General features: G+C 41.6%; 45 protein-coding genes and 2 pseudogenes. 27 read left to right on the forward strand and 20 right to left on the reverse strand.

Annotated features, from left to right (window positions below):
• The first annotated feature begins 204 nt into the window (after nucleotides 1-204).
• The 6 genes from ACM0OR_RS17980 to ACM0OR_RS18005 all read left to right on the forward strand — a co-directional run bounded on the left by ACM0OR_RS17980 (nucleotide 205) and on the right by ACM0OR_RS18005 (nucleotide 5595).
• Entirely contained in the window at nucleotides 205-1548 is a 1344-nt protein-coding gene (locus tag ACM0OR_RS17980) for an adenylosuccinate synthase (RefSeq protein WP_190703141.1), read from the forward strand.
• A 132-nt stretch (nucleotides 1549-1680) separates the two neighbouring features.
• Nucleotides 1681-1980 carry a 50S ribosomal protein L25 gene (gene rplY / locus ACM0OR_RS17985; RefSeq protein ID WP_190702936.1) on the forward strand — a complete coding sequence of 100 codons (300 nt, stop codon included), beginning with the start codon at nucleotides 1681-1683 and terminating at the stop codon, nucleotides 1978-1980.
• Between the two features lie 258 nt (nucleotides 1981-2238).
• Nucleotides 2239-3783, forward strand: a complete 1545-nt coding sequence (locus tag ACM0OR_RS17990; RefSeq protein WP_414574834.1) for an AAA family ATPase — start codon at nucleotides 2239-2241, stop codon at nucleotides 3781-3783.
• A 189-nt stretch (nucleotides 3784-3972) separates the two neighbouring features.
• Nucleotides 3973-4476 (forward strand): hypothetical protein, encoded by a 504-nt coding sequence (locus ACM0OR_RS17995; protein WP_414574835.1) that lies wholly within the window; start codon nucleotides 3973-3975, stop codon nucleotides 4474-4476.
• A 52-nt stretch (nucleotides 4477-4528) separates the two neighbouring features.
• Nucleotides 4529-5320, forward strand: coding sequence for a YdcF family protein (locus ACM0OR_RS18000; RefSeq protein WP_414574836.1), 792 nt, complete (start codon nucleotides 4529-4531; stop codon nucleotides 5318-5320).
• Nucleotides 5321-5376: 56 nt separating this feature from the next.
• Complete coding sequence (locus ACM0OR_RS18005) at nucleotides 5377-5595, forward strand: hypothetical protein (RefSeq protein WP_190702945.1); 219 nt, start codon at nucleotides 5377-5379, stop codon at nucleotides 5593-5595.
• Between the two features lie 314 nt (nucleotides 5596-5909).
• On the opposite strand, the gene ACM0OR_RS18010 is transcribed toward ACM0OR_RS18005, so the two are convergent.
• Complete coding sequence (locus ACM0OR_RS18010; protein WP_414574837.1) at nucleotides 5910-8069, reverse strand: hypothetical protein; 2160 nt, start codon at nucleotides 8067-8069, stop codon at nucleotides 5910-5912.
• Nucleotides 8070-8859: 790 nt separating this feature from the next.
• Here ACM0OR_RS18010 and ACM0OR_RS18015 point away from each other — a divergent pair.
• Together ACM0OR_RS18015 and mnmA are read left to right on the forward strand one after the other, a co-directional pair.
• A pseudogene (locus tag ACM0OR_RS18015) lies at nucleotides 8860-9062 on the forward strand (DUF4277 domain-containing protein); the annotation flags it as partial.
• A gap of 282 nt (nucleotides 9063-9344) precedes the next feature.
• Nucleotides 9345-10403 carry a tRNA 2-thiouridine(34) synthase MnmA gene (gene mnmA, locus ACM0OR_RS18020; RefSeq protein WP_414574838.1) on the forward strand — a complete coding sequence of 353 codons (1059 nt, stop codon included), beginning with the start codon at nucleotides 9345-9347 and terminating at the stop codon, nucleotides 10401-10403.
• A gap of 260 nt (nucleotides 10404-10663) precedes the next feature.
• Here the strand turns inward: mnmA and ACM0OR_RS18025 are convergent, their stop codons facing one another.
• Together ACM0OR_RS18025 and ACM0OR_RS18030 are read right to left on the reverse strand one after the other, a co-directional pair.
• On the reverse strand, nucleotides 10664-11785 hold the full coding sequence (locus ACM0OR_RS18025) for a sodium-dependent bicarbonate transport family permease (RefSeq protein WP_414574839.1): 1122 nt from the start codon (nucleotides 11783-11785) through the stop codon (nucleotides 10664-10666).
• Between the two features lie 780 nt (nucleotides 11786-12565).
• Complete coding sequence (locus ACM0OR_RS18030) at nucleotides 12566-12811, reverse strand: hypothetical protein (protein ID WP_414574840.1); 246 nt, start codon at nucleotides 12809-12811, stop codon at nucleotides 12566-12568.
• Between the two features lie 580 nt (nucleotides 12812-13391).
• Here ACM0OR_RS18030 and ACM0OR_RS18035 point away from each other — a divergent pair.
• Nucleotides 13392-13709, forward strand: a complete 318-nt coding sequence (locus tag ACM0OR_RS18035; protein ID WP_414574841.1) for a P-II family nitrogen regulator — start codon at nucleotides 13392-13394, stop codon at nucleotides 13707-13709.
• A 303-nt stretch (nucleotides 13710-14012) separates the two neighbouring features.
• On the opposite strand, the gene ACM0OR_RS18040 is transcribed toward ACM0OR_RS18035, so the two are convergent.
• Entirely contained in the window at nucleotides 14013-14609 is a 597-nt protein-coding gene (locus tag ACM0OR_RS18040; protein WP_414574842.1) for a glyoxalase-like domain protein, read from the reverse strand.
• A 195-nt stretch (nucleotides 14610-14804) separates the two neighbouring features.
• Here ACM0OR_RS18040 and ACM0OR_RS18045 point away from each other — a divergent pair, with 195 nt between their 5' ends.
• Both ACM0OR_RS18045 and ACM0OR_RS18050 read left to right on the forward strand, forming a co-directional pair.
• Nucleotides 14805-15434, forward strand: a complete 630-nt coding sequence (locus tag ACM0OR_RS18045; RefSeq protein WP_414574843.1) for a sigma-70 family RNA polymerase sigma factor — start codon at nucleotides 14805-14807, stop codon at nucleotides 15432-15434.
• A 94-nt stretch (nucleotides 15435-15528) separates the two neighbouring features.
• The gene (locus ACM0OR_RS18050; RefSeq protein ID WP_414574844.1) at nucleotides 15529-16632 is read left to right on the forward strand and encodes a tetratricopeptide repeat protein; all 1104 of its coding nucleotides are present in this window, start codon (nucleotides 15529-15531) and stop codon (nucleotides 16630-16632) included.
• A gap of 21 nt (nucleotides 16633-16653) precedes the next feature.
• Here the strand turns inward: ACM0OR_RS18050 and ACM0OR_RS18055 are convergent, their stop codons facing one another.
• The 3 genes from ACM0OR_RS18055 to ACM0OR_RS18065 all read right to left on the reverse strand — a co-directional run bounded on the left by ACM0OR_RS18055 (nucleotide 16654) and on the right by ACM0OR_RS18065 (nucleotide 19915).
• The gene (locus ACM0OR_RS18055) at nucleotides 16654-17457 is read right to left on the reverse strand and encodes a hypothetical protein (RefSeq protein ID WP_414574845.1); all 804 of its coding nucleotides are present in this window, start codon (nucleotides 17455-17457) and stop codon (nucleotides 16654-16656) included.
• 298 nt (nucleotides 17458-17755) lie between these two features.
• On the reverse strand, nucleotides 17756-18235 hold the full coding sequence (locus ACM0OR_RS18060) for a DUF2267 domain-containing protein (protein WP_414574846.1): 480 nt from the start codon (nucleotides 18233-18235) through the stop codon (nucleotides 17756-17758).
• A gap of 150 nt (nucleotides 18236-18385) precedes the next feature.
• Complete coding sequence (locus tag ACM0OR_RS18065; protein WP_414574847.1) at nucleotides 18386-19915, reverse strand: sensor histidine kinase; 1530 nt, start codon at nucleotides 19913-19915, stop codon at nucleotides 18386-18388.
• 327 nt (nucleotides 19916-20242) lie between these two features.
• On the opposite strand from ACM0OR_RS18065, the gene ACM0OR_RS18070 reads away from it, so the two are divergent.
• Nucleotides 20243-21508, forward strand: a complete 1266-nt coding sequence (locus tag ACM0OR_RS18070) for a hypothetical protein (protein WP_414574848.1) — start codon at nucleotides 20243-20245, stop codon at nucleotides 21506-21508.
• Nucleotides 21509-21684: 176 nt separating this feature from the next.
• Nucleotides 21685-22497: a hypothetical protein gene (locus tag ACM0OR_RS18075; protein ID WP_414574849.1), complete on the forward strand. Its 813-nt coding sequence runs from the start codon at nucleotides 21685-21687 to the stop codon at nucleotides 22495-22497.
• Between the two features lie 112 nt (nucleotides 22498-22609).
• Here the strand turns inward: ACM0OR_RS18075 and ACM0OR_RS18080 are convergent, their stop codons facing one another.
• Nucleotides 22610-23212, reverse strand: a complete 603-nt coding sequence (locus ACM0OR_RS18080; protein ID WP_414574850.1) for a DUF411 domain-containing protein — start codon at nucleotides 23210-23212, stop codon at nucleotides 22610-22612.
• 365 nt (nucleotides 23213-23577) lie between these two features.
• On the opposite strand from ACM0OR_RS18080, the gene fldA reads away from it, so the two are divergent.
• The 3 genes from fldA (at nucleotide 23578) to ACM0OR_RS18095 (ending at nucleotide 25983) form a co-directional block, all read left to right on the forward strand.
• A complete protein-coding gene (fldA, locus tag ACM0OR_RS18085; protein WP_414574851.1) occupies nucleotides 23578-24090 on the forward strand; it encodes a flavodoxin FldA in 513 nt (170 codons plus the stop codon).
• A gap of 205 nt (nucleotides 24091-24295) precedes the next feature.
• Nucleotides 24296-24685, forward strand: coding sequence for a hypothetical protein (locus ACM0OR_RS18090; RefSeq protein WP_414574852.1), 390 nt, complete (start codon nucleotides 24296-24298; stop codon nucleotides 24683-24685).
• A gap of 116 nt (nucleotides 24686-24801) precedes the next feature.
• Nucleotides 24802-25983 carry an HAD-IC family P-type ATPase gene (locus ACM0OR_RS18095; protein ID WP_414574853.1) on the forward strand — a complete coding sequence of 394 codons (1182 nt, stop codon included), beginning with the start codon at nucleotides 24802-24804 and terminating at the stop codon, nucleotides 25981-25983.
• A 93-nt stretch (nucleotides 25984-26076) separates the two neighbouring features.
• Here the strand turns inward: ACM0OR_RS18095 and ACM0OR_RS18100 are convergent, their stop codons facing one another.
• The 3 genes from ACM0OR_RS18100 to ACM0OR_RS18110 are packed head-to-tail and all read right to left on the reverse strand — an operon-like array spanning nucleotide 26077 to nucleotide 31069.
• Nucleotides 26077-26286: a hypothetical protein gene (locus tag ACM0OR_RS18100; RefSeq protein ID WP_414574854.1), complete on the reverse strand. Its 210-nt coding sequence runs from the start codon at nucleotides 26284-26286 to the stop codon at nucleotides 26077-26079.
• 48 nt (nucleotides 26287-26334) lie between these two features.
• A complete protein-coding gene (locus ACM0OR_RS18105; protein ID WP_414574874.1) occupies nucleotides 26335-29457 on the reverse strand; it encodes an efflux RND transporter permease subunit in 3123 nt (1040 codons plus the stop codon).
• A gap of 25 nt (nucleotides 29458-29482) precedes the next feature.
• Nucleotides 29483-31069 (reverse strand): efflux RND transporter periplasmic adaptor subunit, encoded by a 1587-nt coding sequence (locus ACM0OR_RS18110; protein ID WP_414574855.1) that lies wholly within the window; start codon nucleotides 31067-31069, stop codon nucleotides 29483-29485.
• Nucleotides 31070-31251: 182 nt separating this feature from the next.
• Between ACM0OR_RS18110 and rppA the strand changes: the two genes are divergently transcribed.
• A complete protein-coding gene (gene rppA, locus ACM0OR_RS18115; protein ID WP_414574856.1) occupies nucleotides 31252-31956 on the forward strand; it encodes a two-component system response regulator RppA in 705 nt (234 codons plus the stop codon).
• Complete coding sequence (gene rppB, locus ACM0OR_RS18120; RefSeq protein WP_414574857.1) at nucleotides 31943-33283, forward strand: two-component system sensor histidine kinase RppB; 1341 nt, start codon at nucleotides 31943-31945, stop codon at nucleotides 33281-33283. The genes rppA and rppB overlap by 14 nt, the downstream gene beginning before the upstream one ends.
• Nucleotides 33284-33307: 24 nt before the next feature.
• On the opposite strand, the gene ACM0OR_RS18125 is transcribed toward rppB, so the two are convergent.
• Both ACM0OR_RS18125 and ACM0OR_RS18130 read right to left on the reverse strand, forming a co-directional pair.
• Complete coding sequence (locus ACM0OR_RS18125; RefSeq protein ID WP_414574858.1) at nucleotides 33308-35308, reverse strand: protein kinase domain-containing protein; 2001 nt, start codon at nucleotides 35306-35308, stop codon at nucleotides 33308-33310.
• A 51-nt stretch (nucleotides 35309-35359) separates the two neighbouring features.
• On the reverse strand, nucleotides 35360-37060 hold the full coding sequence (locus ACM0OR_RS18130; RefSeq protein ID WP_414574859.1) for a protein kinase domain-containing protein: 1701 nt from the start codon (nucleotides 37058-37060) through the stop codon (nucleotides 35360-35362).
• A gap of 108 nt (nucleotides 37061-37168) precedes the next feature.
• Here ACM0OR_RS18130 and ACM0OR_RS18135 point away from each other — a divergent pair, with 108 nt between their 5' ends.
• Entirely contained in the window at nucleotides 37169-38686 is a 1518-nt protein-coding gene (locus tag ACM0OR_RS18135; RefSeq protein ID WP_414574860.1) for a phenylacetate--CoA ligase family protein, read from the forward strand.
• Nucleotides 38687-38772: 86 nt separating this feature from the next.
• Here ACM0OR_RS18135 and glp read toward each other — a convergent pair whose 3' ends face one another.
• Nucleotides 38773-40005, reverse strand: a complete 1233-nt coding sequence (glp, locus tag ACM0OR_RS18140) for a gephyrin-like molybdotransferase Glp (protein WP_414574861.1) — start codon at nucleotides 40003-40005, stop codon at nucleotides 38773-38775.
• A gap of 344 nt (nucleotides 40006-40349) precedes the next feature.
• Here glp and ACM0OR_RS18145 point away from each other — a divergent pair, with 344 nt between their 5' ends.
• The 4 genes from ACM0OR_RS18145 to ACM0OR_RS18160 all read left to right on the forward strand — a co-directional run bounded on the left by ACM0OR_RS18145 (nucleotide 40350) and on the right by ACM0OR_RS18160 (nucleotide 43644).
• The gene (locus tag ACM0OR_RS18145) at nucleotides 40350-40907 is read left to right on the forward strand and encodes an RDD family protein (protein WP_190700636.1); all 558 of its coding nucleotides are present in this window, start codon (nucleotides 40350-40352) and stop codon (nucleotides 40905-40907) included.
• A gap of 43 nt (nucleotides 40908-40950) precedes the next feature.
• On the forward strand, nucleotides 40951-41145 hold the full coding sequence (gene rpmG, locus ACM0OR_RS18150; RefSeq protein WP_190700638.1) for a 50S ribosomal protein L33: 195 nt from the start codon (nucleotides 40951-40953) through the stop codon (nucleotides 41143-41145).
• Between the two features lie 2 nt (nucleotides 41146-41147).
• Entirely contained in the window at nucleotides 41148-41363 is a 216-nt protein-coding gene (gene rpsR, locus ACM0OR_RS18155) for a 30S ribosomal protein S18 (protein WP_190700641.1), read from the forward strand.
• Between the two features lie 220 nt (nucleotides 41364-41583).
• Complete coding sequence (locus ACM0OR_RS18160; protein WP_414574862.1) at nucleotides 41584-43644, forward strand: ribonuclease catalytic domain-containing protein; 2061 nt, start codon at nucleotides 41584-41586, stop codon at nucleotides 43642-43644.
• A gap of 116 nt (nucleotides 43645-43760) precedes the next feature.
• Here ACM0OR_RS18160 and ACM0OR_RS18165 read toward each other — a convergent pair.
• Nucleotides 43761-44021, reverse strand: a pseudogene (locus ACM0OR_RS18165) (IS66 family transposase); the annotation flags it as partial.
• A gap of 145 nt (nucleotides 44022-44166) precedes the next feature.
• Between ACM0OR_RS18165 and ACM0OR_RS18170 the strand changes: the two are divergent.
• On the forward strand, nucleotides 44167-44544 hold the full coding sequence (locus ACM0OR_RS18170) for a CpcT/CpeT family chromophore lyase (protein WP_414574863.1): 378 nt from the start codon (nucleotides 44167-44169) through the stop codon (nucleotides 44542-44544).
• A 127-nt stretch (nucleotides 44545-44671) separates the two neighbouring features.
• Here ACM0OR_RS18170 and ACM0OR_RS18175 read toward each other — a convergent pair whose 3' ends face one another.
• From ACM0OR_RS18175 to ACM0OR_RS18190, 4 genes are all read right to left on the reverse strand, one after another.
• Entirely contained in the window at nucleotides 44672-45022 is a 351-nt protein-coding gene (locus ACM0OR_RS18175; protein WP_414574864.1) for a DUF5615 family PIN-like protein, read from the reverse strand.
• Nucleotides 45022-45336, reverse strand: a complete 315-nt coding sequence (locus ACM0OR_RS18180; protein WP_414574865.1) for a DUF433 domain-containing protein — start codon at nucleotides 45334-45336, stop codon at nucleotides 45022-45024. Before ACM0OR_RS18180 ends, ACM0OR_RS18175 begins: the two co-directional genes overlap by 1 nt.
• A 69-nt stretch (nucleotides 45337-45405) precedes the next feature.
• On the reverse strand, nucleotides 45406-46008 hold the full coding sequence (locus ACM0OR_RS18185; protein WP_237988324.1) for an MBL fold metallo-hydrolase: 603 nt from the start codon (nucleotides 46006-46008) through the stop codon (nucleotides 45406-45408).
• A gap of 224 nt (nucleotides 46009-46232) precedes the next feature.
• Nucleotides 46233-46451, reverse strand: coding sequence for a DUF1902 domain-containing protein (locus ACM0OR_RS18190; protein ID WP_414574875.1), 219 nt, complete (start codon nucleotides 46449-46451; stop codon nucleotides 46233-46235).
• Nucleotides 46452-46685: 234 nt separating this feature from the next.
• Here ACM0OR_RS18190 and ACM0OR_RS18195 point away from each other — a divergent pair, with 234 nt between their 5' ends.
• From ACM0OR_RS18195 to ACM0OR_RS18205, 3 genes are all read left to right on the forward strand, one after another.
• Complete coding sequence (locus tag ACM0OR_RS18195; RefSeq protein WP_414574866.1) at nucleotides 46686-46913, forward strand: hypothetical protein; 228 nt, start codon at nucleotides 46686-46688, stop codon at nucleotides 46911-46913.
• Between the two features lie 106 nt (nucleotides 46914-47019).
• The gene (locus tag ACM0OR_RS18200; RefSeq protein WP_414574867.1) at nucleotides 47020-47220 is read left to right on the forward strand and encodes a hypothetical protein; all 201 of its coding nucleotides are present in this window, start codon (nucleotides 47020-47022) and stop codon (nucleotides 47218-47220) included.
• Nucleotides 47211-47615 carry a type II toxin-antitoxin system VapC family toxin gene (locus tag ACM0OR_RS18205; protein ID WP_414574868.1) on the forward strand — a complete coding sequence of 135 codons (405 nt, stop codon included), beginning with the start codon at nucleotides 47211-47213 and terminating at the stop codon, nucleotides 47613-47615. The genes ACM0OR_RS18200 and ACM0OR_RS18205 overlap by 10 nt, the downstream gene beginning before the upstream one ends.
• 296 nt (nucleotides 47616-47911) lie before the next feature.
• Here ACM0OR_RS18205 and ACM0OR_RS18210 read toward each other — a convergent pair.
• A partial coding sequence (locus ACM0OR_RS18210) for a WD40 repeat domain-containing protein (protein WP_414577834.1) occupies nucleotides 47912-48385 on the reverse strand: 474 nt, incomplete at its 5' end.

A 48385-nucleotide genomic window follows, 5' to 3' on the forward strand; every position in this document is an offset into this window, starting at 1 on the left:
AGGGGATAGGGGATAGGGGATAGGGGATAGGGGATAGGGGATAGGGGATAGGGGATAGGGGAATTTTAGATTTTAGTATTGAGATCCCAATCCAAAATCCACTCATTGAATTGCCCAATTCCCAATTCCCAATTTCCATTGACAAATATCGCAGAATATGTTGATAATGATTCTTTGTGGAAACTTTACCTCAATAATAAAAGCTTGGCTAACGTCATTGTTATAGGCGCCCAATGGGGCGATGAAGGAAAAGGTAAAATAACTGACTTACTCAGCCGCTCCGCAGATGTGGTAGTACGTTACCAAGGGGGTGTGAATGCTGGACATACAATTGTAGTCAAAGGTCAGACCTTTAAGCTGCACTTGATCCCCTCTGGTATTTTGTACCCAGAAACTAAGTGCGTCATCGGCTGTGGTACGGTCATCGATCCACAGGTTTTGATCAAAGAACTCGACCAATTAGAAACTTTAAATATTTCTACTAAAAATCTGCTCATTTCTGAGACAGCCCACGTCACGATGCCCTACCATCGATTAATAGATCAGGCATCTGAAGAACGACGGGGAAGCCATAAGATTGGTACGACTGGTCGAGGGATTGGCCCTACTTACGCTGACAAATCAGAGCGTACAGGGATTAGGGTACTAGACTTGATGGATCAAAATGCCCTGCGCGACCAGTTGGAATGGGCAATTAATAATAAAAACCTTATTTTAGAAAAGCTGTATAACCTACCACCTTTAGATCCACAGCAGGTAATTGAAGAGTATCTAGGTTATGCAGAACGCCTGCGGCCTTACGTTGTTGACACCTCGCTGAAGATATATGATGCAGTGCAACGGCGGCTTAACATATTATTTGAAGGGGCGCAAGGTACTCTCCTCGATTTAGATCATGGAACTTATCCCTATGTCACTTCCTCAAACCCTGTCGCTGGGGGGGCTTGTGTTGGTACAGGGTTAGGCCCGACAATGATAGACCGCGTGATTGGGGTTTCTAAAGCCTACACCACACGAGTTGGAGAAGGGCCATTTCCTACTGAGTTGGACGGTGAGCTAGGTGAATTACTGTGCGATCGCGGGGCAGAATTTGGTACAACCACCGGACGTAAACGGCGTTGTGGCTGGTTTGATGCCGTTATCGGTCGCTATGCCGTGCGAATTAACGGTATGGACTGTATGGCGATTACCAAATTAGATGTTCTCGATGAATTAGAGGAAATTCAAGTCTGTGTCGCCTATGAAATAGACGGCGAACGATCTGATCACTTCCCCACTAGTTCTAGGACTTTTGCGCGGTGTCGTCCAATTTACAAAACCTTACCAGGCTGGCAAGTGCCAACAACAGAATGCCGTACCCTGGAAGACTTGCCACCGCAAGCACTGGACTATCTGAAATTCTTAGCAGAATTGATGGAAGTCCCGATCGCGATCGTCTCTTTAGGTGCTAGCCGCGATCAAACCATAATTGTAGAAGACCCCATTCACGGGCCAAAACGTGCCTTGTTGCACGCCGACGGTACTCCAGCTTCTTTGCTAAGTGCTTAGTGAGTAATGAGTGCTGAGTGCTGAGTGCTGAGTAGTGAGTAGTGAGTAATGAGTAATGAGTAATGAGTCTCAAGTTTTTTGACCATTGACCATTGACAACTAACAAATAACAAATAACAACTGATAAATTTTATGGCTCTGACTGTCGAATCTAAACCCAGACCAGAAGGAAGCAAACCTAAAGCTTTACGCCGTTCTGGACTTATCCCTGCTAACTTATACGGTCACAATGCTAGAGAATCAATTTCTTTAGTGATTGATGCCAAAGTCGTAGAACGTCTACTGAAAGCAGCTGCTGTTAACAAGACGGAAATTGAACTTAGTATTCCTGAATTGCAATGGACTGGTAAAACTGTACTTAGAGAAGTTCAGATACATCCAGCAAAAGGTAATCCTTACCACATCAGCTTTTTTGCAACTGCCAAAGGCTAAGGCAGTGAGTGACAAATTTTGTCTCAACTTGCCATTTAAAGTTTGTAATAATTACTGATAAAACCAGGGATAAAACCCTGGTTTTTTTGTTGTTTGGCTTTCTTGACTTTTTCTGTAATTATCTAATAGTTGCTTAAAGTTTCAATCTATAAGTAAGCCAGTTTGTAGTAAGGACTTTAGTCCTGATTCTTTTAAGCACTAAAGTGCTTATTACAAACCATCAAAACTAGCTTGACAAATTACTCAGCCAAAATTTTTATGACCGAAATAACTCTTCCAGCCTTAATTCAACAAATGTTACAGCCGGGATTTTATCCCCATTCTATACAAGAACCGATTCAATTAATTCAAACCCACGTTTCTTATGTCTTGCTGACTGGTGACTATGCCTATAAATTGAAAAAACCAGTGAATTTTGGTTTTTTAGATTTCTCCACCCTAGAGAAACGCCAGCATTTTTGTCAGGAAGAGTTGCGCTTAAATAAACGAGGCGCAGCTGAACTGTATTTGGAAGTGTTACCTATAACTTTGGAGGGTGAGCAATACGTTCTAGGGGGAACAGGTAATCCTGTGGAATATGCAGTAAAAATGCGTCAGTTTCCCCAAGAGACTCTACTTAGTTCACTGTTTGCAGACGATAAGTTAAAAGAAACCGATTTAGAAGAATTAGGACGGGTAGTAGCTCAATACCACGCCAAAACTGAAACAAATGATTACATCCGTAGTTTTGGGGAAGTATCTCAAATCAGGGCTGCGTTTGATGAAAATTACCAACAAACCGCAAAATACATTGGGGGGCCGCAAACTCAGGCGCAGTTTGACGAAACTAAAGCTTACACTGAGCGTTTCTTTGCAGAACGACAAGAGTTATTTCAGCGTCGCATCCAAAATGACTACATTCGAGAGTGTCACGGCGACTTACACCTGAGAAATATTTGTCTGTGGCAAGATAAAATTTTGCTGTTTGATTGTATTGAGTTTAACGAACCGTTTCGCTTTGTCGATGTGATGTTTGACATTGCTTATGCGGTGATGGATTTGGAAGCACAACAACGTCCTGATTTGAGTAATGCCTATCTTAATACCTATGTAGAGCAGACTGGCGATTGGGAGGGATTAGAGGTATTACCTATATATTTAAATCGTCAGTCTTATGTGCGGGCAAAGGTGACATCGTTTTTGTTAGATGACCCCAGTGTACCCGTCACAGTTAAGGAAGAAGCAAGCAAAACAGCCGCAAAATATTACAAACTCGCTTGGGAATATACTAAACCCAAACAAGGAAAAATACTTTTAATGTCGGGTTTGTCTGGTTCTGGAAAGAGTACGACAGCCAAATATTTAGCGAGACAAACCGGAGCAATTCATCTGCGTTCAGATGCAGTCAGGAAACACCTGGGAGGAATTCCCCTGTATGAACGTGGAGGCGATGATTTATATACGCCGGAAATGACCCAGAAAACTTATGCGCGGTTGTTAAATTTGGGGATTATACTAGCTAATCAAGGTTACACCGTGATTTTAGATGCTAAGTATGATAAACAAGAACTTAGACAGGAAGCGATCGCTCAAGCTCAAAAACACCAACTACCCCTGCAAATTATTTACTGTACAGCACCTTTAGAAGTAGTGCAAGAGCGTCTTGTCAACCGTACTGGTGATATTGCTGATGCAACAGTTGATTTATTAGCTTCGCAACTCAAGCAAACAGAACCCTTTACTGATACGGAAAAACCCTATGTGCAGATTTGGGACACAACACAGCCACCACAAACACAATTGAGAGTGCTGAATAATGAGTAATAAGTAATGAGTCATGAGTGCTGAGTTAGGATATTCACTTAGGATGCAAAACTACCAACCAAGTAAAATATTTACGCAGCACAAACTTACGCTCCTCTACGCTAACAGCACTCCATACTCAACACTCAAAACTAGATACTCCATACTTGACACTCATTACTCATTACTCAAAACTCATTACTCATACTCATGGCGCAAAACAATAACAACTTATTCAATTTCTCCCCTGAGTCTTTATCTCAAATCATATTTGGGGCATTCATAATATTTATATTGAACACGACGGGAACACCACTAGCCCTAAGTATTTTTCTGGGTATTCTCGGTTGGTTTATTTTGGGTTGGTTTACTAGTGCCAATAAAACTAGTCCTCAGCCTCCCACTGTACCCTCCTCTGATGGGATTGATGCCGGATTAAAATACTGGTTATTTTTCTTGCTAGGTTTGGGCTTATTAGGATACCCAGCACTCATGAGCATCTTACTAGGTGGTGTGGGTGCTATAGGTGGAGGTTGGATTATTGCTTGGTGGAGAAGTAAAGAAGAAACCAGAACTCAATTACCAGTTGAAACTTTAGAAGATGTAGAAGGTGAACAATCTACCAGCAGAATCACGAGACAGCAAACAAGAAGGCCAAGCCGTCGTTATCGTCGTACACCTGGTAGTTTCAGTTTTAAGTTTTGGAATAAGTAGGGATTGGGGATTGGGATAAAATCTCCTCTGTCACCTGTCACCTTCTCCCAATATGTTTTTATATCTTTCTAAGTTACTACCGCTATTTTTTTACCCTTTAGGACTAGCTTGTATAAGTTTAGTAGTTGCCTTATTCACTTTGTGGAAAAGACCGCGTATTGCTGCTCTAGCTATCTCCTGGGCGTTAATTTTATTATTATTGTGTAGTAATGCTTGGGTTTCTAAGTATCTGGTGCGATCGCTAGAATGGCAAAATATCCCACCTGCACAGTTACCCACGGCTGAAGCAATTGTAGTGCTGGGTGGTGCAACGAAATCAGCCTTTCCTCCTCGACCGACGGTTGATTTGAGTGAACAAGGCGATCGCGTGATTTATGCGGCTCAACTATATCGCCAAAAAAAAGCTCCTATAATCGTACTCAGTGGTGGACGTATTGATTGGCGCGGTAGCGGTTCATCAGAATCGGCTGACATGGCAGATATTCTCACATCTATCGGTATTCCATCTGAGGTACTGATTCAAGAACCAGACTCTCTTAATACCTATGAAAATGCCGTCAATGTGAAAAAAATTCTAGAATCTCGCGGTATTCGTCAGATACTTTTGGTAACTTCAGCATTACATATGCCGCGATCGCTTAAAATTTTTCAGCGTCAAGGTATTAATGCTATCCCCGCACCAACAGACTTTCTAGTTAGTCAAGGTGAATTACAAGAACTCTCTAGCACTCCTAAAGCCGCTATCTTGAATTTATTACCAGATACCTACAACTTACACCAATTTACTAGCGCACTCAAAGAATACATTGGTAGTTTTGTTTATTGGGTACGGGGATGGGTGTAATTTGTAATTTGTAATTTGTAATTCGGTTTTTCCTATTTCCCCAATCCCCGCAAATTATGTCTGAAAATCTGCCTCACATCTTACCTAGCCTTCCACCTCAAGTTGAGGAAGGTTTTGCTGCATACCAAACAACTAAGCAGTTTTATCATGAAGTGCAGACACGCGTAGAGTTTCAGCGTTATTGTGAGTGGTACTCCATAACAGCTGAACAACACCGTCAAGAACTCAAAAAAATGCGCAGCGAAGTGAATATTTTGAGGTGGTTTCGTCGCTAATAAGAAAACATTAGCAAATAACTACTTATCAAGTGCTTTGATAATAACCTATATAAATAGGGCAATAAGAATAACTTATTTATATAGGTTATTATCAGTGAGGTTAGCTTTCAGTATGGTAGTAGGTAGCCCCCGATGGGTGGAATGGCAACATTCTCCTCGACTCTACCTTTCGGTGGCTACCCTGATACTACCGCGATAGTGACACAAGAGGGATGGTTTTAAAACACGCCCTAGTATACTTGAATATCTGACCTTCTCTAGCAAACTTTGCTGTCCTAGTTTTTTCCTGAAGTACTAAAATATCGTTCCAGCTATCTATTTCCTGGTAACTGTTGGGGAAATGAGAGAGGCTTAAAACGCTTGAATGTGTTGATGTCAACGCAGTTAGTATTATCTAGCTTAACCCTAAGTTCAGTGCTGAAAGTGACTAGCTGCTCCACAAGAGCCTGGCGATCAGTTAAACAGTTTTTAATAACCATGAGTTCTCCTAAAGTCCACTCATAGAGATTTCTGTCTGAATTGTTGATGAACACAGTCAACTCGTTCCTAATTCTCCAGATTTGGTTGAGCAGCTCATCCACCTTGACGTTGATGATATTTGCAATCTGAATATTGAAGGATTCCCTATTGCCGATGATAGCAATCAGTTCATCAACGTACTGACTCGCCAGAGTAATGAATGTTTCATTCCATTCATTACGAATGTTATCAATCTTGATGTCAACATTTCTGTAGAGGTTGCTAATCTTGTTGTTAATTTCCGTACTATTAACAACAAAGTTGAGAATTCTATTGTTAATTTCAGGACTATTGATAACAACGCTCTCAATCTTCTGGTGAATTTGATAATTATCGATAAATATATTCTGAATCTTTTGAGCTAATTGATCATTCTCAAAGATTTGATTAATTAAGACGTTGTTGTTGTTGATATTGTACTGTAAGCGTTGGTCAATATACTGGTTAATTTCGGTATTGTTATTGACCATACCTTGCGTAATCAGGTTTATATTGTTGCGGATGTTTCGTTCAAATTGTTGCCTCACATACTGATTAAGTTCAATATTTTCATTAACAATATTCTGAGTAATCAGGTTAATATTGTTACGAATATTTTGCTCAAAAGAATGGTTGGCTTGCTGACTAACGTACTGGCTAAATTCCTGCTTATTGACTATATTACTGATAATTAAGCCAATGTGATTGCGGATTTTCTCTTCAAAATTTTGGTCAAAATAGGAGTTTATTTGTTGGTTAATTTTGTTTGATATCTCAACGTTAATCTTGTCTTCCAATATCCTCTCTAAGTGATAGTCAGACCAACCTTGCAAGTTCTGCCTTAAGCTCAATTCTACCTGTTGTAGATAAGCATCCATCGAGAACTTAACTTTTGCAACTTCTATAGATAGGCTCTTAAAGTGCTGTTCGTAACTCTTGAATAGTAATTGTTCCAGTTGTTCCCAATACTTATTTTCTAGCGTTATATCAATTTTGTCTGGTACTTTGGTAGAGCTATCAATCTGCTTTAATTGCTCTTCCCACCTTTTCTTAAACTCCTCTTCTTCAAACCGGAATGTGAAGTCAAACGTATAGTTTTCTTGCCTCGTTTCTACATCTTCCTGTTCTATCTCTATAGAAGTAGAAATGTTATTTTCCCAATGTTGGCCGTTTTCATTTATTTCAGTTTCCCCTATTTGCTCTATTGTCAGAATAATATGCCCTTCATTATCTTCTTTGTAAGTGTCAAAAAATAAACCTGTGAGTGTAGTTCTTTCTTTGACTTCTAAAACTAATTCATCATTAAGCCCATTTAATGAAACCCAAGTTTCGTCAGTTTCAACTCCAGTCAGTTTTGTAATAAATTTTCCACCTTTGAGCAACATTAAAACCCAAGGCTCTATATTAAATTTTTTGCCATCTGACCAATAACTGGCATTGCTTTCACGAATTTTAATTCGATAATTACCTGGGTTTAACTCAACTAAATTAGAACCAGATTGTTTAAGAGTATAAAGATAACTTTCATCAAGAATATAACAGTTTCGTTTGCTGTCTACTGTTAAATTTACAGGATTAAAAAATTGCTTATTGCTTGTAATTATGAGATCAATTGAACCGCTATTATCTTCATTATTAAAATCAAAAAACAAAGCATTGAGAATTGCTCTTTCTTTAACTTCTAGTTTGAAGCTATCATTGTAACCGTTGAGAGTCGTCCATGTTGCGCCTACCTCAAAACCTGTAGATTTATTGATAAATGTACTCCCGTTATCTCCATATGTCCATAGTAAAACAAAAGGTTCTCCTACTGTTCTGCTATTGCTATGGCTATAGCGACCTCCAGTAATCCTGATATCAAAAGTACCTTTTTCAAAAATAAAATACGTTGCAACATTTTGTTGCAAATTGTTCATTTGGTTAGTATCGATAACATAACAATTAGTTTTGGCATCGATAGTTAAAGTATACATATTTACCTCCTTAACAATTTTAGTTTATTGGGTAATTTTCGTCTTTTCAGCTTTTTATCCCACTGGATTGTGCAAGTAGTTTTGCACCCTAAAGAGCATAACAAATTTGTTTTACTGCCTAAACTTTGGGTAGTTGAATATACCTTAGTTTGGTTGATGAGATGTGGTAATTTAGCTAGAAATTATAAGCTACTACCTCAAACCTAAGAAACGTATATTTCCCTTGCTATACACCTGATTATTATGAGGATATTGGCATAAATTTTAACCCTTTGAAATTTTTAAAACAGCCTTTACGATTTCATATCTTGCAGGTTAAAAGTTAATTATTTGCAGAACCTCTGTCTCTAGGAGTATTAAATATATTTGTTGATATACAGCAATCCTAAATAGGGGGTCTTGCTCACTTTTGGTGATGCAGGGTAGATAGAGACGACTCAGAGGAGAGATCGCCTACTTTCCTCAGATTTAGTAAAACCCACATTCCGCACTTCAAAAGTAGCATAAAGAACTACAGAGTTATTATCGGATCTACCTGAGTAAAAATACTTAGAATCTTCCTGTCGAAAAAGTGAGCCAATTAAAAAAATTAAAAATATTTTTGAGGTAAAAAAATTGTCTGCAACTTCAATTGCAAAAATTAAAAATATAGATCACTTAGGAATAGTAACGTGACTAATTGATGAAATAGGAATATAGGACTCATATTTGATTTTTGAAAAAACAAATTGGCTAGAATCTTGCCACACAAAGGTTTGTTTGTAAGTATACTTAGCAAAATTCAAGTACGATTCCTACAGTTGAAATAATCAACTCCAAATTAGGAATAGATGTTCGGAAAAAAATTCATCAGGAATATTAGTAAAAGTTATTTTGCTTAACGAATTAGGCTTTGTATCAAGACCTTTATATTTATTTAGTCAATTTTTTCAAGATAAAGAAATCGAAACATTATTGACAGAAGGAATAAAAAGCAATTATGTAAGTGATGAAATTTTTAGTGCTTACATAAGTATCAAATCATAAGTGTTTGATGATTTATTTTCATGCTGTAGATTCGTTCAGTACTATGACTCTTAATCATCCTGATTTTTTTGCTTTTCTCTTGACATAATCTCTTTGTACTTCAAGTTGAAGTGCGGAATGTGAGATAATAAGGCTTTCAAGGAGATATGCTAGAATTGAGCAGTTGAAAATTTTTGGCGTTTTGGTTGTCGGTAGTTAAGATAAATTTTTACATTCAGCAAGGCGATTCGCCAAGCTCAATTGAGAGATATGAAAAAAGTCGTCGTTGGTCTTTCAGGTGGCGTTGATAGTTCTACCGCTGCCGCTATTCTCCACCATCAGGGCTATGAAGTGATCGGTTTGACCCTTTGGCTAATGAAAGGCAAAGGCCAGTGTTGCTCTGAAGGTATGATCGACGCGGCTTATATTTGTGAACAGTTGGGCATTCCTCATGAAGTTGTGGATATGCGGGATGTCTTTCAAACTAATATTGTTGATTACCTGGTGAATGGTTACAGTGTGGGGATTACGCCCTTACCTTGCTCCCAGTGTAATAAAACGGTGAAGTTCGGCCCAATGGTAAAGTATGCTCGTGAAGAGTTGGGATGCGATCGCATTGCCACTGGTCATTATGCCCGCATTAGCTACGATGCAGCCACGAGACGTTACCAATTATTAAGGGCTATTGACCGTAATAAAGACCAATCCTACTTTCTGTATGATTTGTCTCAAGATTTACTAGCAGCATCATTATTTCCTCTAGGAGAAATGCAAAAAGCTGACACCCGCCGCATTGCTGCTGAACACGGCTTAAAAACTGCTGATAAGCCAGAGAGTCAAGATTTGTGCTTAGTAGAAAGTAACGGTTCTATGCGGGCTTTTCTAGATAAGTATATCGCTCCCAAAACAGGTAATATTGTCGATACCACAGGCAAAGTTTTGGGACAGCATGATGGTGTCCATCACTACACGATTGGTCAACGTAAAGGTTTAGGGATTGCGGCGGCTGAACCTTTGTATGTGATTGAATTAGACGCGGTAAATAATAAAGTCATAGTAGGCGATCGCACCAAGGCAACTCAGTCTGAATGTACAGTCAGCCGAGTCAATTGGGTATCTATTGCTGAACCCACTTCCCCCATTCGCGCGGAAGTACAAATTCGCTATCGTTCTAGTCCTGAAGCAGTGACAGTTATACCTTTAGAAAACTCCCGCGTGCGTTTGGTATTTGATGAACCCCAGTTCAGCATGACCCCCGGACAAGCAGCTGTCTGGTATGACGGCGAAAAAGTTCTCGGTGGGGGAATTATTGAATTGAGTGCTGAGTGATGAGAATGTAGGTTGGGTTGACGTAAGGAAACCCAAGATAGATCATAGTGTTGGGTTAGGCGATTGCTTGGTTTGGACTTAGGACTCAAGGAGTTTGCAATTACATCAAAGGACGAGAAGTTTGAGAACCCCAACCTAGTAGCCAAAAAACAGGATGTGGGTTTCCAATTACCAAAATTGGTGTGATATTTTAGTTTGGTAACTGGAGCCGCTATTGCTTTGTAAAGCATTAATAGCGGGTTGCCGCGACCAGTCTGGGATCAGCTGCCCATCAGTGCCTGGGCTAGCCCTATGAAAAGCGGTATTGCCACGGCAATCGCAACCGGCGTGCCGATGGCTGTGGAAGCACCTATGTAGGCGGAGGGATTGGCTGACGGAATACCAGCTCGTAAAGTGGGCGGACCTGAGATGTCTGAACTGGAGGCGGCAATGACGGCCAGGAGCGCGACACCGCCAGGGCTGAACCCCGTGGCGTAGTGGGCAATCATGCCGAGACCGAAGGCAATAAACCCATGCAGGAGCGGTGCTACCAGGGCATATACGGCGTACCACTGGGCTACCTTGCGTAGCTCGCCAATCCTTGACCAAGCCTCCATCCCCATTATCAGCATTAGTATTGAAAGCAGGCCTCGGAAGAGAGGCTCGTAGAAGCTTTCAAAAACACTTTCCGGCCGGGTTATTATGCCTAGAGTGAGGCCGAGCAGTAGTGCCGATAGAGCAGAACCCTGGAGGCTTTCCTGCACGATGGGCCATATCTCGACCCGCTTGCCTGCGGTAGTGCGCTGCTGGCTGAGATACTCCTGCCTGGTGGTGGGATACTCCTGCTCGCTGGGATATTCGCCTGCGGTAACTGCCTGCTTGCTGAGATATTCCTCCTGGCTGTCATACTTGTCGCGCTTCTTGCTGGTATAAATGCTGGCCACGACGATCGCAGTCACGAGCGCGGGGATGTCCATGAAGGGATAGAGTGCGCCAGCCCAGGGTTCGTATTTCATGCCTTGCGCTTCCATTACCGTTATGCCGGCGGCTAGGGTAGAGCCACTCACGGCACCGAACAAGCCCGCCGTCGCAACGGCATCCACTGTTCTGATGCCCGGCAGCTTGGCCAAGGTGTATCGCCCGATGAACACGATCAGGATACCCGTTACCACGGCGAACAGCCCGGGCAACAGCATCTCCGTCAGATTGGAATTGCGGATTGCAATGCCGCCGCTCAGTCCGACTTTGATGAGGAGCATGAAGACGATGAACTTATATATCGCATCTGGAATTTGCAGTTGGCTACCGAGGGCGGCAATGACTATACCACCAATCAGAAAGCTCAGTGTCGGGGACTGCAATTGCGCCCCGAATTTCGTCAAGAAATCGGAAAAGAAATCCATGTTGTAATTCCTCCTTGATTCAGATATTAGGGGTCAAAACAATTCAAAACTTGTACTGAGCAGTTCGACAGGTGGTACAGTGAGCCTGTCGAACTGCTCACTGTATCACTTGTCGTAAAGCCTGCGGCATAGCTGCGCTTAAGGCGTAGCCTCTCGTAGAGAAGTATTCAAAATTCTCAATTCAAAATTGCAATCATTAGGAGCTTGAACCCACTACTGATTGAAGACAAATTCAAAATTCAAAATTGCAATTATTAGGAGATTGAACCTACTACTGATTGTTCGCGTAGCGTCCCGTAGGGAAGACCAATGAACAAAGTTCAGTGGGGGCTTGAACGAGCGAATTAATTAATTCACAATAAATCTTCTTCTTAATTTTGCATTTTGCATTTTGAATTCAAAAAAGGTTAGGACGGCAGATATGTGATTAACTTTATCTTAAAATCCTTACAAATTTGCGATCGCTCTACATGGATCTGCTACGTAATTTCAAATTCAAATCATAAGTTTTCCTTTTATTCTCAAAAAACCTATATATTTCTGGTCAATGTGAATTGCAATCATAGGATTTTCTCTATACATTGTTGCTATTAAGAATGGCTTTCTATGACTGCACTTCTTTGTCAAAGTTATCCTGACTGGATCTACTTGGGACTGGCCTGCTCCATCCTACCTGTCCAGTCGAACTGGCTAGCGTTTGCTTGTTTTCACCAGAGGACGGTATGGGGCGGGCCAAATCGGAAGAGTTGCGTGGACACCACTCTTATAGCAATGCCTGAGCTAATCAATCCACATTTCGGGGGGAGTTGTTGACGGCACATAAGTCTTGGATGGACTGTAACTGGCGAGGTTAAACCACCCCACCGCCAGTATGAGACCGAACCCACAGCCCAACAAAAAAGTCCAGGCGTGAGAAGGATCGAGTACGCAGAGCAGGCGGCGATCGCCGCTATATACCTGCACTAGCCAGCCTTCGCTGGTGTTGTCAAATCTGGTTTGCAGTTTAGTTGAGTCAAACTTGTTCATTGTGTACGCTCCATGCTCATCGAATGTGTGTGGCGGTGGCGGGTACTTGCGCGCCGCTACGGAAACACCTGTCAGAAATTCACCGGTGAATGGAGAGTGTCTCAAGTAGAGAGACTCGGTTGCTCAAACCTGACATTGATGTCGAACAGAAGACAGACATCTATGCTTTAGCCTTGAACGATATTCTTACGTTTATATTTAGAAGTGCATCAAGAAATCGAACAAGAAATCCACGTTGTAATTCCTCCTTGATTCAGATATTAGAGTTTGGCAGATATGTGCTTAACTTTATCTTAAAATTCTTACAAATTTGCGATCGCTCTACATGGATCTGCTAAGTAATTTCAAATTCAAATCATAAGTTTTACTTTTATTTTCAAAACACCTATATATCTCTGGTCATCGTGTCAAAAGGATAAGTGTTTTTTATAAAATACTTCCGCTAATCTGAGTCAATTTTTCTCAATAGAGGTTAGTAGATTTGCCGATCTTTAGCATAAACTTAAAGATATGGTTCAAGGTAAGACTCGATGGTTTTGCCTTGAATTGTCGTAATAGAAAGTATCAGGAGGTAACCCACATGACCCAGAAAGCCAGCAAGCTCGTCATCGTCACAGAAAAGGTGTTACTGAAAAAGGTCGCCAAGATCATCGACGAAGTCGGTGCTACCGGTTATACGGTGGTGGCCGCTGGAGGTAAAGGCAGTCGCGGCGTGCGCTCGTCGGGACAACCCACCGTTGGCGACATCTACACTAATGTAAAGTTCGAGGTACTCACCCCTAGTCGGGATATGGCCGTGAAGATTGCGGATGAGGTCGCAGCGCAGTTTTTCAAAGATTATTCGGGTATCACCTATATCTGTGACGTGATGGAGGTACTGTACGCGCACCAGTTCTGAGTCAAAACCCCAGCAATTCCCCTTTTAGCAAGAAGCTGTTCAAGCACTGGGAATCTCGGTATTATAATGACATCGGAGAGATCCAAGAGAACTAGAGCGGTTGCAAGAACGGGGTTTATTCGACACCATCGTCGGTTCGTTTCGGCAGCGTTTGTCGTCGCTACCGGACAAACGCACAGCCAAAAACACTCGCTACGGGATGGAGGATGCCGCTTTGAGCGTTTTTAGCGTGTTGCTCATCCAGGGCGGAGAGCGATTTTTTTTGGGGAGATGAGAATAGCAATGCGATAAGATGACTAATTACTAATTCGCTACTTCGGCTATTTCAATAACCCGCCCTTCATAATCTTTAACTAGAAAATTTAGGGGTTTTTGATTACGAATCTTAAACTTTAACCCCCGTGTTTCTACGCGCAATAAAACCATTTCTAAGCAGTCACGATCAAAACAAACGTGACGTTGCTGATTTTTAGTACCTAAACTCGCACCAGTAATAACGTGGAGTTGGGTGTTTTTCTTTAGTTGATACCATAGTCCATCATTGCCGTTGTTCATGGTTTTACCTGACCAAGTGGGACTGGTGGACATATATAACGGATCGATCCCCGTCGCGCCTATGGTTTGTTCGTAGTTGTAGTAGTAGTGCAATGGTACTTCTGCGGCTGGCAAATCTAGCAACCCTTCATATAATTGTCGGGCAACTTCTAAATCAGACACCATCACAGTATGCACTTTGGGCGCACTGGTGAGGAATAGCCACATAGCACCTGCATAGGCTGCTAGTAGCATCACCATAATACCTTGGGTGGAAAACAGGCTATCTAGGGGTAAGGAGGGCAAGAAAGAGCCTAAAGTCAAAGGCGGGAGCAGGAACGATATCACACTAGCTGCTATAACCATGAACAAATTAGAAATTATATAAAGGAGTCGCTTTTATTATTGTCGATCAAGACTGACAAGAGGTCTTTATTCTAGTGTACCAAGACTAAACTTGTCTGAGTCTTAATCCAAATAGACCAACATCAAGATATTATACGGCTGACTCTAAAAATTTTATTGCCAATACTATCTTAACTACTATCCACCGGAAGATTTATGCAAATTCCTCATTTTTCTGAAACCAACCACCCGCTCGTTAAGTCCCTCTTTCATCATAGTGATCAAGAACTGCTGGAATTGTTTCAGCAAAATCCCGATGTTGGCAAATACTTTACAGTTATTTTTTGCCGCTATAGCCCGATAGTTTACACTTTGATTCAACATTCGGCGCGATCGCCTGTACAAGCTGACTACCTATTTGCTCTAACTTGGCGGCACATTTATTATGAACTCGGTGGACTGGATTTAAACAACCCCTCACCTGGCCAGGAAGGTTTGACTTTGCAAAATTGGCTGATTAATATCACGGCTGTCTGCATTAACGAAATTCAACTACCACCAACAGAATCCATACATTATTCCCTGCAAGACACTTCACCGCCGTTATGGTGCTATATCGAACAGGCATTAGACCAACTCCCCCCAATTTTAAGATTAATGGTCTTGATGGCTCAAACTTTCCACTGGAGTGAAACTCGCATTGCGGCTTATCTGCAAGCTGAAGGGGAAAAAATTACGCCTCCTGATGTAGCCAATTTTCTCCAGGAAGGCTATCGTATGCTAGAGGACAAATTACCCGCAGATATCCGCGACATCTACTTGGAAGAAGATTTAGTTGAATCGTAAGCTAAGTATATACGCGTGATTAATGAGTCTTCATACTAACATGATTAATTTCTGCGAGCTTCTACTTAAACCCGAAATCCTAGGGGTAAGTTTTATGAGACAAAGGCATACTGTTTTTAATTTATTCTCCATCCCTAAAACTTCACGTTATGGGTTGGTGAACAAATATAAATTTTTTAGTTCTTACTTTTTACTGGTGGCTGTGCTACTAAATCCTCTGGTAGCGAACGCAGTTGACATTACTCAGCAGTTGCATCGTCCATTGAATAGTTCTTTTGGACGACAATCCAGAGATGATGCAGACGCGTTATTACGTGTTAGTCAACAGCAATACGCTAGTGGCTACCCGGAAAAGTCTATTGGCTCTAGTTTGCAAGCACTGGAGATTTATCACTTGATTGGTGACCTCAGAGCTAAAGGTTTAACTTATGATTTACTAGCAAAGGCTTATATTCAACTGGGACGCTATAAAGAAGGTGAAGACGCATTGCGCCGACATTTAGCGATCGCACGGGATACTCAAGACTTTCAATCTCAGATTTTTGCCTTAAATAATATTGGGACTTTGTTCTTGCAAGTAGGTGAACCCATCCCCGCCGGCAAAACCCTAGAGGAAGCACTAATAATTGCTCGCAATGTTAAAAATATAGAAGGGGAAGGATTAACTTTAAGTAATTTGGGTTTGGTATCAGCGAGACAGGGCGATTATAACAAAGCGATTAAGCTCTATGAAACTGCTTTAATCTACCGCCGCCGCAGTGGTGATCTGCGTGCTGAACTCAATACTTTAAATAATTTAGGTGATACTTATCTAGCGGCTGGTAACTATCAAGATACTATTGCTACCTATGGCGCGGCGATGGGGATGGCTAGACTGAACCGCGATCGCGCTAACCAAATCCGAGCGATTGATGGTTTAGTCACCGCCCACAGTGCTGTAGGCCGCTACGAACGTGCTTTTGAGTTACTCCAACAACGTTTAATTCTGGCGCAAGAATTACAAAATTTGCCAGAACAATTAAAATCTTTTCAATCCTATGCGCAACTTTACGAGCAGCTAGGTAATTACCCAACTGCTCGTAATTTTTATGAAAGAGCCATCATCCTTTCACAAACCCTAGAAGATCGTCAACAGGAAGTGCTGTTGCGCGATCGCTTAACCCAAATGTCAAAGCGGCGGGAAACAGGTGACAGGTGACAGGTGACAGGTGACAGGTGACTAGTTCAAAAATACTGTACCATCCTCTTGGATTCTGACTGTACCTTTATCTTGACCAAAGTTAGTGGTTTCGTCCAATCGCACTTCTAACATTCCTTGGGTTGATGTCGGCTGTGGAATCACTTGAACCAGTCCGCCATCCTTACGGTAGAGTGTGAGTGTTACAGGTGCGTTTAAACCTCGCAGCATCACATTTGATTTACCCTGTAGCGATCGCGGTGCTGTATCGCCAATGACTTCATAAGTTACTTCAGCACCAGTATCATTTACTAACCGGACGTTAACCTGATTATTCACCAGGGCGAGTCTAGCACTGGGTTCTTGGCGTTCTCTGGGAAGGGGAGGTTGAATTACAGAAACCGGTGGGCGAGGGGGAATCATTTGTTCTGGATTTATCCCCCGTGCTTGCATTTGCTGGGTGAGAGCGTTGGGGGGACATCCTTGGGGGACTACATTTCTAGAGTTGAAAGGTTCTTCATAATAAATGCGAGGACAGGGATTGATTCCAGAAGTACGTGATAGTGGTGCTTCCCCACCCATACCTTGTGAGTATGGTGTCTGGGTAACAGGGGGAGTCATCGGTGGTAGAAGTCCTTGTGCTTCCAATCTGCGAGTTAACGCATTAGGAGGACAACCTTGAGGTACTAGAACGCGATTGTTATGAGGTTCTTCGTAGAAAACGCTAGGACAAGGATTTACCTTGGGAATGGATTGCTGTGCTGATGCTACTTGAGGAATTACAGGTATACCGATTAGTAATCCTCCGCAGATAGCACCAAATAGTTTTTGAGAATATGTCTTCATAAGTTACTCCTGATTAGGTTTAATTTTGCTCAATATATAGATTTATGATGTAGTTAATTACATTGCTAAAAATTAAGACAAAATCTGGCATATCAATATAGGTTTTCAGCCATTTAAATTTAGCAACTAGTTGTTTTATATATCTCTAACTTTAGACTTGAAACTCAAGACTAAAACATTTGGTATTTATATCTGTGGTATAATGTGAATCAGAAATATTGGCAACACATGAATAATCTGTAGGAGTGCAATTCCTTGCGCCCCTACTTGAGTAATTAACTATTTGTTAACATTCTTACTAAGCTTCTTCCCAAAGTTGGCGAACTTTGTCGGGTAGCCAACTGGCAATTTCCTCTATTCTTTCTGACGACAATTCGTCTTTAGTGGCAGAAAAAACAGCCTTAACAGCTTGTTCACGATCTACATTTGGGGGCATTCCGCCTTCATTAGCTACTCGAAATAAAAAGCGATCGCTATCAATTTTAAAAATACCAGGGCCTTGCCAGGGTGGACGTACCCGGCTCAGAAATCCCACAAGCGGATTTGTATCATGCCACAAATCAGCAATTTCCATTTGCAGAGATTTATCATCAGTGATTTCTGCTGGTTCATGTAATTCTTCTTCAACGCGATCAGCCGCTTCTGTAGTCATTAAATCACGCATGACTCGAAAAACTACTTCTGTGATATCTCTGGCATCATAGACATCTGGTAAACCACTTTCTACTTTAACTTTTTCTAAAAATGGAATATCTCTTTCTTGGATAGCAGTTGACATTTAATACTCCAAAAATTACTTCATTGTTACATTTTTTTGACAACAAAAAATTAGTTATCTCACCAGTGATAATGCAACCATTAGTAAATAAGTTAATAAATAAAGTGAAGACAATTCATCTACCACAGGAAACAAATATTAGTTAAGAAATTAAGACTCAAGAGTGACTGGTAAAGTAATAATAAAAGTAGTACCCTTACTTAAAGTGCTTTCTACTTGAATTTGACCGTGGTGATGTTCGACAATAGCTTGAGCGATCGCCAGTCCTAATCCTGAACCTGTAGCATTGTCTGTAGCTAGATTACCCGTCTTATGGGTGCGTGCTGGATCGACTCGATAAAAACGGTCAAATAACTTTGGCAGAGCCTCAGCCGGAATCCCCACACCGCTATCACTCACCTTAATTTGCAAATAAGCAGCACTGTTGTAGCGAATTCTATCTATCCGTGCTAGTTCTACATTTACCTCACCACCTGCTGGGGTGTATTGCAAAGCATTACCAATCAAATTCGTAAATAAACGCACCAATTGATCCCAGTTACCCCACAGTGTGAACCAATTTTCCAATAATTCCGGACTAGTTTCAAAAGGGGAAGAGTCAACTAGGTGCAAGTTTAAGGTAATGGCTTTTTCTGTCGCTAGCAGTTGTTGTTCTTCCACTACCTCCATGAGCAAAGCATCCACAGGACAAGCTGCAAAGCCATCTTTACTCATGCCACTATCTTGACGTGCTAAGAATAGTAGGTCATTAACTAACCTACCCAAACGCTGTGTTAGCCGTTCCACCGCCTTTAACTGTTGGCGGTAATTTTTAGTAACAGTCGTCTCGATTTGAGTTAATTCCAAGTCAGTCAAGGCTACTTGCACATTAGTTTGAATTAGCGTGATGGGACTTCTTAATTCATGGGAAGCATCAGCCGTAAATTGTTTCAGACGTTGGTAAGACTCGCCGACAGGTTGCATAGCCTTACCTGAAAGAAACCAGCCGCTAGCAGCTACAGACAGCACCATTAACCCCGTACCCAACGCCAAATCAAAAATTAACTGGCGACTCGGTTTAGTCACTTCAAACCAAGGATGACTCACCCGCAGATATCCTAAAACCTGTCGTCCTACTTCTATACGTTGGGTGACTTGGCGCAAGAGTAGTGCTGAGTCCTGAGTCACCGAAGTTTGCCCGGAGGGAGACCCTCCTTGCAACTTCTCGCTGTTAGCGGTAGCGCGGCGTTTAGCCGATCCTAAGTGCTGAATTGGGTTAGCAGTAGCGCGTGCTGAGTTGGGAGTTTCTGCGTTTTCCCATCTCTCTTGTTTAACTATACGTACAGTTTCACCAGTGCGATCGCTATGAATGGGAATATTGAGAGGTTCAGAAAAAGTAGACCAAATTAACTCACCAGTAGAACTAAACCACTCTAAATCAATGTGGTCATCTTCTACTGTCTCCGCATTGGTGCGAAAACTGGCTTCTACATTAATACGGAATTGCTCAGGCTCATCGTTAATTGGTTCAATGACTAGCGATCGCTCCACTATCTCTACTACATGATTCAACGTATCATCAACGCGCTCAATTAAGGTGTTGCGGACATATAAATATACACCACTGGCGAATAGTAAGAGTAATACCGCAGTTACAGCAGTGTACCAAATAGCCAAACGGCGACGAGTAGCTTGGAACATTTAAATGACCTGGAAAAGCATGAACTTTGAGCTATATGCAGAATGTAAATCAATAATAATCCTGAGAATGTTCCGTTACTGATGAAACATAGTTTAGGGTCGTATAACCCCGATATCACTTAGATATTGGGATTATTGAATGTTAGATATATTACAAATTCACTAGGATTGCCATCTTTGTCCAACAGTTCCTCATATCCTCTGAGGACTAAATGTTGATTATGAATTAAAACAGTAAAAATACTGTTTGTTCTGACAATGTTGTGAGTATAAATTCATCTTGCGCTTGTGGCTTTTTTTTAACAAAAAACATGAAGGAATATTGCAGTGACTCCCAAACATAAACAAAAATATAACATTATTAGCCACCCTGCTCTTTTTAAAGCTAATCGTACAAGGTGTAGTCATCTAAACTTAGGCACAACTTTAGTAACTTCTCTGCTAGGTTTAACGGTTGTTTCCGTCCCATCAGCAGAAGCTTCAGATCATGTCGTTACTGATTCACAAATAGAATTAAGTTTTACTCAAACTTTATCTGAAACTAATAGTTCTCAGACTAGCATTCAAACTGACTTTTCCCAGGATATAGAAAACCCCTCTTTATCAGACGCAAAGCAACTGTACCTCTCATCTAGAACCATAGAGGCTGTAAAAAGTCAAAATATTCAGACCCCAGAATTTATTGGTGTTGATACTACTGAAATGTTTTCCACTCACTCAAATGCAGGGATGGGGGAAATTTTAGCAGAAAATGTATTAGAATCTGATGAGCAATTAAAGCCCCAAAATCAAACTCAAATCATTGCACAAACTGACTCTTCTGGGGTAGTAGGTGACACACTAGGCGATACTAATCAATTGCGCCAAGAACTGTTAATTGAACCAATAGTCAGAGTTCGTAAGACTCCTAAAGCTGCTCCTGGTTCAGCTGCGGGTACTCCCTCTGCTTATGGTGCAAGTTTCGGTCAAGCCTATATTGGGGGTGGTTTAAGTTTCCCGCTTGATAAAGATAAGGATAATGTAGACGGTTCGTTGTCGGTGGGTTTCGGTTTAGGTGATGCAGTTAAATCTGTAGGGTTGGAAGTTAACGTCAATATTACTAGTGTCGGCGGTGGTGATAATTTTGATTTTGGCGATAGTGGCGGTGTCGGTTTTAAGCTACACAAATATTTTACCGATGGTACGGCTGTAGCTGTTGGTTGGTCAAATGCTGTGAAATGGGGAGATGTTACCGATGCTCAAGATACTATTTATGGGGTAGTTACTAAGTCATTTCCACTGCAACCAAATAACCCAAATCATAAATTACCTCTCACGCTTTCTGCGGGTCTTGGTAGTGGTAGTTTTCGTTCTAAGGGTGCGATAGAAGCAGGTGATAATGCTATAAATCTTTTTGGAAGTCTGGGTTTAAGAATTATTCCAGAAATATCTTTGGTTACTAGCTGGACAGGAAATCGCCTCAATATGGGAGCATCTTTTGCACCATTAAAAGATACTCCTATAGTTATCAATACTATTTTCACGGATGTAACCAGCAATTTTGAAACTGGTCTTGGGTTTACTTTAAGTGCAGGGTATACTTTTCGGTTTTAGATGTTGAGTTATTTTGGAAATAAAGGATATCAGGTGCAGATAAGTAGTTATGTTTTTCTCGGTCATTAAAACCCACCCAGCTTGCAGGTAAGGAAAATCAAACATAGCTTTGATGAGGTGGTTTTTTTCGAGTTTAATAAGTAATCAACCGGACACAATCTTTAGCAGCAATAGTCATGAAAAAACAAAACTTACCTCTCAATTTAGGTTTAGTATTAATTTTATTGACTTGTTTAGTCAGTGCGCCCCTGAGAGTAAATGCAGGTAGTGCTAATGTAGTCGGTGTTAGTGATGATTCTGCTACCTCATCTGGTGATAATCTTAGCCCTGCAACAGAGCCACCGCTTGAAGCTGTACCTGGTACTAATGTCGAAATAAACAGTGGTGATTCTGAGGTGAATATTAGTACATCACCAGAAATTCAGAACAATGTCAATGAAGCGGCTAATGAGATATTGGAACAAGCTGAAGATGCTAATAGCTCAGTAGCAGTCAGTAGTGTTGGTGTTGATGGTACTGTCTGTAGTGTTGGTGTTGATGGTACTGTCTTGAGTTGTGCGGGTAGTTCTAATAGTGTATTTGCCATTATTGTAGTTATTTTACAAGGTGGTGCTGATGCAGAAAATTCTGTCAATCAGTTACAAAGTTCTTTAGGTAATTTAGGTGTTTCACCATCTGCAATACGACGTCTGGTTAACGCTCTTCAGGGGATGATTAGTCAGTCATCAGCATCTACATCTGGTGTTGATATGGGGTCTTTAAAACCAGCGCATTTAGTAGCTGGTGTTAAGGGGTTAAAAAAAGAAGTTGCTCAAAATGTAGTTAAACCAAGTGTGGATCTGAATAAGTTAAATGCTGCTATTACTGCTTACAATAATATTGTGATGGAAAGCAGTCCTGAAGTTGTTCAGAAATTGGCGAAAGACCCACAATTTTTAGAAATTGGTAAAGTTCTGAAGCAGTTACGGGCTGCTTTGAATAAGCGTTAAAATTTGCACAGCGACTGACAAAGCTCATACAGTCAGTCGCTGGATAGCTACAACTGACTCAAACTGAGTCGCTTCAAGAATCCAATAGGAGTCCGATAATTAAATTCTGCAATTAATAAGATTGATATTTTTTAAATATTTGAACTTCCCCCTGATGATTAAACTCCATGACTGTAAAGGGCTGCTTTGTATTTCCCGATTCCATTCCTGGCGTTCCTATAGCCATTCCTGGTACAGCTAAACCTGCAAGTTGGGGCTGTTGTTGCAGAAAAAGCTTGATATCATCGGCGGGAATATGTCCTTCCATCACGTAACCGTCAATAATTGCTGTATGACAAGATGCTAAATCTGGAGGTAAATTGTACTTTTGTTTGATAGCTTCCATCTCGTCAGTTTTGATATCAGCTTGGATTTTAAACCCGTGCTTTTGGATGTGTTTTATCCAATTTCCGCAGCAGGTACAAGCCGGACTACGATAAACTTTAACGTCTCTTGTTCCTGAATAGGATTCGGTTTGCTGATCCCAAACACTGACGTTGAGCAGTGATGTAGAATTACTCGCTAATACTTGTAGATGATTACTAGCTGTGACATTCTCTCCTTGGCTCATTAAATTGAATGTTATGTAGGCAGTTGCTACAACTCCAGTGGTAACAATTACTGCCAACAAATAACGAGGCAATTTACTCATCCAATCAGAAAAACGTTTGTACATTGTTAACACCTTGTAAGAGATTTTTAGTATTCGTATTTCCAACCTATTTTTGTGAGTTTATACTCTCTAGTTAAGTGAAGAGTCAACGGCGAGATTTTAAGATGTAGACAATATTTACTTTTATAAAGAAAATATTGTCTACATTTTTAGCTAAAAATACAAAAATGAAAATAAGATGAAATTTGGTATATTACATCAGACATAAATTTTTTTATCCCATTTGGAAGATGTTTGAGCGATAGGAAATTTTTAAATTAAAGTCAAGGGACAAGCTAAATTCAAAGTAGAGTGTACCATCATCAAGTAGTATCCGAATTACACTACACTCGCAAAATATTTAATTCCCAGATTCACAAGGATTAATTATGGCTAATATAGGGTTATTTTTTGGTACTCAAACAGGCAATACCCAAACAGAATCAGAAATGATTCAACAACAGTTTGGTGATAAACATACTGTAGAATTGCATGATGTCTCTCAAGTAGAATTGAGTGAGTTCAATAAATATAATTATATCATTATTGGCTGCCCCACCTGGAATATTGGTGAATTACAAAGCGACTGGGAAGGTTTTTATGATGAGCTAGATAATGTTGATTTTTCTGGGAAGAAAGTAGCTTATTTTGGTGCAGGGGATCAGGTTGGTTATCCTGATACCTTTCAAGATGCAATGGGCATTCTCGAAGAAAAAATTGTGGAATTAGGTGGTAAAACTGTGGGTTATTGGCCTACAGATAACTATGAGTTTAGTGAGTCTAAAGCACTCCGTGATGGGAAATTTGTAGGACTTGCTCTTGACGAAGATAATCAAGCGGACTTGACAGAGGAACGAATCAAAACTTGGGTAGCTCAACTCAAACAAGAGTTTGGTTTGTAGAAGAGTCCTGATAGGCAATTTTACAAAGTTGCCTCAACTCTAACACTCAGGATTCTGGTATTACTGAAGCAAAATCTTGAGTAATACTCTAAGTATTAGAGTTTCTCCAATTATGACAATTAATTTATATCTATTAGTTGATTTTTTATCCAGCACAATAATATACGGTGAATTTAAAACCTTGACTTTAAAAAGCCAGTAGAAAATGATGAAAAATACAAATTTCGTTAATTATTTTGTTACTGCTCTCACTCTATTAGGATTGAGTGCTGTTCCTTCAATTGCTCAAACTCAACCTTCTCAGCAACGTTCAGAAATGAACTTACAACAGATGGGTCAGCATCGCCGAGAAATGATGACACAGATGGGACAGATGCAGCAAATGATGGGACAAATGCAAATCAATATGGGTCGAATGCAGCAGAGAATGTCTCAGATGACACCTGAACAAATGCAGCAAATGATGCAAAGAATGACTCCACAACAAAGAGAACAACACCATCAACAAATGATGAGGCAAATGCAAGAAGCGATGAGAAGTATGCAGAAAATGAATCAAATGATGGAAAAGATGAACCAAATGATGGGAAGTTAAAGTAATTCGTAATTATGAAAGTACCACGGAATTTGGGTTTTTATGTTTGAATCTATTGGGGAATATTAGAGGATTGGAATTAAATGCCAACAAAATACTAATGAGTGCTATTGATCATGACAAATCATCATAGGAGAACAGCTACACATCCGACTCACGAACACTACGAACATGAACACCATTCTGAGCATCAACCAGGGCATTTACAACATGGTAAACACGCTGGACATAGCCCGGAAATTTTCAAACGTCGCTTTTTTATCTGTCTGCTGTTAACTTTGCCCATCTTGTATTTTTCTACCCAACTACAAGATTGGTTGAATTACGAAGCGATCGCTTTTCCTGGTTCGGAGTGGATTAACCCAATTTTAGGCATCATCATCTATTTTTACGGTGGTTGGGTATTTCTCAAAGGTGCTTGGAATGAACTGCACAGCCAAATCGGGATGATGACTTTGATTGCGCTAGCAATTACGGTTGCATTTACGTACAGTTTGGCTGTTTCTCTTGGTTTGAGGGGGATGCCTTTTTATTGGGAGCTAGCAACCCTAGTAGATATTATGCTGCTGGGTCACTGGATTGAAATGGCTTCTGTACAAAGTGCTAGCCGGGCTTTAGAAAATTTAGCACAACTTTTACCTGCCCAAGCCCATCGCCTCACTAACGGTCAAGTTGAAGATGTGCCGGTCAGCGAAATTCAAGCAGAAGATATTGTTTTGATTCGTCCAGGGGAGCAAGTCCCCAATGATGGGATTGTGATTGAGGGAGAAAGCAGCATTAATGAATCCTTTCTCACAGGTGAATCTCGTCCAGTTGCTAAACAAGAAGGGGATGAAGTAGTAGCTGGTTCGGTAAACGGTGAGGGTTCAGTTAAAGTTAAAGTGACTCGTGTAGGTGGCGAAACTACGATTAATCAGATTATGCGCTTGGTAGAAGAGGCGCAGGGTTCTAGAAGTAGATATCAAGTCTTAGCAGACCGGACAGCCTACTGGTTGACTATAATTGCGATCGGTGCAGGAACTAATGTAGCAATTGAATCTGCGGATTTAGTGTTAATTGAAAATGATCCCTTAGACGCAGTTAAAGCCCTGAATTTAGCCCAAAAAACCTACAGCAAAATGATTCAAAATCTTGCATGGGCGACAGGTTACAACGTGATTGCTATTCCTCTGGCGGCTGGTGTGCTTTACACTTGGGGAATTTTACTTTCACCGGCGGTGGGAGCATTATTAATGAGTTTGTCAACTGTGATTGTGGCAATTAATGCTGTAATGTTGCGTCGGGCGAAGTTGGCTTAAATCCAATACAGTTCAGTTAAGAAAATAGTTTGTAGTGTACCCCTGCGGGGAAGCAAGCTACGCCTAGCGTCTCGTAGAGAGTTTAGTCCTCATCTAAGGACTAAAGTCCTTACTACGAACTCTTACTTCACAAACCCCAGATTTTAGCCTTGTTAGGCGTTGCATTAATAATGTCAAGCGTTGCATTAGCAATGTCAAGCGTTGCATTAGCAATGTCAAGCGTTGCATTAACAATTTCAGGCGTTGCATTAGCAATGTCAAGCGTTGCATTGGCAATGCCGATGAAGCAACTTGCGTAGACACCGTAGCCCCTTTACAATGGGTACTGTGCAAATTCATATAGAATTGGGATTACTCAAAAACTGATGTCATTCCCTTTCCTGATTCGACATCTGAAAGCGGTTTTTTAGGCAGCAAGAATTTACCGAACTGAGCATATAAAGCAGGTAAAACTAATAATGTTAACCCTGTAGAAGTAAACAAACCTCCCAGTACCACTATAGCTAAAGGCTGGAGAATTTCTTTACCTGCACCTATGCCAATTATCAAAGGTATCATGCCCAAAGCGGAAGTCAAAGCTGTCATTAAAATAGCAACTAAGCGTTCCATTGAACCTGTCAAAATTACTGTCTTTAAAGGCAAACCCTGGGCTAATTTCTGATTGTAATTATCTACTAATAAAAGTCCGTTGCGTGTGGCTACACCAAATAGAGTAATAAACCCGACTAAGGAAGCTACAGAGATAATTCCGCCACTTAAAGCAATGGAAAATATACCTCCTACCAATGCTAGAGGTAGGTTAATCATAATCATTAGCATGGCAGCAACAGATTTAACTGCAAAGTACATCAAGACAGCAATAATTACAATTGCTAAACTTCCAAATACTAGTAAGTTTTGGGTAGCGCGTTGTTCTGATTCAAATTGTCCGCCGTATTGAATGAAATAACCTGTAGGTAACTGAATTGATTGCTGTACTTTAGCTTGAATTTCATCAACGACAGAACCTAAATCTCGCCCGGAAACATTAGCAGAAACTACAATTAAACGTGAGACATTTTCCCGGTTAATTGTGTTGGGGCCTGTTCCATAGTCAACGCTGGCGACTTGAGCTAGGGGGATTTTCTGCCCTGTGGGGGTATCTACTAATAAGTTGCGGATAATTTCTAAATTATTGCGTGCTTCTGGTTGCAACCACACAACCAAATCAAATAATTGCTGTCCTTCCAAAACTTGAGAGACAACCCGCCCATTCAAAGCAGTTTCGGTCACTTCTGCTAGTTGACCGACTGTTAAACCATAGCGAGCTGCGGCGGTTCTGGAAAATTTAATTTGTACCTGCTTAATGGGGACTTGGGGTTCAAGTTGTAAATCTACCAGTCCCGGTATATCTTTGACAGCCGCTTGCACCTCAGAACCAATGTGACGCAGTTCGCCTAAATCTGAGCCAAAAATTTTGATTGCGATCGCACTTCTCACTCCTGATAATACCTCATCCATGCGGTGAGAAATAAAGCCGCCAATACTAGGGGCAACTCCCGGTATTTTGGCAAATTCTGCCCGTAACTTCTCAATGCTTCCTTTCCTATCTTGTAAGCCGTCCTTAGTCAATTCCACATCTAAATGTCCCAAATTCACGCCACCAGCATCAGCATCACCAGGAGCGCGTCCGGCTCGTAACTGGACTGTGCTAAATCGCTTGTCACCTTTCAAAGCCTCTTGCATAACGAACCCGACTTGATTCGTGGCTGACAGAGAACTCCCTGGATACAGCAGCACAGCATTGACTAAAGATGGTTCTTGGAACTCCGGCAGAAAAACCCTACCCAAACTTGGTAAAATTATTAGAGATGCAACTAAACTAGCCCCCGCAATTGCCAAGATAATCGTCGGGAAGCGCAGCGAAAAATTGAGCAACGGTTGATAAAGTCGCTGTGATAAGGCATTTACCCAAGTATCATCTGAAGGTAACTGGCGATTGGCTAATAAAATCGCGCACAATGCAGGCGACAGCGTCATAGCTACAAAGGTAGACGCAAAAATTGATACCAAATAAGCCACACCCATCGGGGCAAATATGCGCCCTTCTACACCCGTAAGCATGAAAATAGGTGCAAAGACTACGGCAATAATGACTGTAGAAAAAATGACGCTGACTCTGACTTCAACTGAGGTATCGTAAACTACTTTAAAGGGATGAACAGGATTGCTTGCAGCTTGATTTTTACGTAACCCTCGGTAGCAGTTTTCCATATCAACAATTGAGTCATCCACTACCGAACCAATAGCCACAGCTAAACCACCCAAAGTTATGGTGTTAATTGCCTGACTAAATAAATTGAGAATCAACATCCCAATTAAAACTGATAGAGGAATGGCACTCAGAGTAATTACAGCCGTGCGCCAGTTCATCAAAAACAGCAGCAAGATAACAGCGACAATAATAGTACCATCACGGAGAGAACTGGTAACATTTTCAATAGCTGCGGCAATAAAACTTTCCTGGCGAAAAGTTTCTGTAACTTTCACGTCTGGGGGTAATGCTAATTTTACCTCTGAGATCGCCTTTTCAATTGCTTTAGTTACAGTCGGTGTATCATACTGCGGCTGTTTATTCACCATCACCACAATCGCAAGCTGACCATTGAGACTACCATCACCACGTTTTAAAGCTGCGCCAATCTGCACAGATGCGACATCTTTAAGTAAAACAGGCGTACCATTACGGGCTGTCACAGCAGAGTTAGCCAACTGTTCAATAGATTTAACCCGTCCCAGTCCCCGAATGATAATTTCTTGGTCGGGGTTAATTAAAAAACCACCAGATGCATTCACATTAGCGGCTTTTGTAGCTGCTGTCACCTCATCCAAAGTGACATTAAATGCTTTCAGCTTCGCCGGGTCAACTAAAACCTGATATTGACGAACATCACCACCATAAGCAATCACTTGAGAAACCCCAGATACAGCCAACAGTCGATTCGTCACATCCCTGTCAACCAAACGCCGCACTTCCATCAGTGGCGTTGTGTCAGCAGTGAAAGCATACTGCAACACAGTCCCAATCGGGGAAGTAATCGGCGAAATTTGGGGATTTTCTACACCTGATGGTAACTTCTCCTGCACCTGTTGCAATCGTTCCATCACCAACTGACGAGCCTGATAAACATTCGTCCCCCACTTAAAAATCACCTTCACCACCGAAATTCCCACCGCCGAGGAAGAACGTACCGTTTCCACCCCCGGTGTACCATTCACAGAACTTTCAATCGGCAAAGTCACCAGCGATTCTACCTCTTCTGGAGCGAGTCCTGGGGCTTCAGTTTGAATCTCAACTTGCGGCGGTGCAAAATCAGGAAACACATCCAATGGCATTTGAGTCAGATTGTACACACCCAAAAACGTAACTACAACTGCTCCCAACACCACCAACCACCGTTGAACAATCGACCACTTAAGGATGCTATTTAACATTTCCCAACTCCAAACACCAAAAAACTCACTCCAACTCTCTGCGCCTCTGCGTCTCTGCATGAGACAAATCCAAACTCAAATTCACCGCCGATATCCGCCGCCGAGACCAAACAGCACCCCCAAAAAATGCGCCTATAATTAATAAACTCCCTCCACCAACCCCCAATAACCACAGTGGTACAGGCAGATTCGATGTTACACCTGTAGTAGCTTCCCCATGTTCATGGTCATTTTGATTAGATTTATTTCCCCCAAGCAAAGACTGCGCGTATAGTTGCGGCGCACGCTGAGTTACTACTAAATCCCCTGCAAATAAACCCATCTTCACCTCAACCATATCCCCAGAGGTTCGACCCAAAGTAACATCAACTCCTTGGTAAGCATTACCATTTTGGATATAAACCTGTTCCTTACCATTAACATCAACAACGGCTGTAGAGGGAATAGCTAACACTGCTGATGAAGTTTGGTTGGTGAGGACTTCCAATTCAGCAAACATCCCAGGTTTAAGTACACCACCAGGATTATTAATTTCCGCTTTTACTGGGACAACCCGCGTCTCCCCTGTCACCGCCGAATCAATAATAGTAATGCGTCCTGTAAATGTGCGGTCAGGTAAAGCAGCCACTTTGACATTAACCCGTTGACCTTGACGAACTTTATCTAAATCTTTTTCGTAAATATTAGCTGTAGCAAACACCCGATTATCATTAACAATCGTCATTAATTTGCCACCTGCATCATTAAAGGTTTGACCGATAGTAACTTCTCTATCCGCAACCTTCCCAGAAATTGGTGCTGTTATTGTCACAAGTCCTTTGCTATTACTACGGATGCCTAATTGTTGCAAGCGAGTTCCATAGTTTGCACTGCTGAGACTAATTCGAGATTTGGCAACTGTAACATGAGCCTGGGCGCGTTTGAGTTGATTTTCTGCGGCGATGACTTCCCGGCGACTATTAGCTTTCGTCAGTTGCGCTTTCGCCTGGGCTAGCTGAGTTTGAGATTCTAAAGCATTCCTTTGGGGTAAAGCACCCGCCTCAGCTAAATCTTTGTCTTTGTTATATTTTTCTTGAGCAAATGCTACTTGACTTTCAGCTTCAGTAATTTCAGCAGCCGCAATTTGTTGATAGCGATAATAATTTTGTTGCGCTAATTTTAAATCTGCTAAAGCTTGTTGTAAATCTGCTTCACCTTGAGCCAGTTTCTCTTGTGACTCTACGCGCAGTGATGCTAAATCTGGACTGGTGACGACAGCAACAGGTTGACCTTGCTTAACTATAGTACCTGGTTCTACTAACAACTCAACTACTTTTGCCCCTGGAATGGGTGTAGTAACTTCTGCTTGTTTACTAGGTAGGGTTTCTATTTTACCTGTAGTTTTAATGCTGATAGCTAGTTGCTGTGATTTGACTGGTGTAACTTTTATTCCTAACCTTTGAGCCGTTTCTGTATCTACCTGAACCGAACTATTAGCCGATGCTTCATTTCCTCCCTGAAATTCATTTCCGTGTCCAGCATGGGCTAGAACTGCTGCGGGACTCGCTAATAATAGTAAGCTGGCTAGTATACCAGAGGCACTACGCATGATTAAAAACAGAGAGTTTAACATCGCTATCAGAAATCCTGAGTTACGGGGTAAAAGGGTTATTCTGCACCCCACCCTAGTATTTCATCTCAAAATGAAATTAGGATGAAATTTAGTAGAGATTCTCTGTGTCTTTGTGTCTCTGTGGTAAAAAAGTCTTTAACCACAGAGACACAAAGACACAGAGTTATGAAGAAATTTAATTTATGAGAGTGCTACTTGTTGAGGATGAACCAGATTTGGGTACTGCTATTAAGCGAACTCTTACCCAACAGAAATACTTGGTTGATTGGGTGATAGATGGTAATGAGGCGTGGGCATATCTAGAAAGTAGTTGGACACAATACACTTTAGCTATTTTTGATTGGATGATTCCTGGTATTTCTGGTTTGGAATTATGCCAGAAATTACGTTATCGGCATAATCCTCTACCTGTGTTAATACTGACAGCTAAAGATAGAATGGAAGATAAAGTCATGGGGTTAGATGCAGGGGCTGATGATTATTTAGTCAAACCCTTTGGTATGGCGGAACTGTTAGCGAGATTGCGGGCTTTGCAGAGGCGATCGCCTCAATTTCAACCCCAAGAATTAACTGTGGGAAAGCTCACTTTAGATTATGGTAATAGTAAAGTAATTAGTAGAGGTATTGCGGGGAATAAACAGGAAATTATCTTAACTAATAAAGAATTTCAACTTCTAGAATATTTTATCAAGCACCCCAATCAAATATTAAATTCTGAACAAATTCGCTATCAACTTTGGGAGGTAAATGCAGAACCTGTAAGTAATGTAGTTGCAGCACAAGTTAGGTTACTACGTCGCAAGTTGGCTAATAGTGGCTGTGAAAATATGATTGAAACATTACATGGTCTGGGATATAGATTTAATTTCACCGATGAATCAAAATAAGTTATTTCAGCAAACCCGCTTACGTTTGGCGTTGTGGTACGCGCTGGTGATGGCTGTGATTTTAAGTTTGTGTGGAATTGGTGTTTACAAAGCTGTGTCTCACGCTCATTGGATGACCTTAGACCAAGAAATAGAATCAGTAGCGGGAACATTGCATGATAGTATTGAATTGAAATTACAACAACCTGGTCAATTAGAACCAGTCATACAAACTCTTTTACCCAATATATGCATAGTAGGAAAAAGGTGTATTTCCGAGCCAGTAAACTCTCAGCGTCATACCCTAAGTGCTATTCATCAAGACCATTATTATGTGCGTTTCTTTGATAATTCTGGACGCTTATTTGCTATAGCTGGGGCTTATCCAGAAGGGCTATCACCAGAATTTAATCGAGAATTATGGCAAACTCTCAAAGATAATAAAGGTAAGGTCTATCATCAAATTTCTTTAACTTTACATACCCAAAATAATCGTGATTGGGGTTACATTCAAGTCGGGCGGAGTATTGAAGATTTTAATAGTTATTTAGATGCGGTTAAGCTCATATTAGTATTGGGTTCGCCAATTGTTATTACTTTAGTTGGTCTTGCTAGTTGGTGGTTAGCTAGATTAGCAATGCAACCAATTTATAAATCATACAGACAAATTCAACAATTTACAGCCGATGCAGCCCACGAATTACGCACACCTTTAGCAGCTACTCAAGCAACTGTAGAATCAGCACTTTTGATGTCACAATTGGATGAAGTAGAGGCGCGGGAAACTTTACAAACTCTACACCGTCAAAATCAGCGTTTGACTAATCTTGTAACTGATTTATTATTACTATCTCGTTTAGATAGTCAACCTGTGCCAATGCGGCGTGAGATTTGTTGTTTAGATGATATTATTAATGACTTAATAGAAGAGTTTGCAGCATTAGCGATCGCCACAAATATCACCCTCACATCTCGGATTCTGGTATCGACACCTGTAAATATTATCGCTAATCAAGACCAGCTTTATCGTTTGATTTCTAACTTAACTATCAATGCTATTCAGTATACACCATCAGGTGGTAAAGTAATAGTTGCTTTAAACCGTAGTGATAATTATGCTGTGATTCAAATTCAGGATACAGGTATTAGTATTCCTCAGTCAGAATTATCACACATTTTTGATCGCTTTTATCGAGTGCATAGCGATCGCTCTCGTAGCACTGGCGGTTCTGGATTAGGATTAGCGATCGCTCAAGCAATTATCCTAGCACACCACGGTAGTATAGATGTGCAGAGTGAATTAGGTCAAGGCAGTATTTTTACGCTTAAGCTACCCCGTAAAAACTAATTGATGAATTTCAAGCTTTAGTATTTAATTAGGGGTTGGTGTTGGTGTTTCTGTCGGGGTTTCTGTGGGTGTGGGTGTGGGTGTTTCTGTGGGAGTTGGTGTTGGTTCTGGTGGGGTGGGATTTTTGACTGTAAGGCTGAGTTGATAATCTGCTGATGTGGATGCAGTGGACACCACAACAAATTCATAAAATCCCGATTCTGGTAGTTCTGTTGTTAAAGTCCGTTGCGTAGAATCTTCTAAAAATATAATTTTCCCAGAAGGCGAATAAATTGATAACAAAACTTGGGGATTTGCTTGTAGTTGGAAATCTAAAGTTTGATTTTGAGCTAAATCAGCAATAAAAACTTTACCCACACCAGGGTTAAGATTACCACTGATAGTTTTATTAATAGCATCTTGATCAAAAACGATTTTTTGGAAAGCACTACCTGCAATGATGGCGTTAAGTTTGTCACTAACAAAAGCGTGCCAAACTTGTCCTATAGGCTGATTGATGAAGTCTTGTCCTTTTCGTTTTGGGAAGGCGTTAAAAAAAGCCGCATCACCCAAATCATACAAAGCGCGACTACTAACATTAACTTGATTGATATCCACCTTCCAGCGATCGCGTTCTGCGGCAGTATAAGTACCTAATTGCCGTCGTGCTTTGGTACTTAATGGTACAAGCTTTTCGAGTAATTCACCAGCGATTTTATCCCATTCTCCCCGTAAACTTTCATCCTCTGGTTCATCGCTGAGGGTACGTCCCTTTAAACTGGGATTTTGCTCCCAAAAACTTTGATTGACTAAATTAACGTAGAAATTAAAGTCTATCCCTAATTGTTGACGGCGATCGCTTAATCTTTGTTTGCGTCGTCGTTCTGTGGGCGAGTATTTATCTAGAGGATTGGTAGGCTGGGTAATAGTTGGTGTTGGTGTAGAATCGACTATGACTTGATTACCAGTTCTTCCGCCAACTCCCCACCAAATTAATCCCCCAGTAGTAACTAACACCAACACTGCTAGAAAAGTTTTAGTTGATGTCCATTGATTGTTAGGTTCGGGAGGAAGAGAAGCAGGGGGAATAGGAACAATAGGGGGAGTAGGCGAGACAGCTAGAGTTGCTGATGTCGGTGCGACTGGGGGGATGGGTGCTTGAGTGGGGGGATAATGTACTGGTGGAGAATTGAGTGCTTCGAGAACTTGTTGGGCTGACTGATAGCGATCGCCCGGTCGAGGAGCTAACATTTGATCTAATACTTGTCCTAATAGCGGACTGAGGGTAATTTCCCTTCGCCATTGCCAAGAAAGATTATAATTATCGACTAATTCTTGGGGTTGTTTACCCGTCAATAAAACTATTGCAGTCACCGCCAAAGCATACAAATCACTATGGGGAGACACTGCACCGGTTTGCATTTGTTCTGGTGGTGCGAATCCCACCTTACCTAGTAGGGTAGCGACTGGAGGCGGTGTAGCTATCCCCTGTTGATAATATTGGGAAGCAACGGCGGCTACTACTTGTTTGACACCACCAAAATCAATTAATATTGGTAGCTGGTCAAAAGTGCGAAGAATTAAATTATCTGGCGAAATATCACGATGAATCACACCCAAGGAATGGATATAATTCAACACTGGTAAAATTTGCTGTAAAAGTTGCTTAATTTCTAATTCTGTAAATCGTAAACCCTGTTGTTTACGGCTATTTAATAAATAACTATAATTTTGTCCTTCTATATAATCTTGGACTAAAAATAAATATTCTTTACCTTCCAAATTAATGTGAAACTGTTCCCGAAAGCGAGGAATTTGGGGATGTTGTAACTTATAGAGAACACTAGCTTCACGCTGAAATAGTTCTTCTGCTTTTTGTAAAACGTAGTCTGTTTGAACTTGGGGACAAAATTCCTTTAAAACACAAAGTTCGCGAAAACGGTTAATATCTTCAGCTAAATAAGTCCGTCCAAATCCTCCCTGACCGATTTGACGTACAATCACATAGCGATCGCCTAAAGTTAGCCCTGGTTGAATGTTATTCATTACTCATTAGTCATTGAGGCAAAATTCAATTCTCCCTGATCTTCTTCACTGTCACCTGTCACCTCTCATCTGTCCCCTATTTTTCACTTGTTCATCTGCGATCGCATACCAAACTTGACCTAAAGTCCGTTGATTCAGTTTCCCACGGTCTTGACCTGGAAACAACTGATCAAATTTTTGATTGGTATCCTTATTTAAATCGCTGACTGTGTAATTTCCTAGTTGTCCAGAACGAGCTTGTCGTCTCCAAGTTTGATAATCTCTCTCTGTATAGCTTCCCAGTTGACGGCGAGTTGCTGTACTGAGTTTAGCCTGTTCTATTTTATTCAATAAATCGCTAGCGACGGCAGACCATTCATCTCGCAAACCTGCATCTTCTGGGTTAGAAGTGAGGCTACGTCCGTTTAACTCTGGTTTTTGGGTATGGAATAAGCCGTCTACTGTCCGGGTAAAAAAGGGTTCAGGAATTTCTAATTGTTGGCGACGACTTAAAACTTGACTCAGGGTAATTTTATTTTTGTCACTAACTGGTTGACTAGTAGGACTAGATAACGATGGTATTTGGGGTAAAGAAATTTGTGGTGGAGTGATTGAAGAGACACCTCGAATCAGTGAGTTTACTACCGCAAAAGTCCCTGCACCAGTCAATATAATTAAAGCCGTTCCCCCAAAACTGACTGCAAAAGGACGTAGCCAACCAGGGAGAGGTAACTTTTGGGCTACGGCTTGAGTTTTGTTATGGAATTTACTAACGATTACCCCTGCTTTACGTCCAGGGGCAACTATCATTGTCTTGATCTTGGTAAGATGAGTCACAGGTGGTTTAGTCACATCTGGTGATGGTAAATCTTTGAGAATTAGATCAGCATTTTGATAGCGATCGCTTGGTTTATACGCCAACATCTTTTTTAACACAGCTTCTAGCTTAAAGCTGACATTAATTTCCCTACCCCAACGCCAAATTCCTTGATAGCTGTCGTATAGTTTTTGCGGTTCTTTCCCTGTCAATAAAACTAACGCTGTCACCGCCAAAGAATATAAATCACTGTTGAAATATACCTTTCCTTGTCGTAATTGTTCTTCTGGCGCGTAGCCTTTTTTACCCAACAGAGTATGATTGACAGCCAACTTAGTAAACCAAAAACCCTGAGAAGCTGGTAATTGCTTCACACCACCAAAGTCAATCAGTACAGGTAAATTATCAGAACGCCGCCAAATTAAATTATCAGGAGAAATATCGCGGTGAACTACATCTAAAGAGTGAATATAGGATAAAACAGGTAAAAGTTGTTGTAATAAAGTGATAACTTCTGCTTCTGTAAAAGTTTTCCCTTGACTTTGGCGTTGTTCTAATATTTGGTCAAAATTATCGCCTTCTACATAGTCTTGCACTAAAAAGAAAAAATCCTGATTCCCCATTTTTACTTGTAGTGAAGCGTGAAACATGGGAATCTGGGGATGATGAAGTTTTTTGAGGACGTTTGCTTCTCGCTCAAACAACTCCTTAGCCTTTTGTAAATCCTGTTTTTCTGTGACTTGGGGTGCAAATTCCTTCAAAACACAGGTTTGATTAGATTTCTTTTTATCCTCAGCTAGATAAGTACGTCCAAAACCACCCTGTCCTATTTGACGAACCAGCCGATAACGATTGTCTATAACTTGTCCAACAGTAATAGACAAAGGTTCACCGCAATGAATGCAAAAATGATTACTGCTATTATTAGCGTGTTTTTTACTGCAATAGACTTGCATGGTGCTGAAGGATAGATGAGGGTTTTTTTAATTACTACAACTAATATGCTTCAATTTACGAATATTCTTTTAAGAAGGTGACAGGTGACAGGTGACAGGTGACTAATTATGAAACACAAATCAAGAGGACAGCAAGTAATCAAGGTATGGGAAGATTTTGTGTCTACCCCTCTAGAGGATTTGTTACAGCAGCATATCAACTCTTCTGGGGAATCGGCTGTCTTGGATTTGTTTCATGATGTGGCTGCTAATGTCCCTGCTTATCAGGCTTTTTTAGCAGAAAGGGAAATTCAGCCAGATACGATTGAAAGTTGGGGTGATTTTCAGAAAATTCCAGCGATCGCTAAAGAAAATTATATCTCACGTTATCCTCTCGCTGATTTATGCCGCAATGGACAGCTAGAGGGTTGCGATATGATAGCGGCTTCCTCTGGTTCTACAGGGAAACCCACATTCTGGCCTCGGTTCTTCACTGATGAACTCCAAATTGCTACACGCTTTGAGCAAATTTTTCACGACAGTTTCGCCGCCGATACCAAACCCACCCTTGCAGTCATTTGCTTTACTCTAGGAACTTGGGTAGGTGGGATGTTCACTACAAATTGCTGTCGTTATCTTGCTAGCAAAGGCTACCCCATTACCGTTATTACCCCCGGTAACAATAAAGAAGACATATTGCGCGTAGTGCAGGAACTCGGCGGGAATTTTGCACAGGTGGTTTTATTGGGATATCCACCATTTCTAAAAGATGTAATTGATACAGGTATTGCCCGTGGTGTAGAGTGGCAACGCTACCAGATGAAATTTGTCATGGCGGGTGAAGTATTCAGTGAAGAATGGCGGAGTTTAGTAGGTGAAAGGGTGGGTTCTCAAAATCCCTGCTACGATTCAGCATCACTTTACGGTACAGCTGATGCAGGGGTGTTGGGCAATGAGACACCATTAAGTATTTGCATTCGCCGCTTTTTAGCACAAAATCCCGAAGCTGCAAAAGCTTTATTTGGGGAATCACGTTTACCTACACTAGTGCAGTATGACCCGGTTAGCCGCTTTTTTGAAGTCCAGAACGGGCAATTATTGTTTTCTGGAAATAACGGTATTCCCCTAATACGGTACAACATCTTAGACACTGGCGGAATCATTAGTTATGATGCCATGCTCCAGTTCTTAGCCGATTGGGGATTTAACCCACTGGAAAATCTTACTCCTCACACCCAGCAACCACCTAGAGGTATTCATCAACTACCCTTCGTCTACGTCTTCGGACGATCTAACTTTACAGTCTCCTATTTTGGCGCAAATATTTACCCCGAAAATGTGACAGTAGGATTAGAACAACCAGTCATTAAAGAGTGGGTGACAGGTAAATTCGTCTTGCAGGTAAAAGAAGACACCGACAAAAACCGCTTTTTATCTGTAGTTGTAGAATTAGCAACAGATGTTGAAGGTTCTGAAGACAAACGCCAAACCATAGCAACCTCAATTCTCACCCAATTGTTGCGACTTAACGGCGAATTTGCCAACTACGTCCCCAAAGAATACCAAACACCCCAAATCACATTAGCACCAATGGGCGATCGCGAATACTTCCCCATCGGAGTCAAACATCGTTACACAAGAAAATAATCCAAAACGCTCTTTTCTCTCTTTTCTCTCTCTGCGCCTCCGCGCCACCCTGCGGGAAGCCGCAAAGCGTCTACTGCGTGAATAAATCATCCGAATATTTGTAAAACTCGCACCTCTTCCCCCGGTAAAATTAATCTTTGACCTACCGGCAGCACAGCCAAAGCATTAGTTTGAGCCAAATTAATTAAATTCCCAGAACTATGACTACCACCAGCTTGGTGAAATTCATAAACTCCATCAATTAAACACAACCGTCCCCAAATATAAGTTTCCCGCTTCCCGTCCGATCGCAATTCATCATGCGATCGCACTTTCACTAATTCTGCTTCCCAACCCCCAGCCAGTCCCCCCAGTTTCTTGATGACTGGTTGCACAAATCGCCAGAAAGTCACCAACACCGCCGCCGGATTTCCTGGTAAACCGAAATATATAGGGAACTGGGAGAAAGTGGCGACTGTGAGGGGTTTTCCTGGGCGCATGGCTACAGAACGGATATGAATTGTCGCACCCAATGAATCCAGAATTTTATCAACGTAGTCATAATCTCCCACAGAAACACCACCAGAAGAAATCACTATATCGGCGTTAGCGATAGCTTGCTGAATTGTTGCTTCTAAAGCTGCTGGGTTATCCTTAACAATGCCTAATAATATCGGTTCTGCCCCCATTTGTCGCACTAAAGCAGCTAAAGCATACTGATTAGAATCAACAATTTGTCCTGGTTGTAAAGGTTGATTAACTGTCACCAATTCATCCCCTGTAGAAAAAATTGCCACACGAGGACGACGGTAAATCCTGACTTGCGGACACTGGGCTGCTGCTAACACGGCAATTTCCGCCGCATTTAACCTAATCCCGGCTGGTAATAATTGTGTACCTGATTGGTAATAAGCGGCTTTGCGTCTGACAAATTCCCCTGGTTGGGATGCAGTGAGAACCAAAACACAGTTATCTTCCCGGCGCGTCTTCTCTTGCATGACTACAGTATCCGCACCCTTGGGCATTACTGCCCCGGTAAAAATTCGCGCGGCTTGTCCTGGTTTTAGGGTAGACTTTGGTTGATAGCCTGCGGGAATTTCTGCAATAATTTCTAACTTTACTGGTTGTTCGGCGTTAGCATTTTGGACATCTTCATAACGTACCGCGTAGCCATCCATCGCCGAATTATCCCAATGAGGAAAATCCAGAGGACTGGTGACAGGCGTTGCTAAAATGCGCCCATTGGCGGCAAATAAATCTACAACCTCTGTATCTTGTTGGCTATCTAGTGGTTGAACTAAATTAAAAATAATATCTGCTGCATCCCTGACTGATAACATAGCGATCGCCTCAAATTATTGATTTTAGTCAACATTCAATCGTAAATGGATTAACACGCCTAATTTTGTGCATTATATGTAGGTTGGGAAGCCACCGCCTTGGACGGGTCTCCCGGCTTGGGGCGAGTGGCGTTTGACGGAAGGAAACCCAACACCAAGATCCATATTGGTTATCCGAGATCAATGTTGGGTTGCGCTGCGCTTAACCCAACCTACAATTTTTTTGCTTATGATTTATCAAGTAAACATTAAATCCTAGGGTGCTTTAAAACAGCGCAGAATAAGAACTAAAGTTCTTACTACAAACTTTAAAATTACCCTCTAATACCCAATCCCCAATCTCTATGACTATCGAACGAGTTCCTCAAAAACACTATCCCAAAGCTGAGATTAATCGGCGCGGTATGGCCTTGGGATTGGATTTTCTCGTTGTCTGGCTAGTCAGTTCTCTATTGGGAAGTAATCAAGGTAGTATTCAATTCATCCAAATTTTAGTGTTTATCTTCGGTTGGCTAATTTTGCGGGTACTAGTGGTATTCAACAACAAAGGGCAAAGTTTAGGGCGGTGGGCGTTTGACTTAAAAGTGCTAGAAGTAGAAGACGGACAAGTTGTCGGCAGAATTCCCCAATTGCTAGCACTATTTAAAAGAGAAGCTATAATTTGCTTTGGGGCAATTTTGGTATCTGTTGCCTTGGGCAATATTAGTGCCAATCCCACTGCTATACTGCTAGTGATTCCCCTAGCAATTGACTGTAGTGCAGCGTTATCTGATACCCAGATGCGCCAAGCTTTGCACGACCGTTATGCTGGAACTTTCATTGTTTCGTCGCGTCGGGGCTACTCGTTAGACTTAAAAATTAAACGATTAGTTGGAACTTTGCGCCGAAATGTGAGAAGATAGTTATTTGTGTTAATTCTCTTCAGGCTTTATTGTTTGTAAGATTATGGCTAAAAGTAAAGGTGTCCGCATCATAGTGACACTAGAATGCACTGAGTGTCGGACAAATCCAGACAAAAGATCCCCTGGTGTTTCACGGTATACAACAACTAAGAACCGTCGTAACACTACCAACCGCTTAGAACTTGCTAAGTTCTGCACCCACTGCAATAAACATACCGTTCACAAGGAAATCAAGTAAAGATGAGTTATTATCGTCGGCGTTTGTCTCCAATTAAGCCTGGAGAACCAATTGATTACAAAGATGTTGACTTATTGCGGAAGTTTGTAACTGAGCGCGGTAAGATATTGCCACGTCGGATCACGGGATTGACTTGTCAACAGCAGCGAGAATTGACATTAGCGATTAAAAGGGCGCGGATTGTGGCATTGTTGCCATTTATTAATGCGGAAGCCTAATTTTTTGAGTCAGTGGCGAGAATTTTAGATTTTGGATGAGCGGGAAAAGCTACATAAATGGTGATATGTAGCTTTAGATTGTCTGAGTCCACAATCTAAAATCTCAGTCAGTGATAAAATCTTGTTCTACAGTTAAAATCATGAGATTTTGGGTTAAGTAGCAATTATTCAACTCCAAAATCTAAAACTTATTTGTTAACCAATAATAATAGCGAGAGTTGTGGAGAAGGGGACGCTAGTTGAATTTAGGGTTCAAGGCGATCGCCGTTTGGGCGTGATAGACCGTCCAGACGGAAAGACCCGTTGGTTTGTGGTAGATGAACGCGGTCAATCCCACAGCCTCGCGCCTAGACAAATTACATATACAGTTAACGGTAAAACTTACAAGTCATCGGAAATTCCAGCCTTTTTAGAAGAGGTCAAGCCTTATTTAGACCCCTCTAGCTTGGAAGTGGCTTGGGAATTGTTGGTAGAAGATGGGGAAACAGTCACACCATCCCAAATGGCTAATCTGCTGTTTTCCGAATCAGAATCAGCCTCTTGTTACGCTGCCCATTGCCTACTATCAGATGACAAACTCTATTTCAAGCAAAAAGGTGATGCTTACGAGCCGAGAACGACGGCGCAAGTAGCAGAACGCAAACACCAAATAGAAGTAGAAGCCCTCAAAGCTAGGGGACAGCAGGAATTTTTAGTCCGAGTAGAACAAGCACTGCAAGGTGAAGCCGTCGAGTGGCAACGACATGACCGCCAACGTTTAGAAGCTTTAGAAAAGTACGCAGCACTGTTGGCGGATATTGTCAGGGTGGGAGTCAACTATGATTCCCTAGCCCGTGCCTATCCCCCACCAGCCCCAGTTTTAGAAACAATGAATATGCTGGGGCGACCTGCAACCCCCCAAGGAGCATTTCAATTATTGGTAGATTTGGGGTGGTGGAGTGCGACTGAGAATTTATTCCTGCGTCGTTCTGCGATTCCCGTCCAGTTTCCTAGCAAGGTATTAGAAGTGGCGCAACAGCGTTTGGATGATCTGCCAACAGACTCAGATACAAATCGCCTTGATTTGACCCATCTGAAGGTCTACACAATAGATGATGAAAGCACCACTGAAATCGACGATGGACTGAGTTGGGAACAAGTATCAGATGGCAGAGAAAGACTGTGGGTGCATATTGCCGACCCCACCCGTTGGTTAGCACCAGAAGATGACTTAGACCTAGAAGCGAGAAAACGGGGTAGTACCGTATATTTACCTACTGGCATGGTTCCCATGTTTCCAGAGGTATTGGCAACTGGGCCAATGAGTTTGGTACAGGGAAAAGTCTGTTGTGCTTTGAGCTTTGGGATTATTTTAGATGCTCATGGTGGAGTAGAAGATTACACCATTCATCCCAGTTTAATTAAACCTACCTACCGCCTCACCTACGAAGATGTAGATGAGATGTTGCAATTAGGAGTACAAGCAGAACCAGAAATTGCGGCGATCGCCACTTGGGCAAAGAAGCGGAAAGTTTGGCGTTACAATCAAGGTGCAATCAGCATTAATATGCCAGAGGCGATGATTAAAGTTAAAGATGACGATATTAGTATCGACATCTTAGATGATTCCCTATCGCGGCATTTAGTAGCAGAAATGATGATTCTGGCTGGAGAAGTTGCAGCCCGTTACGGTCAAGAACACAACATTCCCTTACCCTTTCGCGGTCAGCCACAGCCAGAATTACCCCCAGACGAAGAATTACTCTTGCTACCGGCAGGATTTGTCCGTTCCTGTGCGATGCGGCGTTGTATGCCCAAGAGTGAAATGAGTATTACTCCTGTGCGTCACGCTGGTTTAGGCTTGAATACTTATACTCAAGCAACTTCTCCCATTCGTCGTTATAGTGATTTGCTGACTCACTTTCAACTTAAAGCCCACCTGCGGGGGGAAGTTCTGCCCTTTAGTGCCGAACAACTCAAAGAAGTGATGATGACTGTCACCAGCACCACCCAAGAGGTGACAATGGTAGAACGGCAAACCAATAGATACTGGGCATTAGAGTATTTACGCCGTCATCCAGAGCAGATTTGGCCAGTCACAGTTTTAATGTGGCTACGGGAAGACAGTAACTTAGCACTCATCCTGATAGAAGACTTGGGTTTACAGTTACCAATGATCTTCAAACGTTCAGTCAACCTGGGGGAACAGGTATGTGTAAAAGTTAGCATCTCTGACCCGCAAAAAGATGTGATTCAATTCCAAGAGATAATTTATCAAGAAGCTCAGATAGCAACAAATTGAGTTTTACCTGAATAATTGCTTTTTGAGATTTATGAATCTAAATTAAGCAATAGCGATTAGAAGTAATCATTTTCTAGCATACTTTGAGTTGAAGATATTGTAGTAAATGTAACTGCCTAGCTACTAGGATTTGAGGAAAGGAAAACAGAGACATTACCAAGTAACGCATCAGTAATAACTTCCAATAGATTAAGACCACGCTTAGATGCAGTGGAAAGAAAAGAACGAATATTGGCAAATGAAACCGCAAAATCGAAGGAGCGAAAACCACCGGAAATTTTCTGCTTACACTTCATCATCCGCAAGTCACGTTCTGCTTGATTATTGGTAAACGGAACATCCAGTTGTGTCAAAAACCGTAAAACATCATCAACATAATGAAAGAAGCCGCAACAATAGACCTATCTTTAAAATAAATTTTATAGGAAAATAAACAGAGAAGATAAAAAAGCGAGTATTAATAATGATAAGTCCCTTAAAAAGAATAGAATCATACCCAGAGGAATCTTAGACAATACTTTTGTGCGAGGTTTATGTAACGCACCTCAGTCTACGCGAAAAATACCAACTAGTAATTTGCCAATAACCAGTTGTGACTTGAACCTTATTTGGCAAGAGACTGACTATTACAAAGGTAGTAACGAACCTAATGGCTGTCCAGCAGGTTTTGGGTTGAGAGTGGTTTCTAATGTCACTGTCTGGGCGGATCGGATCGATTCTTTAGATCAGATTTTCAACGCTCAAGGTGTTTTAGAAGTTGATACACCTATTAAGTTTCGCCGAGTTTATCCCATTCCTGAACCCTCATTGATGTTAGGAATACTGGCGGTTGGTCTTTGGGAATCAAAAAAAGCTATTTCTAGTAAATTTAAACACAAATCCAAGAAGCATTCTAAGTAATTTTACTTCGTCCACAGATCAAAATCAGATTTAGGATGTGGGCGATATTATATCAAGCTGACAACGTCGCCACTAGTTCCTTTAAGCGATCGCGGCCATCTCGAAACACGCAAAATCAGGTTTTTAGTTATTGCAAGGGTAAGTATTCAACCGTATTCAACCACTCATCCGGCTCAGAAACCTGTGAAATTAGCTCTAAATCTTTGACGTACTGCCCAATTGTACCTCCCAACTGATGTCCAAAAATTAGCCCCGTAAATGGTTTGCCTTGGCGTTGCCACTCTTCAGCCATTGCTTTGAAACGAATATCTTGAGTGAAAATTACCTTTCCTAGCAGTCGAACACGTTCTAAAAGTTCATCATCGGGTAATTCATCTGCGTTATCCTCAATTGCCGTGATAACATCTACACCACGGCGACGGAGTTGATCAGTTATGGCTTGGGGAACATGAACATCCATGTATAGCTGAACTGTCACTATAAAAGTCCCTTAGCTTTCATTCGCACAACAAAAGGAGAGGCTGTAGCCTGAACTTTAGATTGCTGTGCTTGTTCCCATTCAGCACTAATTTCGCTGTCAATTTCCTCTTGATGGTCAAAATAATACCCCATTGCTGCGTAGGCTTCAGCCGGGTGTAAATAAGGATGTTGACGGCATATCTCCTCCACTGACCAGCCATACGCTAAATAATCCATGACAATTTGAGCGACTCGGATACGAGGAAGTCTTTGTAAGTAAGCAGGCTGACTCTCTGGCTTTTCTATGTGAGGGTAAGTTATTTGAGAGGTCATTGCAGTCTTTTCAGCTATCTAAAATCTCAATCTATCACAGAGCTTATCAAAATCAGGCTAGCCTCCAATTTATCCCAAAGTCGCCACTAGTTCCTTTAAGCGATCGCGTCCATCTCTAAACACTGACCAACCATCACCGACTAATACAGTTTCTACTTTCTCCAAGGCTGCTAATCTGCGAACTGAAGCCACAGCCTCGGCTTTATTCAGCAGCTTGTCATAGGGTAGGATACCTAAACTACCAGCTTTGTAGGCTCGCACCAAATCCCCGGTAATCAAGGTAGTTTCTTCTAGTAACAGTACCAACTCTCCCGGAGTTTTAGAACCTTGCATTTCCAGCACCTTTAGTCCGGGGACAAACTCATCACCATCAGCTAACCAGCGATCGCACATTAAGGGAAAAGACTCTTTTTCTCCCATAGGCGCGGCTATCTTCGCATAGGTTTGATCAGCGATTTCCTTAGCTGACCGAATATGGTCTGAGTTGGTGATGATAATCCAATCCACACCACCCAAGGATTCTAAGTGATTCCAATCATGATTTGATAGAGCCACAGGATCAATCAAGATGTTACCACCGGGACGAATCCAGGCAATCCCATTGAAATCAATATTTCTCGCCGGGTTGAAATGAGACCAGCCATATAGATCAGGACGGTGTAGAAATTTCATAATAATTCTGGCTCTATAGCTTTGATAGATTTATTCATAGGTCAGCATCAATAATCTACCATTCAAAGCTGTTTTGGTATATCAAATCAGGGATATGCAGGCGATCGCATTTATAGCGATTCTCATTTATATGCAATATACTCTGACCTCTCTCCAAACCTCTCTCCTACAAGGAGAGAGGCTTTGAAACTTACTCCCCTTCCCACAAGGGAAGGGGTTGGGGGTTAGGTCTGTATTGGACTCAACTGCAAACCGCTATATGATTTGCTGATCAGCACTTGATTCAAAATCAAGAGTTCTGGAATGATTACCCGCAGTTTTTGCGCCAGAATCTCTATCGTAGAAGCTTCTGTCACCAATCCAGGCACATCATCACTAGTGGCGACCCAGACTTCAGCTTCAGAATCCCAAAATGCGTCCACCTTAAATGTGATTTGTGTCATCATCGACTGCTTAAGAATTAGTTCAGTTTAAAATATTCACAGCTACATTAGTAATTATGGCAGCGATCGCTCTTTACACACCATGATTGCAGATCAAATCTCGGATATTGGTGTTCCCATCTCAAAAATTCCTGTTTTTATCTCAATACAGTGAAGATGAGCGATAATAAATGAAGCTAAAAGCCACGCCGAACTTATTGATAATTAATCAGCAACAAACAGAGAATTTGATTTATGTTGATTGATAAAATTATCCAAGAACTGCGAGATATTCCCGAAGATAAATTAGCAGAAATTTATGAGCTAATTCATAGCTTTCGCATAAATTTAGAGAGAGATTCATCGGCTGAGGAAACACCCACTGAAATAGTAATTGAAGGCATTCACCAAGGCATAAAAGAGGCATTGAGTGGACAAACTATACCCCTCTCAGAAATGTGGGAAGGTATTGATGCAGAGTGAACCACCAGCGATTCAAATCGCTCTTACTCCTCGTTTTAAAAAGGATCTACGAGAACTTGCTAAACGTTATCGTTCAATTAAACACAAAATACCGAGGGTTTGACTTATGCTGATTCAGAAAATTGTCCAAGAACTGCAAGAAATCCCCGAAGAAAAACTTGCAGAAATTTATGATATAGTTCACCACTTTCGCTTAGGTTTAGATCGAGAAGCTGCCCAGCCCCGCACCCCAGGAATACTAGCTGGAAAACTCAGCGATGCTTTTTTTGAGCCATTACCAGAAGAGGAACTTCAGCAATGGGAATGAGCTACCTGATTGATACACATATCCTATTATGGTGGCTCTTTGATGATCCAAAACTCGATACAGACTGCCGAAATATCATTCGCAATCCCGATAATCGCATTTTCGTTAGCAGTGCATCCCCTTGGGAAATTGCCACCAAATACCGCATTGGTAAATTATCAGAAGCAAAACAACTCGTTGAGCAATATTCACAGATATTACATCAGGCAAGATTTGTGGAACTTGCCATCACTTCAGCCCATGCAATCAGAGCCGGAAGCCTACCAATTGTCCATCGAGATCCTTTTGATCGCATGATTATGGCTCAAGCGGAACTCGAAAGTTTACCCATTATCACTTATGATGCAATCTTTCAAACTGGACTGATTCAGGTAATTCCCAAGCAAAATCATTGAAGAAGCGATCGCAAAATATGAGCAAGAAACTCAAATAGAAGATAATCCGAAGTAACGCTACACTGGGCGATCGCTTTTCACTCATTATAATTGCACCTCAAAGCTCGAAGTTCCATGTTCTCAGCTTGGTGTTCCGAGTTCCAAGCACAAAGTTTCGTGTTCTGAACTTGAAATGTCGAGTTCCAAGCTTGAAGTTTCGATTTCCGAACTCGGAGTTTAGTGTTTTTATCTCGAAACTTACAGTTCTAAGGCTCAACGTTGCAGGTTAGAACTTCATGTTTCGTGTTAATTTCTTCTTACTTGCTGGTTTTATCTGCTTCTTGACTCCAAACATATTTACGGCAGACTTCGCAAGCGGCTTTTGCCTCCTCAGTTTGCGGATTTGTGAAGATGGGATGATAACGCAACTTATCGCAGCAAACTTGCAACCACGCACGCCAGTCTCCATCCCACAACTGCACTGTGCCGTCACCATCCCTACTGACAATCGTCTGCCCATCCGCGCTAATGCCGACACAATAGACCTCACCCTGATGACCACGGAAGGGTTCAGCCAAGGGCAGACCTTGGAGATTCCACAACCGCACTGTGATATCTTCACCCCCACTGACAATCGTCTGCCCATCCCTGCTGATGGCGATAGAATAGACCCTACCTTGATGACCACGGAAGGGTGCAGCCAAGGGCAGACCTTGGAGATTCCACAACCGCACCATACCGTCTTTACCTCCACTGACAATCGTCTGCCCATCCCTGCTCATGGCGACAGA

It is taken from the genome of Anabaena sp. CCY 9402-a, assembly GCF_963920945.1.
Lineage (GTDB): Bacteria > Cyanobacteriota > Cyanobacteriia > Cyanobacteriales > Nostocaceae > Trichormus > Trichormus minutissimus.

Coding starts and splice junctions, on each gene's coding strand:
- rplY (WP_190702936.1), top strand. CDS start 1,681: ATGGCTCTGACTGTCGAATCTAAACCCAGACCAGAAGGAAGCAAACCT.
- ACM0OR_RS17990 (WP_414574834.1), top strand. CDS start 2,239: ATGACCGAAATAACTCTTCCAGCCTTAATTCAACAAATGTTACAGCCG.
- ACM0OR_RS17995 (WP_414574835.1), top strand. CDS start 3,973: ATGGCGCAAAACAATAACAACTTATTCAATTTCTCCCCTGAGTCTTTA.
- ACM0OR_RS18000 (WP_414574836.1), top strand. CDS start 4,529: ATGTTTTTATATCTTTCTAAGTTACTACCGCTATTTTTTTACCCTTTA.
- ACM0OR_RS18005 (WP_190702945.1), top strand. CDS start 5,377: ATGTCTGAAAATCTGCCTCACATCTTACCTAGCCTTCCACCTCAAGTT.
- ACM0OR_RS18010 (WP_414574837.1), bottom strand. CDS start 8,069: ATGTATACTTTAACTATCGATGCCAAAACTAATTGTTATGTTATCGAT.
- mnmA (WP_414574838.1), top strand. CDS start 9,345: ATGAAAAAAGTCGTCGTTGGTCTTTCAGGTGGCGTTGATAGTTCTACC.
- ACM0OR_RS18025 (WP_414574839.1), bottom strand. CDS start 11,785: ATGGATTTCTTTTCCGATTTCTTGACGAAATTCGGGGCGCAATTGCAG.
- ACM0OR_RS18030 (WP_414574840.1), bottom strand. CDS start 12,811: ATGAACAAGTTTGACTCAACTAAACTGCAAACCAGATTTGACAACACC.
- ACM0OR_RS18035 (WP_414574841.1), top strand. CDS start 13,392: ATGACCCAGAAAGCCAGCAAGCTCGTCATCGTCACAGAAAAGGTGTTA.
- ACM0OR_RS18040 (WP_414574842.1), bottom strand. CDS start 14,609: ATGGTTATAGCAGCTAGTGTGATATCGTTCCTGCTCCCGCCTTTGACT.
- ACM0OR_RS18045 (WP_414574843.1), top strand. CDS start 14,805: ATGCAAATTCCTCATTTTTCTGAAACCAACCACCCGCTCGTTAAGTCC.
- ACM0OR_RS18050 (WP_414574844.1), top strand. CDS start 15,529: ATGAGACAAAGGCATACTGTTTTTAATTTATTCTCCATCCCTAAAACT.
- ACM0OR_RS18055 (WP_414574845.1), bottom strand. CDS start 17,457: ATGAAGACATATTCTCAAAAACTATTTGGTGCTATCTGCGGAGGATTA.
- ACM0OR_RS18060 (WP_414574846.1), bottom strand. CDS start 18,235: ATGTCAACTGCTATCCAAGAAAGAGATATTCCATTTTTAGAAAAAGTT.
- ACM0OR_RS18065 (WP_414574847.1), bottom strand. CDS start 19,915: ATGTTCCAAGCTACTCGTCGCCGTTTGGCTATTTGGTACACTGCTGTA.
- ACM0OR_RS18075 (WP_414574849.1), top strand. CDS start 21,685: ATGAAAAAACAAAACTTACCTCTCAATTTAGGTTTAGTATTAATTTTA.
- ACM0OR_RS18080 (WP_414574850.1), bottom strand. CDS start 23,212: ATGTACAAACGTTTTTCTGATTGGATGAGTAAATTGCCTCGTTATTTG.
- fldA (WP_414574851.1), top strand. CDS start 23,578: ATGGCTAATATAGGGTTATTTTTTGGTACTCAAACAGGCAATACCCAA.
- ACM0OR_RS18090 (WP_414574852.1), top strand. CDS start 24,296: ATGATGAAAAATACAAATTTCGTTAATTATTTTGTTACTGCTCTCACT.
- ACM0OR_RS18095 (WP_414574853.1), top strand. CDS start 24,802: ATGACAAATCATCATAGGAGAACAGCTACACATCCGACTCACGAACAC.
- ACM0OR_RS18105 (WP_414574874.1), bottom strand. CDS start 29,457: ATGTTAAATAGCATCCTTAAGTGGTCGATTGTTCAACGGTGGTTGGTG.
- ACM0OR_RS18110 (WP_414574855.1), bottom strand. CDS start 31,069: ATGTTAAACTCTCTGTTTTTAATCATGCGTAGTGCCTCTGGTATACTA.
- rppA (WP_414574856.1), top strand. CDS start 31,252: ATGAGAGTGCTACTTGTTGAGGATGAACCAGATTTGGGTACTGCTATT.
- rppB (WP_414574857.1), top strand. CDS start 31,943: ATGAATCAAAATAAGTTATTTCAGCAAACCCGCTTACGTTTGGCGTTG.
- ACM0OR_RS18125 (WP_414574858.1), bottom strand. CDS start 35,308: ATGAATAACATTCAACCAGGGCTAACTTTAGGCGATCGCTATGTGATT.
- ACM0OR_RS18130 (WP_414574859.1), bottom strand. CDS start 37,060: ATGCAAGTCTATTGCAGTAAAAAACACGCTAATAATAGCAGTAATCAT.
- ACM0OR_RS18135 (WP_414574860.1), top strand. CDS start 37,169: ATGAAACACAAATCAAGAGGACAGCAAGTAATCAAGGTATGGGAAGAT.
- glp (WP_414574861.1), bottom strand. CDS start 40,005: ATGTTATCAGTCAGGGATGCAGCAGATATTATTTTTAATTTAGTTCAA.
- ACM0OR_RS18145 (WP_190700636.1), top strand. CDS start 40,350: ATGACTATCGAACGAGTTCCTCAAAAACACTATCCCAAAGCTGAGATT.
- rpmG (WP_190700638.1), top strand. CDS start 40,951: ATGGCTAAAAGTAAAGGTGTCCGCATCATAGTGACACTAGAATGCACT.
- rpsR (WP_190700641.1), top strand. CDS start 41,148: ATGAGTTATTATCGTCGGCGTTTGTCTCCAATTAAGCCTGGAGAACCA.
- ACM0OR_RS18180 (WP_414574865.1), bottom strand. CDS start 45,336: ATGACCTCTCAAATAACTTACCCTCACATAGAAAAGCCAGAGAGTCAG.
- ACM0OR_RS18185 (WP_237988324.1), bottom strand. CDS start 46,008: ATGAAATTTCTACACCGTCCTGATCTATATGGCTGGTCTCATTTCAAC.
- ACM0OR_RS18190 (WP_414574875.1), bottom strand. CDS start 46,451: ATGACACAAATCACATTTAAGGTGGACGCATTTTGGGATTCTGAAGCT.
- ACM0OR_RS18195 (WP_414574866.1), top strand. CDS start 46,686: ATGTTGATTGATAAAATTATCCAAGAACTGCGAGATATTCCCGAAGAT.
- ACM0OR_RS18200 (WP_414574867.1), top strand. CDS start 47,020: ATGCTGATTCAGAAAATTGTCCAAGAACTGCAAGAAATCCCCGAAGAA.
- ACM0OR_RS18205 (WP_414574868.1), top strand. CDS start 47,211: ATGGGAATGAGCTACCTGATTGATACACATATCCTATTATGGTGGCTC.